Origin of the sequence: Silanimonas sp., assembly GCF_044377035.1 — a bacterium.
Lineage (GTDB): Bacteria > Pseudomonadota > Gammaproteobacteria > Xanthomonadales > Xanthomonadaceae > Silanimonas.
Genome location: NZ_JBILJW010000002.1, coordinates 55,466 through 113,136, shown reverse-complemented (window position 1 = coordinate 113,136; position 57,671 = coordinate 55,466). Strand labels below are relative to the sequence as shown.

Below are 57,671 nucleotides of genomic sequence, written 5' to 3'. Positions count from 1 at the left end.
GCCACCGTCCTCGGTGTCGGTACGGAACAAGGCATCGAGGCCCAGCAGCCCGGACAGCAGCACGCACACCCACAGCACGCCCGCGGCGAGGGGCGCCAACTTGCCGGGTTCGGCGCCGAGGGCCAGCGGGAACAGGCTGGCGGTCATCAAGGCGAACAGCAGGGGCTGCAGGGCATCCCCGCGACGGACCCAAACGAGGGTGAGGTCACGGCGGAGCTGGGCGCGGGCCACCTCGGTCCAGCCCACCGGGGATGCCGGGATCGGTCCGCCGCTCATGCCCGGCCGCCTTGGAGTTCGATCAGCCGCACCCGGCCCGGCGGGGCCGCATAGGCCCCATGGGTGGTGATGAAGGCCGCCCCGCCCGCCGCCGTGTGGGCGCCGACCATGCGGTCGACCAGGGCGATGCCGTCGAGGTCGAGGTTCGCGTAGGGCTCGTCCATCAGCCAAAGCTTGCCCGGATGCAACGAGAGGCGCGCCAGCGCCAGCCGCTTGTTCTGGCCGGCGCTCATCCGCCCGGCGGGGGTGTCCTCGTAGCCGGCCAGGCCGGTGGCGGCCAGTGCCGCCTCGAGCTGAGCCTCGGTGCAAGAGCGGCCTTGAAGCGTGGCGGCGTAGCGGAGGTTGTCGACGCAGCCGAGTTCGGCCTTGTGGCCCAGCCGATGCCCGAGGTAGGCGCAGTGGCGGGCGAGGTGGTCGGTATCGACAGGAGCACCCAGCAGGGTCGCGCTTCCGCCCGTGGCCTCCAGCAGGCCGGCGAGCACCTTGAGCAGGGTGGTTTTCCCGGCGCCATTGCCGCCCCGGACCAACACGGCTTCTCCGGCATCGACGTGAAGATCGAGCGGCCCGAAGATCGGGTCCTGATTGCGGTGGTAGGTGAGGCCCCGCGCGACGAGCAGGGCCGCAGGCGCGGAATCCATCGGCGCGGATGCTAGCGGCCGCCGAGGTCGGGTGTCCACGCGGAGGGTGTCATCCCGTCCGTCCCTGGCGCGTTTCCGCACTGTGACCCGCTTGGCGGTCGGCGAAGCCGCCGGCCGCGATGATGGATTCGTGTCAATCGGACGTTACACTCGGACCGGCCTTCCGCCTCCATGCCCCTTCTGCAGGACCCCCCAATGCGATTGCTTACCCTCGCCGCCGCGATCACGCTGGCGCTTCCCCTTGCCGCGCCTGTCGATGCGCGCAGCGACCGCCCGCTGGCTGCCGCCTCCGCCGCGTCGGCCCACGTGCGTGGCTCGTACATCGTCAGCTTCGACGAACCTGCCGCTCCGCTGTTCCGTGGTTTCCAAGCCAAGGACGGGCGTCGCCCGGCGCTGGCACCGGTCGCCATTTCGCTGACCGGCCAGGCCAAGTACGACCCGGAGCGTCCCGAAGCCGAGGCCTACCTGGCCTACATCGGTACCTTGCGCGAGCAGCGCCTCGACGCGGCCTCCGCTGCCGTGGGCCGCGACCTCGTGCCGAAGTTCATCTATGAGCACGCCCTCAACGGCGTCGCACTCGACCTGACGCCCGCCGAGGCCGAGGCCCTGGCCGACATGCCCGGCATTCGCGCCGTGACGCCCGATTTCGAGCGTCGCGCGATGACGGAACGCGGTCCGAGCTGGATCAAGGCACCGTCGATCTGGACCGGCAGCGCCGGCGTCACCAGCCGCGGCGAAGGCGTCGTCGTCGGTGTCATCGACTCCGGCGTGAACCCGACCCACGTGTCCTTCGCGGCGACGGCCGCCGGCTACACACACACCAACCCCAAGGGCGCGCTGCTGGGTTGGTGCGCCACCCCGGCCAACGCCGGCGTCTGCAACAACAAGTTGATCGGCGTCTACGACTTCGTCACCGGCGGCACGAACGGCACCTCGGCATTCACCGCGGACCCGGACGGCCACGGCACGCACGTCGCCGCCACGGCCGTGGGCAACCCGATCACCAGCACGATCAGCGGCCAAGTGGTCGACCTCAGCGGCGTCGCGCCGCGCGCCAACCTGATTGCCTACCGCGGCTGCGGCTCCACGCCGGACAGCCGCTCCTGCGGCCCGAACTCGGGCAGCCAGCTGCTGGCCGCGATCAACCGCGCTGTCGCCGACCAGGTCGACGTCATCAATTACTCGATCGGGGGCGGATCGTCAGACCCCTGGCTGACTGTCGGCGGCGCGGTGAACTCGGACGAGGAAGCCTTCCTCGCCGCCCGCGAGGCCGGCATCGTGGTCGCCGTCGCGGCCGGCAACGACGGCCCCGATCCGGGTTCGCTCGGTTCGCCGTCGAACGCCCCTTGGGTGATCAGCGTCGCCGCCGTCACGCACGACCGCACCGGTCCCGGCGATCGCCTCGCCACCTTCAGCGGCCGTGGCCCGGTCTCGCCGCTCGGCGCGCTCAAGCCCGACGTCGCGGCGCCGGGCGTTTCAATCCGCGCCGCCGGTCGTACCGGCAACGACATCATCCAGCTCAGCGGCACATCGATGGCCTCGCCGCACGTGGCAGGTGCCGCGGCCCTGCTCAGTGCCGCACGCCCCAGCTGGAACGCCGACCAGATCGCCTCGGCGCTGGCGCTTACTGCACGCGCGTCCACCATCGTCGAATTCGCTGATGGCCTTGCCACCACGCCGCACGGCCGCGGCGCGGGCACGGTCGACCTCGAGAAGGCCGCCAACGCCTCGCTGGCCTTCAACGTCCCCGTCGGCGCCTTCCGCAATGCCAGCGAGGGCACGGCTTCCACGCTGAACCTGCCGTCGCTCGCCGCCGCCAACTGCGTCGAGACCTGCACGCTCGATCGCACCGTTTCGGTGATGCCGGGGGCCGCCGGTGGGCAGTACCAGGTCATCGCGAGCCTGCCGGCGGGCCTGTCGCTGACGACCACGCCGAGCACCTTTACGCTCAGCGGCAGTGGTTCGCAGGCGCTGTCGTTCCGCTTCAGCACGAACGCGCAGAGCGCGCTGAACACCTGGGCCTACGGTTCGGTCACGCTGCGTCGCGTGGGCGGCGGTACGCCGGACCTCACGCTGCCGGTGGCCGTATACCTATCGTCGGGCGCAGTGCCGCCGCTTCAGGTCCGCAACGTCAGCGGCGATCGCGGCTATGTCGATTTCGACCTCAGCAACATCATCAGCCTCAACAACGCCCGCTTCGCCGCCACCGATCTCGCGGTGCCGGTGGCGAAGCAGGAAGGGCTGCTGCAGGACAGCACCAACGGCGACCCCTACGACAGCCTCACCGATGGCGTGTTCTTCCAGAACGTGCCGATCAACTTCAATGACGGGCAGACCCACACGGTCCAGGTCAACGTGACGCTGGCCCCGGCCTCGTCGCCCGCCGCGCAGGACTTCGATCTGTTTGTCGGCGTCGACAGCGACGGCGACGGCCAGCCGGAAGAGGCCGAGGAGCGCTGCACCAGCACCTCGTCGGGCGCGACCGAAGCCTGCTCGATCACCGTCACCCACCCCGGCAACAACGTGCCGATCACGGTTTGGGGTCTGGTGCAGAACTGGACCGCAAGCAGCACCGGCGCGCGCAACGACGCACGGCTCGAGATGGCCGCCATCGACAACCTGCCATCGGCGCGCCAGAAGGCCACCGGCCCGGGCAATGTGCCGGCCAACGCGGCGTTCACCGCGCGCCTCGTGTATGACGATCCGACCTTCCTCAACGGGCAGTCGCGCTTCGGCTTCCTCATCGTTGATCGCGGCCCGGGCGTGAACGCGATCCGCGTGCCGTTCAAGCTGACGCGCAACTCGGCCACGCCGTCGCCGTTCGCGATGTCGGCGGGCGTGGACCGCCAGATCCTGCTGGCCGCCGGGGCCTCGCAGGAATTCGCCTACATCGACGTGCCGGCGGGAGCGACCCAGCTCACGGTCACCACGACGAGCAGCGCGAACGTCGATCTCTACCTCGCACGCGTCGCACCGATCGTGCCGGCCGCGGCGATCCCGACGATCGCTGCGGCGCCGGCACGCAACACCGCCACCGCGAGCGCCACGACGACCAGCGGTAATGAAACGGTGACCGTGGCGAACCCGGCCGCGGGCCGCTGGTACCTGACCCCGGTGAACGCCTCGGGCACCACGGCCAGCCTCACGCTCCGCGCCACGATCGCCGGCACCGCGCCGAGCATCCGTCCGGGCGGCTACTTCAACCCGGAACGCAGCGGCCACGGGTTCTTCCTGTATCCGGCGGGCAGCCAGCTCGCGGGCCTCTGGTACACGTTCCTCGCCGATGGCACGCCGACCTGGTACTACCTGCAGGGCGCCGCGCCGGGAGCGAACGGCTTCTGGTCGGGGCAGCTGTTCCGCAGTGCCTGGAACGGCAGCGCGAACACCTTGGTGGAAGTGGGCAGCGCCACCGTCAGCCCGACGGCCACCAATGAGTTCACGTTCTCGTACAACCTCGACGGCGAGACCGGCTCGGAGGCCTTCCGCAACTTCGGTGGCGGCTGCCCGACGCTGTCGGGTAGCCCGCTCAACGTGAGCTCGCACTGGTTCAACCCGGCCACCGCCGGCTCGGGCTACAGCGTGCAGATGTTCCCGAACTACGAGTTCTACACGGTGTTCGCCTACGACGGCCTGGGCATCCCGCGCTACCTGATCGCCGAGCGCACGAGCTTCGGCGGCGCGACGGCGACCGCCGACCTCGAGCAGATCAACGGCTTTTGCCCGCTCTGCAACCGCACCGGCACGCCGACCCGCAACACCATCGGTACGTTCTCGCGCGGTTTCTCCGGTGGCACGTTCTCGAACATCACCCTGAGCGGAACGTTCGTGAATGGCGTGCAGGGCACCTGGACGGCCAACGAATCGGTCGGCGCCCTCGGCAGCCTGCAGGGCTGCACGCCCTGACCGCGCTCCTCGTGCCTCGCGCTTGACCCGACACCCCGGCCCACGCCGGGGTGTCGTTTTGTGACGGACGCTGTGATTCGTTGACAAGACGGAGAGCGGGCTTCGCTACCATCGGGGGGACTCCGAAGGATGCCGCCCCCGTGATGCCCGTTCGTCGTTCCCTGCTCGCGCTCTCCCTGTCCCTGGCGGTCGCCTCCGCCTCCGAAGCCCCGGCCGCCGCCGCCGCCGATGATGCGGCGCAACGCTCGATGTGGATCGTGCGTTTCGCTGAGCCCGCTCTGGCGTCCTACACGGGCGTGCAGGTGAAACGCGGGGGCAAGACCCTCGCGGCCACCTCGCCCCTCGTCACCGGCGCGCCGCGCCTCGACTTGGCGTCGAGCGCGGTGCAGGCCTATCGCCAGGAGCTCGCGGATCGCCGCGAAGCGCGCCTCGAGGCCGCCGCCGCCGAATTCGGCCGCCCGCTCGAGCCCGCCTTCGTCTACGACGCGGTGTTGAATGGCGTGGCCCTCCGGTTGAGCGCCGAGGAAGCCGCCATCCTCGCCACCATGCCCGGCATCGCAGCGGTGGAGCGCGAGCGCATCGAGCAGTTGCAGGACGACGTCTCGACGGCGCTGGTCAATGCGCCGGATGTCTGGACTGGCGCGGCGGGCGTGGCCTCGCGCGGCGAGGGCGTCATCGTCGGCATCATCGATTCCGGCATCAACCCGACGCATCCGCAGTTCGCGGCGGTCTCGCCGGTTGATGGCTACACGCACACGAACCCGAAGGGCAGCTTCCTCGGCCTGTGCGCCACCGCGGCTGCGACTTGCAACAACAAGCTGATCGGCATCTACGACATGACCACGGACGGTGGTACGCAGGCTGACACGGGCATCGACCTCGATGGCCACGGCACGCACGTGGCCGGCACCGCCGTCGGCAACGCCGTCAACATCGTCAAGAGCTACACCAACGGCGCGCAGCTGAACTACCAGATCCGCGGCGTCGCCCCGCGGGCCAACCTGATCACCTACAAGGCTTGCGAGAACGGTTGCGCCGGCAGTTGGACCACGGCCGCGATCAACCAGGCCGTGCTCGACGGCGTCGACGTCATCAACTACTCGATCGGCGGCACCAACGTGAATCCTTGGACGAGCGCGGGGTCGATCGCCATGCTCGACGCCCGGAACGCCGGCATCGTCATCGCCGTCTCCGCTGGCAACAGCGGCCCGGACGTCGGCACCGTCCGCAGCCCCAGCGATGCGCCCTGGGTGCTTTCGGTGGCCAACACCACGCACGGCCGTCGCTACGTCAATCGCGTGCGCCTCAGCGGCGGCGCCACGGCCGCGCCGAACGGCGGCGTAATGACCGGGCAGGGCCTGACGCTCGGGGTGGGACCGGCGCCGCTGGTGCGCGACCCGCAGCACCCGCTGTGCACCCAAGGCACGGGCGACCAGACCCTGCCCGTCACTGGTGTCAGCAACCCGTGGCCGACCAACCGCTGGAGCGGGCAGGTGGTGGTCTGCGACCGCGGCGGCACGGCGCGCGTGGCGAAGAGCAACAACGTCCGCCTGTCCGGTGGCGCGGGCACCGTCCTGTTGAACACGGCGGCCGAGGGGGATTCCACCATTGCCGACGAGCACAGCATCCCGACGACGCATCTCGGCTGGACGGACGCGCAGGCTCTGCTGCAGTGGCTGGGCAATGGCAGCGGTCACACCGCGCGCATCGACGGTGTCGAAGTGGAAACGCTGGCCGCCAATGCCGACGTGCTGGCCTCGAGCAGCGGCCGCGGCCCCTCGTCCGTGCTGCCCGGCGTGATCAAGCCGGACCTCGCCGCTCCGGGCTCGAGCATCCTGTCGGCCTCGCACCAGGGCAATGGCGACGCGACGCTCTCCGGCACCTCGATGGCCTCGCCGCACGTCGCCGGTGCGGCCGCGCTGCTGCGCGGCGCGAAGCCCTCGTGGCGCGCCGACCAGATCATCTCCGCGCTGATGGGCACGGCCCGGACCACGGTGACGCGCCGCGCCGGCAGCGCGGCGGTGCCGGCCAACGAGCAGGGCGCCGGCCGCATCGACGTGGCGCGCGCGCTGCGTGCGCCGCTGGCTCTCGTCGTCCCCGCCGGCCAGTTCGGGGCAGGCAGCAGCGCGCAGGCCAGCCTCAACCTGCCGTCGATGGTGTTCGGTGCCTGCAATCCCGTGTGTTCGCCGCTCACGCGCACGGTGACCGACCTCATCGGCGGCGCCAGCTACCGCGCGACCATCACCGTGCCGGCGGGCGTCACGCTGACGACGCCAGAGACGGAGTTCACCGTCGGCTCGGGCGCCAGCAGGGCGCTGCAGTTCAGTGCCCGCATCGATGATCCCGGCCTCTACGGCCGCTGGCTCTATGGCAGCGTCCGTCTGGCCCGCTTGGGCGGCAGCGCCGACGAGGCGCTCACCCTGCCGGTGGCGCTGCGCGCGCCAGTGACCGGCCTGCCGGGGGCGCAGACGCGCAACGTCGACTCGGATCGCGGCTTCTTTGAACTTTCCGTTCCGGGCCTCAACCTGGCCTCGCCCAATGCCCGTTTCGCCGGCACGCGCCTCGTCGGCCTCACCACGACGCGCCACACCCTCACCGCCGACCCCACGCCCTCGGACCGCTACGACAGCCTCACCAACGGCGGCGTCGGCTGGCATGCGATCAGCGTGCCGGCACCGGCCGGCAGCGAGCGCACCCGTGTTCGCATCGAGGTCGAACTGCAGGTGCCGGAAGGCACGCAGACCTCGCTGATCGTCGGCAACGGCGGTGGTCCCGGCTCGCGCAACCAGATCTGCGAATCGGCCACCCGCTGCGTGCTCGACGTCGAGCACTACGGCGATCCGGGCGCGCAGGCCTACTGGGCGATGGTGTGGAACCGATCGGGCACGGGCGACTTCGTGGTGCGCCACAGCGTGCTGCCGCTCACCGCTGCGGCGACCAGCGAGAACGCCCGCCTCACCGCGACCGGGCCCGGCAATGCCTCGGTCGGGCAGGGCTCGACGGTGCGCGTCGGCTGGAACGATTCGAACTGGGCCGTGGGCGAAGTGCGCCGCGGTGCCGTCCTCGTGTCCGCCGCGCCGGGCCAGCAGCCGATGGGCGTGATCCCCTACAGCCTGACGCGTGTCGCCGGCCCGCGTGCCGCGCTCTCCATGGCGCACGCCCGTGCGGAAACCGTCGGCCTCGCCGCCGGGGAGGCGCATGACGCGATGTTCATCGACGTGCCCACCGGCGCGACCCAGCTCACCGTCACCACGGCGAGCAGCGCGAACGTCGATGTCTACCTCGCACGGCGTGCGCCGAACAGCGGCCCGGGCGTGCCGTCCATTCCCGTCGCTCCGGCGCGTGGTGAGGCCTCACACGTGGGCAATGGCGCGACCGGCAACGAGTCGGTCACGGTGTCCTTCCCGGCTGCCGGCCGCTGGTACATCACGCCGGTGAATGCCTCCGGTGCGGCGGCCACCGCCACCGTCACGGCCTCGGTCTCCGCCGCGGCGCCGACGGTCCGCCCGGGCGGCTACTTCAACGCCGACCGTTCCGGCCACGGCGTCTTCGTGTACCCGGCCGGGCCCGATTGGGCGGCGCTCTGGTACACCTACCTCGATGACGGCAGCAGCACCTGGTACTACCTCCAGGGCCCGCGCCCCGGTGCCAACGGCGTCTGGCGCGGCACGATGTTCCGCAGCGCGTGGAACGGCAGTTCGAACAGCCTGACCGCGGTTGGCGAGGCCACGGCGACACCGACCGGGCCGGACGCCTTCACCTGGACCTGGACGTTGGACGGACAGACCGGCTCCGAGCCCCTGAGCGCGTTCGGCCGCGGCTGCCCGACCATCGGCGGCCAGCAAGTGGACGCCAGTGGCCATTGGTTCGACCCGGCCAGTGCGGGCAGCGGCTACAGCGTGCAGTTGTTCCCGAACTACGAGTTCTACACGGTGTTCGGCTACGACGCGCGCGGCGTGGCGCGCTATCTGCTGGCCGAGCGCAACGGTGCTGGTCCGGCGACGGAGACTCTGCCGTTGGGTCAGAACGCCGGCTTCTGCCCGCTCTGCGCCCGCAGTGGCAACCCCACCCGGACCCAGGTCGGCACGATCGAGCGGCGCTTCGCCAACGGCACGCTCAGCGGCTTCACGTTGAACGCGAGCTACGTGGGTAGCGTGCCCGGCACGTGGGCGGCGAACGACGCCGTCACCGGGCTCGGCGAGCGGCAGGGCTGCACGCCGTGATCGGCGGCGGCGCATGGACGCGCTGGATGCGGTGGAGCGCCCCGGCGATCGCCGCGGCGCTCGTGGCGGCGCCGACCGCGGCGCTGCCGGTCCGGGAGGACCTCGCGGGGCACTACCTCGTCGTGCGGCTCGATGCCGACGGCCGGCCCGAGCCGGTCTTCCACCGTCGCGTGGCCCTCGACGGCGATCGCGCCGTGGCAAGTGCCGGTGCGTTGGCCCTGGCTCGCGCCAACCCCGATCAACTCGTCGTTGAGGCCGAGGGCTGGCGCACGGTCGTCGACGTGCCCCGCTTCGTCCGAGGGGAGTTCGCCGCCAACGGCGTCGATGGCGCCATCGAAAGCCGTGTCGCCCCCGATGTGGAGCGCGCGTTCGTGGTCCGCGTTCCGGCCGGTGTCGATGGCGAACTCACGTTGTCCAACCTCGGCCGCGAAACGACGCTGGATCTCGCCGTCGTGGAGCGCGAAGCGGCCTTGTTGCCGATTCCCGCAATTCCCGAGGCCGACGCCCAGAGCGCGTCGGGTGACGGGCGCGGTACCGCCAGTGGTCCGTCATCGAATCGCGTGGACGTGCTGGTGATGGGCGACGGCTACACCGCCGCCGAAGCGGCGACTTTCGCCACCGACGTCGAGAACATGCGCGTGGCGATGTTCGGCTTCTCGCCCTACCGCGAGTACGCCAGCTTCGTGAACTGGACTTCGCTGTTCACCGCATCGGCGCAGAGCGGCGCCGACCACCCGCCTTACCAAGCGGGCTGCACCACGACGAGCTGCTGCGCCGAAACGGCCGCGCAGACCGACCCGCGTGCCAACACCTTCGTCAACACCGCGTTCGACGGCCGCTTCTGCACCAGCCAGATCCACCGCTTGGTCACGGTCAACAACAGCAAGGTGCTGGCGGCGGCGAGTGCCAGCCCGAACTGGGATGAGATCATCGTGCTGGTGAACGACCCGGTGTACGGCGGCGCCGGCGGCAGCATCTCCGTCACCACCACCAACACCAGTGCGCGGCTGATCGTCGTGCACGAGTACGGCCACACCTTCCATCGCCTGGCCGATGAGTACACCACCGCTTATCCCGGCTTTCCGGCCTGCAGCGATATCAGCGGCACGCGCGCCTGCGAAGCGAACGTCACCGACCAGACCGTCGCTGGAAGCATCAAGTGGGCGTCGTGGATCACGCCGGGCAACGCGATTCCCACGCCAGCCGGCACGGCGGGCGTCGGCCTGTTCGTCGGCGCGCGTTACCAGACCACCGGCATGCACCGCCCCGCGAACAACTGCGCCATGCGCAGCCTCGGCGGGCAGTTCTGTTCCGTGTGCTCGCAGGAGTACGTGCTGCGGCTGTATCGCGGAGGTTGGGGGACGCCATCGGCCGGTATCGACCTGATCGAGCCGGGCAGCGAGAGCCCCTCCAGTGCAACGACCGTCAACGTGGCGGCCGGCGGATCGCAGGTGTTCTCCGCGAGCGTGCTGCGCCCGCAGCCGGATTCGGTGAGCCTGCAGTGGTACGTCGACGGCGTGGCCGTCAGCGGCGCGAATGGCACCACGTTCACCTTCCAGCCCGGCACGGGTGGCCCGGCGACGCGGCAGGTGGAATTGCGCGCCACCGACACGACGGCGCTGGTGCGAGCAGCGATGGCGGGAACGGACCTCGTGCATCGGCGGACGTGGAACGTGCAAGTAGGGCCGCCAGGAGTTGTATGGCTTAGCGTTGGAAATGCCAGCGTGCGCGAGGGCGACGTGACGCTATCCCGCATGGGCGTTGCTGTCGATCTCTCCCAACCCGCACCACCGGGTGGAGTATCCGTATCGATGCGGGCCATCAATGGCTCGGCAACGGCTGGCGAAGACTACGACGCTTCTTCGGTGACCGTCGTCATCCCTCAGGGAGAGTCGCGTGGGTCCTTCGACTTTGTCGTTTATGGCGACACGCTGGAAGAGATCGACGAGCAGTTCCACGTGATCGCATCGGCCCCGACAAATGCGCGACTCGCGGATGCGGAGGGGCTGATTCGTATCCTCAACGACGACGGAAATGGTGTTCCGTCGTTGGCCGCTCGCAACGATCGCTTTGTCCTGATGGTTGGCACGACACAGGCGATACTCCCGTCACTCGACAATGACGAATTCAACCCCGGGAGTCTCCTCGGAGGCGCTCTCTCCATTGTCCGCGCTCCAGTAAATGGTTCGGCAAGCATTTCTGCTGGCGAGTTGTCCGGTGACGCATCAGACGATCGCATCAGCTATTCGCCGACGTCGCCCGTGCGTGAAGACAGCCTTCGTTACCGCCTTTGCGACTTCGGTGGTCGCTGCAGCGAGGCCGAAGTCCAGATCCTGCGACGCCCGGTTGCGGAGTCGATGGTCGCCCCAATAGCGGCGCGCGATCGTGGTCTGCATGACATCGAGCTTTCGGGGATTTCTGCGCTCCCAAGCGCGCGGTTCGACGCCCACGGTCTGGTGGCGCCAGCGCTGGTGTCGCCATCGCTGACGGCCGACACGACGCCGGAAACTCCGTTTGACGCCGGTGGCACGTCGACGACCCTGCGCACCTTCGCCGCGGGACCCTCCGCCCGCACGTGGCGGGTGTTCGTCGATGCCATCTCGCTCTCGGGCGGGGACGTGGACGTGTACCTCGGACTCGATGCGAACAACAACGGCCAGGCTGACAGCAATGAAGTTGCTTGCTCTTCGGCGATGTCTGCTGTGTCGGAGCGCTGCGAGCTTGCTGTGTCGCAGGCGGCGAACACGCCGTCACGCTATTGGGTGCTACTGCATTCGCGGAGCGGCGCGCAGAATGCGCGTGCCGAGCTGTTCGAGGTGCCGGTGGACCGTCCGCTAGCCCAGCGTCAGCTCGTTGCCACGGGCCCCGGTGCTGTGGCGGCCAATGCGGAGTTCGCGATGCGTCTGATTTGGAACGACGCCACGATGGCGCCCGGGCAGGTGCGCGGCGGCTGGCTGGAAGTGAAGTCGGACGCGAACACGTCGCTGGGCTGGGTGCCGGTACGGATCGAGCGTGGCGCCGGTGCGGCGGTGCCCTTTGCCCTGCAGAGCGGCATCGACCACGCGATGGCCTTGGCCGACTCGGCGGCGAACGAGGGCCTCTATATCGACGTGCCGCCGGGCACGACGCGACTCGATGCAACCACGACCAGCGCGACGAACGTTGACCTGTATCTCGCGCGCATCGACACGCCCGCGGCAAGCAGCGCCACGCCGAGCGTGCCGAGCGCGCCGGCGCGCAATCTCGCGAGCGCGAGTTCCGTGACGCCCTCGGGTAATGAATCGCTCACGGTCAACAACCCCGCCGCGGGGCGCTGGTACGTGACGCCGGTGAACGCCGCCGGCACCACGGCCGACCTGACGGTGCGCGCCACGCTGACCGGCACCGGCCTTCAACTGCGCCCCGGCGGGTTCTACAACCCGCAGCGCTCGGGCAACGGCTTGTTCCTCTACCCCGCGGGCAGCGAGTGGGCCGGGCTCTGGTACACCTACCTGCAGGACGGCACGCCGACCTGGTACTACCTGCAGGCTCCAGCACCGGGTGCTACCGGCATCTGGCGCGGCACGATCTACCGAAGTGCGTGGAACGGCAGCAGCAACTTCCTCACCCCCGTGGGCGAGGCGACGGTGACGCCGCGTTCGACGAGTGCCTTCACCTTCAGCTACACGCTGGACGGCGAGACCGGCAGCGAGGCCTACGAGAACTTCGGCGGCGGTTGTCCGACGTTCGCGGGTGCGCCCTTGAACGCCAGCGGCCACTGGTTCGATCCGGCACGGGCAGGTTCGGGCTACAGCGTGCAGCTGTTCCCGAACTACGAGTTCTACACGGTGTTCGGTTACGACGCGCAGGGCGTGCCGCGGTACCTCATCGCGGAGCGGAGTGGCATTGGCACGGCGACGCAGTCGATGAGCCTCGACCAGAACACCGGTGCCTGCCCGCTGTGCACGCGCACGGGCAACCCGGTGCGCAACTCGGTGGGGACGCTGACGCGAACGGTGGGCAGCGGCACGCTGCAGCGCATCCAGCTCACCGGCACCTACACGGCCGGCGTGGCGGGCACGTGGGCGGCGAACGACGCGGTGACGCCGCTCGGCACCCTGCAAGGCTGCGCGGGGAACTGAAGGCGCCAGCCCGCGGTACGCGGGCTCAGTCGTCCTTCGCGGTCTCGAGGACCCACGGCATCATCGCCGTGGCCACCTCACCCAGGGCGGCTTCGAACGCAGGCACCACCGACGGCAGCTTCTCGCGCTCGGTGGACTGCTCCCCGCGGAAACGGCGGCTGCCGATCACGCGATGCGTGCGTTGGTCCACCAGCGTCGCCTGCAGTTCGACGACAACGGTGGGCGTTTTCGCGTCCTCGGCATACACCGCTTCGAAGTGGCGAAGGTCGAGGCGCAGCAGCAGGTCGGCGCCCAGGCCGTCCGTTGGGCGCACGACGGCCTGGAAGCGGCCGTGCTCGGCGAAGGCTCCCACCAGCGCCGATTGCACGAGATCCGGTGCGCTGTCGGCCCAGATCGCGCCGCTGTAGACCTGCAGCGTCGCCGGCTTTGGCCGCACGGCGATGCGGTTGCTGTCGAGCAGGGCGCTGGCATTCGGTTCGCTGATGGCCAGCGTGCGGTCGACCTTCGGCCAGGCCTCGTCCGCGGTCACCGACACCTGCGGTGCGTAAACGACGAGCTCGGCCTTGTCGCCGAGCGAGAGGCAGCCCGAGAGCGAGGCGGCGAGGACGAGGGGCAGGGCGGTTCGGCGCAGGCTCACGGCGTGAACTCCTCAGGCGTGGAGCTGCCCAGCACGAGGCTGGACGGGCGTTCTTCGATCTTGGCGGCGGCGCGGTTCAACTGGCGCAGCACGCTGCGCAGTTCCGCGAGCGTGGGGCCGACCTGGGTGAGGCCGTCCCGGCTGAACTGCTGCACGGCCCCGCGGTTCTCGGCGACCAAGGCATTCGCATTGCCCGACAGCGCCTCGAACTCGGTCAGCGTGCGGTCGAGCTTGGCGAGGATCTGCGGCAGGTCCTTGTCCAGCGCGGCCACGCTGCGGTCGAGCCCACCCATCGTGGATTCCGCAGTGGCCAGCACGCGGTCGAGGCGCTCCGCCGATGAGCGCGCATCGCGCAGAAGCTGGGCGATCTCGCCACGCTCGGCTGCGAGCGTGCCGGTCACCTGCTCGAGGTTGGCCATCGTCTTCGAGACGTTCTCGACGGTTTCGTCGTTGAGCATGCGGTTGATGCGGATCAGCACGTCGCTGGCGGTCGTGGTGATGTCTTCGGAAGAGTTCAGCAGCTTCGCGAAGGCCGACTCCTGAGCGGCGATCCGCGGCAGGCCGTCCTCGCCCTCGCGAGCGTCCTTGAGCATCGGGCTCTGCGGGCTGCCGCCGCTGAGCTGGATCTGCACCAGGCCCGTCAGGCCGACGAAGGCGAGCTTCGCCGTCGTGTCGGTCTTTACCGGCGTGCCGGCGCCGACGCGGATGCGGGCGACCACCTTGCTCGGGTCGGCGGCGTCGAGTTTCAGTTCGGTGACGTCACCCACGGCGATGCCGTTGTACTGCACCACGCCGCCGCGCGTGAGGCCAGTGACGGCTTCGGTGAAGACGACTTCGTACTCGTCCCATTGGCGGTCGGAGACGGTTTTCGCCGCCCAGAGGGCGAACAGCATCGCCAGCACCGCCACCGCGAGGGTGAAGGCGCCGATCAACACGTGGTGGGCTTTGGTTTCCATGGTTCAGGCCTCGCGTCGCGCGGCGCGGCCGCGCGGTCCGTGGAAGTACTCCTGCACCCAAGGGTGCTCGAAGCGTTCGATCTCGGCGATCGGCGCACAGGCGACGACCTTGCGGTCGGCCAGCACGGCCACGCGGTCGCAGATGGCGTACAGCGTGTCGAGATCGTGGGTGATGAGGAACACCGTCAAGCCCAGCGAGCGCTTGAGGTTGAGGATGAGGTCGTCGAAGGCGGCGGCGCCGATGGGATCGAGGCCGGCGGTGGGTTCGTCGAGGAAGAGCAGGGGCGGGTCGAGGGCGAGCGCTCGTGCCAAGCCCGCGCGCTTCTTCATGCCGCCGGAGAGCTGGGCGGGGAGCTTCTCGGCCGCCGAGGAGGGTAGGCCGGCGAGGCGCATCTTCATCCAGCACAGCGCGTGCATCAGGTCGTCGGAGAGTTCGTGGTGCTCCTTGAGCGGCACCATGATGTTCTCGAGCACGCTCAGCGAGGAGAACAGCGCGCCGCCCTGGAACAGCACGCCGGTCTGCGTCTCGATGGCCAGTCGGCTGGCCTCGTCGTCGGCCAGCGCGTCGATGCCGAACACCCGCACCGAGCCGGCTTGTGGGCGCCGCAGACCGAGGATGGCGCGCATCAGTACCGACTTGCCCGAACCCGAACCGCCGACCACCCCGACGATCTCGCCACGGTTCACCGTCAGGTCGACGCCGTCGTGCACGACCTGCGAGCCGAAGGCGTTCACGAGGCCGCGCACTTCGATCGCCGGCGTGGAGAAATCGCAGGGGCGGGGCTTCACAGGGACCTTGGCGGCGCTCACCAGCCCATCTCCATGAACCACAGCGCGGCGAAGGCATCGATGACGATGACCAGCGAGATCGTCTGCACGACGCTGGAGGTCGTGCGTTCGCCCACCGACTGCGCGGTGCCCTGCACCTGCATGCCTTCGAGGCAGCCGATCAGGCCGATGACTAGGGCGAACACCGGGGCCTTCGCCATGCCGGTGAAGAAATGCCGGACTTCGATGGTTTCGTGCAGCCGGGCGATGAACATCTCCGGCGAGATGCCGAGCATCGTCGTTCCGATGGTCACGCCGCCGGCGATGCCCGCCATCATGGCGAGGAAGGTGAGCAGCGGCAGCATCAGCACAAGCGCGACGACGCGCGGCAAGACCAGCAGTTCCATCGGGTCGAGACCGAGGGTGCGGATGGCGTCGATTTCCTCGCCCGATTGCATCGCGCCGATCTGGGCAGTGAAGGCGCTGGCCGTCCGGCCGGCGAGCAGCACGGCGGTAAGCAGCACGCCGAACTCGCGGAGGAAGCTGATGCCGATCAGTTCGACGACGTAGATCTCGGCACCGAACTCCGCCAGCACCTCGGCGCCGAGGAAGGCCACGACGGCGCCGACCATGAAGCTGAGCAGCAGCACCAGTGGCACGGCATCCAGCCCGACCGACTCCATGTGGGCGATCGTCGAGGTGATGCGCCATCGCCGCGGGTTCCAGCCGATGCGCAGCGCCGTCAACAGCGCTTCGCCGCCAAAGGCGACCAGCGCGATCACCTCACGGGTGTAGTCCTCCACCGTCGCGCCGATGCGCGAGAGCATGGCGCGAACGCCGTAGTCCTTGACCACGGCGCGTGGTGGGTTCAGGCAGATGCCTTGCACCGCGGAGAACAGCGGGGCGTGCTCTTCGCGGAGTCGCAGCGCGTCCCCGCCGTCAAGCCCCGCGTCGCGCGAGAGCCGCCAAAGCAGCATCGCGCCGCTGGCATCCATCTGGCCGATGCCGCGGGCGTCGATCAGCGCGGTTTCGGGGCCGCCGCGAGGTGCAGGCAGGGCCTCCAGACGGGCCGCATGCGCCAGCGTCCAATCGCCGCCGGCACGCCAGCACCCGGGCTGATCGGGGTCTTCGCGCAGGTGCGGCGTCTCGGCCATTCGGCTCCTTCAGGCGGGCAGCAGCATGCAACTCACGCCGGCGACCGTGAGCGCCACGCCGGCGAGCGCGCGACGGCTCAGAGGTTCCTTCAGCCAGGCCCAAGCCAGCAGCAGGATGAAGACCGACGCGCTCTCGTTGAGGATAGCCGCCACCGAGGCCGAGGTGAACTTGTAGCCGCCGAGCCAGAAGACCATCGAAAGGAACTGCCCGACGAAGGCCGCGACCAGCAGTTTCCGCCACGGCACGCCAGCGAGCGGCGGCAACGCCGGCCCGAGCCGACGGCGGAACACGAGAGCCAGCACCCAGAGGCCGACCACGGCGCCGGTCATGCGCACCGCGGTCACCCACATCAGCGGCTGGGCTTCGAGCGTGCGCTTCACGAGGACGATGGCCACGGCCATCAGCAGGATGGCGCAGAAGCCGATCGCCAATCCCTTGAGCAGGGCCCGGCCGCCGCCCGCATCGTCGGGGCGTCGCTCGGCGACCAGATACACACCGAGGCTGACGAGGCCGAAGCCGACCATCTGCACGAGGCTCAGGCGCTCGTCGAGGAAGACCACGCTGAGCAGGATCACCGCCGGGCTGTAGAAGTTGCCCAGCACGCCCATGCGTCCGGCGCCGAGCTGGTTGAGGGCGCGGAAGTAGAGGGTGTCGGCAATGGCGATGCCGATGAAGCCGCTCAGCAGGGCCAGCCCCAGCTGGGTTGCGCTGAAATCGGGCAAGGCGAAGCCGTGCAGCAGCGGCAGGCTCACCAGCACCATGCCGAGGACCAGGCTGTTCTTCAGCAGGTTCAACTGCAGCGGCGGCAGCGTCGCGCCGAGCTGGCGGTACAGGATCACGCCCACGGCCCAGACGGCCGCGGACAGCAAGGAAAGCAGTTCACCGAGGCCCATGCGCGACATTGTCGTTGATGGGCACGGCTTTCTGCCATGCTTTCGCGCCATGAGTGCCGCCACCAGCCCGTTCCGCCAGCGCTGCAACTTCATCATCGACCTGGCGCGCCGCCTGCACGCCTGCGGCATGTCGACCGACCGCCTTGAAGGCGCGGTGCTGACGGTGTCGAAGCGCCTCGGTGTGCGCACCGAGATCTGGTGCAACCCGACCGGCATCATCCTGTCCTTCTCGAGCCCGCAGAAGAACGATGGCGCCGAGATCACCCGCGTGCTGCGCTTGGCCCCGGGCGACATCAACCTCAAGGCGCTGGCGATGGTGGACGACATCGCCGAACGCGTGACCGACGGCCGCATGGAGGTGGACGAAGGCCTGCAGGCGCTCACGGCGCTCGACCGGCCGATGGGGCGGGAGAAGTTGGCGATCACCGTGCTGGCGTTCGGTTTGGCCTCGGGCTCGGTCGCGGCCCTGCTGCGCACCAGTTGGGCGGATGTCGCGGCGTCCGCGGTGATCGGGCTGATGATCGGCCTGCTTTGCGTGGCCTCGTCGAGCCGCCCGCGACTGCACGAGGCCTCTGATGCCATCGCCGCACTGCTCGCCACCCTGACGGCCTCGGCGATCGCCGCCTTCCTCACCCCGCTGTCGTTGCAGACGGTCGTCATCGCCTCGCTGATCGTGCTGATGCCCGGCCTCATGCTCACCACCGCGGTGGCCGAGCTCAGCAGCCAGAACTGGGCCTCGGGCACCGCGCGTTTCGCCGGGGCCACAGTGGCCCTGCTGAAACTGACCTTCGGCACCATCGTCGCCACGCAGGCGGCGCATGCCCTCGGATGGCAACCGCAGTTGATCAGCGCGCCCCAGCTCCCGGCCTGGGCCGAATGGGTGGGCCTGCTCGTCGGTTCGGCGGCCTTCGCCGTGCTGTTCGGCGCAGCGCGCCGGGATTTCCTCGTGGTGATGGCCGGGGCGTGGATCGGCTACGGGCTCACGCGCCTCGGCGGCCAGATTCCGGGCCTGTCGTCGGAAGCGTTCGCCGGTGGCGTGTTCCTCGCGGGGCTCGGCGTGGCCATGGTCTCGAACGCCTTCGGGCGGATCTTCCGCCGGCCGGGGGCGCTGCTGCGGGTGTCCGGCATCATCCTGCTGGTGCCGGGCAGCGTGGGTTTCCGCAGCCTGAACTTCGTGATGGAGCGTGACGTGGTGCTGGGGCTCGACACCGCCGTGGCGGTGTTGAGCGCCCTGATCGCCCTCGTCGCGGGCTTGCTGTTCGGCAACCTGCTGGTGCCGCCGCGCCGCTATCTCTGAAAACGGCGACGCCGGCGCGAGGCCGGCGTCATGCGGAAGGACAGGGAGGGCGCCGCGCTCAGATCGCGAAATCCTCGCGCTTGCGACCCTTGGCGATTTCCTCGGTCATCCATTTCGGCAGGATGCCCCGGCCCGACCAGGTCTGGCCGGTTTCCGGATGGCGGTACTTCGCGGCGACCTTGGTGCCCTTCGTCGCCGACTTGCGCGATTTCGGTGCGGCGGCCGGCTTGGCGGCCTTCGCCGCCTTGGGCGCACCCGTGCCGCGGCCGGCGCTGAGCAATTCGGCCAGCGTCCAGCCGTGCTTCCGGGCCGTGGCCTCCAGCGCCTTGCTCACCTCGGCATGCGAAGAGCGCTTGGCCAGCGTCTGCTTGCGCTGCTTGGCTTTGGAAATCAGCGCGTCGAGTTCCTTGGGCGACAGTCCATCCAGATCAACGGCCATGCAGGGCTCCTTGCGGGGTGTGGGTAGGGGGTATCCGGATTATCGAGACGGATAATCCGGGGGAATCCCGATACTAATCAGCCGCGAGTGAAATGAAAACGCCGCGAAGGCCGCGGCGTTTTCGTGGCTGGGTTTTCCCGGGGGATTACAGGCCGAGGCGCTCGAACACCTGCTCGCGGCTGAGGTTCTCCGATTCCGCAGCGGAGCGGGCGCGGTACTCGAAGGTGCCAGCCGCCAGTCCGCGCTCGGAGACGACGACGCGGTGCGGCAGGCCGATCAGTTCGATGTCGGCGAACATCTGGCCCGGACGCAGGCCACGGTCGTCGAGCACCACCTCGACGCCGCGGGCGGCGAGGTCGTTGTACAGCGCCTCGGCGGCGGCGGTGACCGTCGCGTCGCCCTTCGGGTTGATCATGCAGACCGCGACGCGCCAGGGCGCCATCGCCTCCGGCCAGCGGATGCCGCTGGCGTCGAAGTTCTGCTCGATGCCCGCCGCGACGATGCGCGAGACGCCGATGCCGTAGCAGCCCATGTACATGACCTGGGCCTTGCCTTCGGCGTTCAACACCGTGGCCTTCATCGCCTCGGCGTACTTCTGGCCAAGCTGGAACACGTGGCCGACTTCGATGCCGCGGGCCAGCTTGATCGTGCCATGGCCGTCCGGCGAGGGATCGCCCTCCACGACGTTGCGGATGTCGGCCACGAGCGTCGGCTCGGGCAGGTCGCGGCCGAAGTTCACGCTGGCGAGGTGGAAGCCGTCCTCATTCGCGCCCACGACGAAGTCGCCCATTGCGGCGACGGTGCGGTCGGCGACGACGGTGATCGGCTGCTTGGGCGCGACCGGGCCCAGGAAGCCCGGCGAGGCGCCGAGGTGGGCGCGGATTTCCTCTTCGGTGGCAAGCCGGAGCTCGGCGAGACCGGCGATCTTCGACAGCTTGATCTCGTTGACGGCGTGGTCGCCGCGAACGAGGGCCAGCACGAAGCCCGTGCCGCCCAGCAGCTTGGCGTCACCGACGACAGCGATGGACTTCACGGTGCGCGTCAGCGGCAGGCCCAGCAATTCCGCCACGGCCTCGCAGGTCTTCTGCGTGGGGGTGGCCACCTTGGTCATTGCTTCCGAAGCGGCAGCACGCGGCGCGGCAGGTGCCACAGCCTCGGCCAGCTCCACGTTCGCCGCGTAGTGCGACGTGTCGGAGAACGCAATCGCGTCTTCGCCCGAATCGGCCAGCACGTGGAATTCGTGCGAGGCCGAACCACCGATAGCGCCGGTGTCGGCGTTCACGGCGCGGAACATCAAGCCTAGGCGCGTGAAGATGCGCGTGTAGGCGTCGTACATGTTCTGGTACTCGCGCGCCATGCAGTCGGGCGTGACGTGGAACGAGTAGGCGTCCTTCATCAGGAACTCGCGGGCGCGCATCACGCCGAAGCGCGGGCGGATCTCGTCGCGGAACTTGGTCTGGATCTGGAAGAAGTTCTTCGGCAGCTGCTTGTAGCTGGCGAGCTCTTGGCGCGCGAAGTCGGTGATGACTTCCTCGTGCGTGGGGCCGAAGCAGTATTCCTGCTGCTTGCGGTCGGTGATCTTCAGCAGCTGGCCGCCGAACTTGGCCCAGCGGTTGGTCTCTTCCCAGAGCTCGCGCGGCTGGACGGCCGGCATCAGCACTTCGATAGCGCCGGCGCGCTCCATTTCCTCGCGCACCACGGCCTCGACCTTGCGCAGCGCGCGCAAGCCGAGTGGGGTCCAGGTGTAGAGGCCGGCGCCGAGCTTCTTGATCATCCCTGCCCGCAGCATCAGCTGGTGGCTGATCACTTCGGCGTCGGCGGGGGTTTCCTTGGTGGTGCTGAGGTGGAACTGCGAAAGGCGCATGCGGGCTCGTTCTAAAGACGCAAAGCCCGCATTCTAGCCGCCGAACAGGGGCAAGAGCGCCCTCGTTCCCGCCGGTGGCCCAGGCCGATTACTCGCCGGGGTTGCAGTAGGCGCGAACAGCCTGCTCCGCCAAACGCTTCTGTTCCGCGCGCTGGGTGGCGTCGAGAGGCTCAGGCCGCCCGTCGCCGTCGCGGTCCATCTGTAGCGGCGCGTCCGACTTCAGCTGGTCCAGCGCAAGGCGCGCTCGCTCGCACGAAACGCGATCCTCGGGACGCTCTGGGCCCGCAGATTCGGGGGCTTTCGTCGCATCGGTCCCCACCGTTTGGTTTCGCACGCCACGGGTTTCGTATTGCACCCCGTCCGGGGGCGTCTGGGCGTAATGGCGCACGCCGTTACGGTCCACCCACGTGTAGACCGGATCCTGCGCTTGCAGGGGGGAAGACACCGCCGCGAGGGCGAGGAGGGTGATCAGGCCGGCAAGCAAACGCATGGGGACCGCTCCAACAGGACTCCGCCCATGGTAGCGCCATCGGGCCGGATGGGGCAGGGCGGCCGGCCCAGCGGCTACACTCGCGCCATGGACCCCAAGCCCGACGACCTCGCCCCCGCTGCGCCGCCGCGACCGCGCAGCCGCCACATCTACCTGCTGCCCAACCTGCTGACCACGGCGAACATGTTCGCGGGCTTCTACGCGATCCTGGCCGCAGCGAATGGCCGCTTCGAGGCGGCGTGCATCGCCGTGATCGTCGCGGGCGTGTTCGATGGCCTCGACGGCCGCGTGGCGCGTATGACCGGCACCACCAGCGAGTTCGGCGTGCAGTACGACTCGCTGTCCGATCTGCTCAGCTTCGGCATGGCGCCCGCTCTGGTGATGTACCACTGGGCCCTCGCCCAGCTCGCGCTCGATGGCGGTGTGTGGGGCAAGGTGGGCTGGGCAGCCGCCTTCCTCTACGTAGCTTGTGCTGCCCTGCGTCTGGCCCGCTTCAACGTTTCGGCGGGCAGCACGGACAAGCGTTGGTTCATCGGCCTCGCCAGCCCGGCGTCGGCCGGCACGATGATCAGTGTGGTCTGGTGCTTCACGGAACTGGGCTGGAGCGGCGACGAGATGCGCTGGGCGGCCTTGGCCGTCACGACCGCCTGCGCGCTGCTGATGGTGAGCCGGATCCGCTTCTTCAGCTTCAAGGGCTGGCCCGGAGACCGTGTGCCGTTCTGGTTCATGGTGCTGGTGGTCGCCGTGCTGGTGGCGCTGCTCATCGACGCACCGAAGGTCATCTTCGCCGTGGCGATCGTCTACATCGTCAGCGGCCCGATCGGCTGGCTGTGGCAGCGTCGTCGCTCGGCAGTGGCGTCGGCGTGACCTGGTCGCCGTTGCAGCGCCGTGTGCTGGAGGCCTTGGGCCATGCGCCGGTGCAACGTCGGTCCGGTGGCGCCGGGGTGGCCGAACCCTTGGCTGCCGTGGCGTTGCCACCCCGCTTGCGCGGAGGGCTGGAGCGTTGGGTTGGCGCTTTGTGGGCAGAATGGCCGTCGCCGGCGGGTCGCCCCGCCGATGCCGCCTTCAAGCGTGCCCTCTGGCGGCGCGTGCGCGACTGGCGCCGCGGGGGCTGAGCCTTGGCGGCCCAGCTGCAGCAGGCGGTGCAGTTCCGGCCGATGCGGCAGGTCGACGTGCCCCAGGTGGCGGCCATGGAGGAGCGGGCCTATGCCTTCCCTTGGACGGCCGGGATCTTCCGTGACTGCCTCGGCGCGGGTTACGCCTGCTGGGTGGCGGAATCGCCGGATGGCTTGATGGGCTACGGCGTGCTCAGCGTCGGTGCCGATGAAGCGCATCTGCTGAACCTCTGCGTCGATCCCGCCTGGCAGGGGCATGGCCTCGGCCGTCGCCTGTTGCGACGGATGGTGGATCTCGCGCGCTGGCACATGGCCGATCGCGTGTTCCTCGAGGTGCGGCCTTCGAACCCGAATGCGATCGCGCTTTACGCGAGCGAGGGCTTCATGAAGATCGGGCAGCGGCCGCGCTACTACCCAGCGAAGGACGGCCGCGAGGATGCGATCGTCATGGCCTTGGAACTGGTGGCGCCGGGCTCGGCACCGCCGGCCTGAGCTCAGGCCCAGACCTGGGTGGCGACGGCGGCGAAGTGGAGTGCGCTGCCCGCGAGAACGAAGCCGTGCCAGATCGTGTGCGTGTAGCGGATGCGGCGGCTCATGTAGAACAGCGTTCCCAGCGTGTAGGCGACGCCGCCGGAGAAGATCCAGACCAAGGCCCATGTGCTCAGCTGTTCGGTCATCGGCTTGATCGCCACGATGGCCAGCCAACCCATCGCGATGTAGATCAAGGTCGACAGCAGCTTGAAGCGGCCGCGGGTGAGGAGCTTGAACACCACGCCGCCGACCGCGAGCGTCCAGATCGCACCGAACAGCCACCAGCCGCCGTGCTCGCGCAAGCCGACCAGCGAGATCGGCGTGTACGTGCCAGCGATCAGCAGGTAGATGGCGCAGTGGTCGAGCACCTTCAGCCGCGCCTTCAGCGCCGTCTTGAAGGGGGCTGCGTGGTAGAAGGCCGAGGCTGTGTAGAGCAGGATCAGCGTGACGCTGAAGACGATCGCGCTGGCGAGCTGCCAGCCGTCGCCCCACAGCGCGGCAAGCGTGATCAGCACGACGCCGCCGATGGCGCCGAGCACGGCGCCGGCGCCATGGGTGATGGCGCTCCAGCGTTCGTCACGCAGGGCATGGGCGAGGCCGTGGAGGCTGAGATCGGTCATGCGGCGCACCCTGCCCGAAAGCGGTGGAGCCTGCCAGTGCGCGGCAGGCGCCGGTTCACAGTCGGCTGCGGTTGGCCTTGAGGCCGTCCAGCATCGTCGTCCACTCGGCGAGGCGCTTGCGCTCCTGGGCCACCACCGCTTCGGGCGCATTGGCCACGAAGGTCTCCGAGCCGAGCTTCCCGTGGCACTTGGCGATTTCGCCCTCGACGCGCTTGATCTCCTTGTCGAGGCGGGTGCGCTCGGCGTCCAGGTCGACAAGGCCGGCCAGCGGGACCAGCAGGGTGAGTTCGCCCAGCACGGCAGCCGCGGAGGCCGGCGGTTCGCCCTGCACCCAATCGATCGACTCGAGCTTGGCGAGGAACTTGAGGCCACCGGCGTGGCGCTCGATCTGCGCGGCGTCACCCTTGCCGGCGAGCAGCAGGGGCACGGCCTTGCCCGGCGGCACGCCGAGCTGGCTGCGCACCGAACGCAGCGCGGTGATCGCGGCCTTCAGCCACTCGATGTCGACGGCGGCGCGGGCGTCGGTGAGCGCGGCATCGAATTGCGGGTAGGCCTGCACGCTGATCGAACCGCCGGTCAGCCCAAGCTTCGGTGCGACGTGCGACCAGATCTCTTCCGTCACGAACGGGATCAGCGGGTGCAGCACGCGCAGGCTCTGCTCGATCACGTAGAGCAGGGTGTGGCGCGTGGACGCGATCGCAGCGTCGTCGCTGCCCTGCAGGGCCGGCTTGCTCAGTTCTAGGAACCAGTCGCAGACCTCGTTCCAGACGAACTCGTACATCGCCTGCGAGGCGAGGTCGAAGCGGTAGGCGGCGAACTGCGTTTCGACCTCGCGCAGCAGCTGCTGCAGGCGGTCGAGGATCCAGCGCTCGGCGTCCGTCGTCGGCACCGGCACGCCTGACGCGCTGAAGCCCTCGGTGTTCATCAGCACGAAGCGCGCGGCGTTCCACAGCTTGTTGCAAAAGTTCTTGTAGCCCTCGCAGCGGGCGAGGTCGAACTTGATGTCGCGGCCATGCGTGGCCAGCGAGGCGAAGGTGAAACGCAGGGCGTCGGCGCCGAAGGCCGGGATGCCTTCCGGGAATTCCTTGCGCGTGGCCTTCTCGATCTTCGGCGCGTCGGTCGGCTTCATCAGGCCGCTGGTGCGCTTGGCGACCAGGGCCTCGATGCTGATGCCGTCGATCAGGTCGATCGGATCGAGCACGTTGCCCTTCGACTTCGACATCTTCTGGCCGTCCTTGTCGCGGACGAGGCCGGTGATGTAGACGTCCTTGAAGGGCACGTCGCCGGTGAAGTGCTCGGTCATCATGATCATCCGGGCGACCCAGAAGAAGATGATGTCGAAGCCGGTGACCAACACCGACGAGGGCAGGTAGCGGTCGAAGCCGCGCTCCGCCATCGCGTTCGCGTCCGGCCAGCCCATCGTCGAGTGCGGCCAGATCGCCGAGCTGAACCACGTCTCCAGCACGTCGCTGTCCTGGCGCAGGGCGACGCCGGCGGCGAGGCCATGCGTGGCGCGCACCTCGGCCTCGTCGCGGCCGACGTAGACCTTGCCCGAATCGTCGTACCACGCCGGGATGCGGTGGCCCCACCAGAGCTGGCGGCTGATGCACCAGTCCTGGATGTTCTCCAGCCAATGGCGGTAGGTGTTGATCCAGTTCTCGGGTACGAAACGCACGCGGCCGCTTTCCACGGCATCGAGGCCCTTTTTCGCGAACTCGTCCATCTTCACGAACCACTGGTCCGTGAGGTAGGGCTCAATCACCTGACCGGTGCGGTCGCCGCGCGGCACCATCAGCTTGTGCGGCTTGGCTTCGACCAGCAGGCCTTCACTTTCCAGTTCCGCCAGTACGGCCTTGCGCGCGTCGAAGCGGTCGAGGCCGACGAAGCGCGCGGGCGCGGCGTCGTTGAGGTGGGCGGTGTCGGTGAACAGGTTGATCATCGGCAGGCCGTGGCGCTGGCCGACCGCGTAGTCGTTGAAGTCGTGCGCCGGGGTGACCTTCACCACGCCGGTGCCGAAGGCGCGGTCGACGTAGTCGTCGGCGATCACCGGGATCGTGCGGCCGCACAGCGGCAGGCGCACGTGCTGGCCGACGAGGTGGGCGTAGCGTTCGTCCTCCGGGTGCACCATCACGGCGACGTCGCCGAGCAGGGTCTCCGGGCGAGTAGTGGCCACGACGAGGTAGTCGCGGGTTTCGCGCGTTTCCACGCCGTCGGCGTCGGTCTCGACGTGCTCGTAGGTGGCGTCGACGAGCGGGTAGCGGATCGACCACAGGTGGCCGCTCTCTTCCTCGCTCACCACTTCGAGGTCGGAGATCGCGGTCTTCAGCACCGGGTCCCAGTTGACCAGCTTCTGGCCGCGGTAGATCAGGCCCTGCTCATGCAGCTTCACGAAGGTCTCGACGACGGCCTTGGACGGCATCGGGTCCATGGTGAAGACGCTGCGCGACCAGTCGCCCGAGCTGCCCATGCGACGCATCTGGCGCTCGATGGTGTCGCCGGATTCTTTCTTCCACTCCCACACCTTGCCGACGAAGGCCTCGCGACCGAGGCCGTCGCGGGTCTCGCCCTGGCCGGCCAGATGGAGGTTGCGCGAGACCACCATCTCGGTCGCGATGCCCGCGTGGTCGGTGCCGAGCTGCCACAGGGTGTCGAAGCCGCGCATGCGGTGGTAGCGCACCAGCGTGTCCATCAGCGTGTGCTGGAACGCGTGGCCCATGTGCAGCGTGCCGGTGACGTTCGGCGGCGGCAGCAGGATGCTGTAGGCCGGCTTGGCGGCGTCGCCCGAGGGCTTGAACAGGCCGCTGCCCTCCCAGTGGGCGTACCAGCGGGATTCGAAGGTGCTCGGCTCGAAGCTCTTGTCCATGCGGCGCGCGACCGGCCTTGCGGGTCGGTCGGAAGGTCTCGTAAAGGGGCGCCAAGCCTAGCAAATCCGGGGCGAGGACCGGCTCGGAACGACGTGGCGACCCTCGATGTCGGGCCTCAGGCGATCACTGCCTCCCGCACCACCGATGCCTCGACCACCCGCGCCGCACGCTCCAGCCCGCCGGCCAGATCCGCGCGCAAGTCGCGCACGTGCTCGATGCCCACCGACAGCCGCAGCAGGCCGTCGCGGATGCCGGCGGCGGCGCGGGCTTCGGCGCTCATCGCCGCATGGGTCATGGTCGGCGGGTGGGCGACGAGGCTCTCCACGCCGCCCAGCGACTCGGCCAGGGTGAAGCAGTCGAGCCCGTCGCAGAAGGCGCGGGCGGCCGCTTCCCCACCGCGCAGCTCGAAGCTCAGCATTGCGCCGAAGCCCTTCTGCTGGCGCGCGGCCAGCGCGTGGCCCGTGTGCGAGGCCAGCCCCGGGTAGTGCACGGCGGCCACGGCCTCATGGCCGACCAGCAGGTCGAGCAGTCCGTGGGCGTTCTCCTCGTGCACGCGCAGACGGGCATCCAACGTGCGAAGGCCGCGCAGGGTCAGGAAGGCGTCGAACGGCGAGCCGGTGAGGCCCAGCGCGTTCGCCCACCAGGTGAGGCGCTCGTGCAGCTCCGGCGTCTTCGCCACCACGGCGCCGCCCACCACGTCGCTGTGGCCGTTGATGTACTTCGTCGTGGAATGCACGACGAGGTCGGCGCCGAAGTCGATCGGCGTCTGCAGGGCAGGTGAGAGGAAAGTGTTGTCGACCACCACCAGCGCGCCGACGCGCTTCGCGGCCTCCGCGACGAAGCGAAGGTCGGTGATGCGCAGCAGCGGGTTCGATGGCGTCTCGATCCAAACGATGGCCGGCGCCGGGTCGAGCGCCGCCGCGAGCTGGCGCGGACAGGTGAAGTCGATGGTGACGAGTTCGAAGGCGCCCTTCTTCGCCAGCGCGTTGAACAGCCGCCAGCTGCCGCCGTAGGCGTCGTGCGGGACCACGAGGCGCTGACCGGGTTCGAGCAGGCTCAGCACCAACGTGATCGCGGCCATGCCGGTCGCCGTGACCACGCCACCGGCGCCGCCTTCGAGTTCGGCGAGCGCCTCGCCCAGCAGGTCGCGCGTCGGGTTGCCGCTGCGCGTGTAGTCGTAGCGGCGCTTCTTGCCGAAGCCCTCGAAGCTGAAGTTCGACGACAGCACGATTGGCGGGACGACGGCCCCGTGGGCGGTGTCGCGGTCGATGCCGGCGCGGACGGCGCGGGTGGCGGATTCGAAGCTGCTCATGCGTGGGCCTGCGGGGACGATGCGATGGGAGAGGAAGCGGGAACGCGCGACGACGGGCCAGCGTCGGCCGTCGGCCCGAGCGCCAGCGCCAACAGGCGGCCGATCTGCTCGGGTTCCTTCAGGAAGGCGTCGTGGCCGTAGATCGAGCGGATCACCTTCAGCCTCGCCGGGCCGGCCAGCTGGCGGGACAGGCGGCGCAGGTCGTCGAGCGGGACGAGGCGGTCCTGTTCGACGGCGATGACGGTGGTCGGCGTGGTGATGCGCGACGGATTGACGCGGTGCTGGTCGATCGACTCGGACAACCGGCGGAAAGCGATCGGGCTGAACACGGCGGCGAAGCGCGAGCCGGCCGCGTCGAGGTAGTCCTGCGCGGCGCAGCGCAAACGATCGCCGTCCCAGGTCGGTTCGGCGTCGAAGCGGGCCGCGAATTCCTCCGGTGTGCGGTAGCTGAGCATCGCGAACTGGCGGGCGAGGGCAACGGCTTCCGGGCCGTCGCGGCCGAGTTCCAGCACGCGGCGCTGCAGGGCGCGCCAGGCCGCTGAATACGGGTCGGCGCGATCCGCACCGCTGATGACGACAAGACGCTCGACCAGTGCCGGATAGCGTTCGGCGAAGGCGAGGCCGACCATGGCGCCGTAGCTGCTGCCGACGATCGACGCGAGGCGCGCGATGCCAAGGTGGTCGAGCAGAACGGCAAGCGCATCGGCCTGGTCGGCGCTGCTGATCGGTGCGTCGAGCGTGCCGTCGCGGCCGACCCAATCGAAGCTCAGCACCCGACAGCACGACGGATCAAAGGTGCGATCCGCGCCGAACTGGACCTGCCACCAGCCCTCGGGCTCGTCGGCGCGCAGCGCAGCGACATGGCGCGTGGCCGAAATGCCGCCCAGCACGGCATGCACCGGCGTGCCTTCGGCACCGACGAGGCGCCAACGGAGATTCACGCGCTGCAGTCCGGCGTGGCGCAGCGAAAGGGTGCTGGCGAGGACGCCGTCGGCGGCGGGGAGAGTGGCCGCGCGACAGAAGGGTTCGTCGTGGGCGGCTTCGGCAAGGGCGGTGGCGGACATGGCGGGCTCCGGTGCCCATCCCCCCCGCGGTGGCCGGCGACGGCCATCGGGAGTGCCTGCCTGCAGGCTCCCTGACGACCCATCGACCGGCTTTGGCCCGAAGGCCTCGCCGCAGGCGTTGGCAGCGCGCCGCCGCGGGATGCGGTCGGTGCTTGCCCCGGCGTCTTCGGGCCTGTCCCTCAGCCGGTCTGGATGGTGTGTGCAGCCATCTTGGACCGACCTGCGGCGCTTGTCATCCCTTTATCGCGATGAAAAGATATGACTTTTCGGCATCACGCCGCGTCGAGCGAGGCCAGCCATTCGTCGTCGGAGCCTTCGTTGACGCCCTCGAACAGGATCGTGCTGAGGTAGCGCTCGCCGGTGTCGGGAAGCATGGCGAGGATCACCGAGCCCGCCGGGGCTTCGTTGGCGACCTGCAGCGCCGCGGCCAGCGTGGCGCCGGCGGAGAGGCCCACGAAGACGCCTTCCTCGGCCGCGAGGCGCCGAGCGGTGTCACGCGCGACGAGGTCCTCGATCGGCTTGATGTCGTCCACGACGCTGCGGTCGAGCACCGCGGGGATGAAGTCCGGGGTCCAGCCCTGGATCTTGTGCGGCTGCCATTCCTTGCCCCCGAGCAGCTGCGCGCCTGCCGGTTCGGTGCTGACGATCTTCACGTCGGGACGGGCGAGTTTCAGGGTCTGGCCGACGCCGGTCAGCGTGCCGCCGGTGCCCCAGCCGCTGACGAAGTAGTCGAGCCGCTTGCCGACGAAGTCCTGCAGGATTTCCGGGCCCGTGGTGTTGCGGTGCCACGCGGGATTCGCCTCGTTCTCGAACTGGCGGGCGAGGAACCAGCCGTGCTTCTCCGCGAGTTCCTTCGCCTTGCGCACCATGCCGCTGCCGCGCTCGGCGGCCGGTGTGAGGATCACCTTGGCGCCGTAAGCGCGCATCAGCTTGCGGCGCTCGACCGAGAAGGTTTCCGTCATCACGGCGACGAACTTGTAGCCGCGCGCCGCGGCCACCATGGCCAGCGCGACGCCGGTGTTGCCCGAGGTGGCTTCCACGATGGTATCGCCGGGCTTCAGCAGTCCCTTCTTCTCGGCGTCGAGGACGATGGCGAGGGCGAGGCGGTCCTTCACCGACCCGCCGGGGTTGAAGGCTTCGACCTTGACGTAGAGCTCGACGTGCTTCGGCGCGATGCGCGAGAGCTTGACGATGGGCGTGCGGCCGATGGTGTCGAGAATGGAATCAAAAAGGGCCATGTCAGGATCCGTAGGAGGCTAAGCGGCGAGGGTGAGCGCGGCAGTTGTAGGGGAGGGTGAGGAAAGGGTTGCGGCGAGTGTCGGCGAAACCGCGCCGTTGGGGGGATCGCCGAACCAGTGCAGGTCGCTGGCAAGGGCCGCGACTTCGCCGAGGATGAGCAGGGCCGGGGAGCGCACGTTCTCGGCGAGCGCGCGTTCGGGCAGGTCGGCGAGCGTTCCGAGCACGACGCGCTGGTTCGCGCGGCTGCCGTTTTCGACCAATGCGAAGGGCGTGGTTGGCGCTCGGCCGTGGGCGATGAGGCGGTCGCGGATGGTGTCGAGGCCTTGCACACCCATGTAGACCGCCAGCGTCTGGCGCTCCTGTGCGAGCGCAGCCCAATCCAGCGTGTCGATGGAATTGCGGCAGTGTGCGGTGACGAGTCGAACCGACTGCGCGTGGTCGCGGTGCGTGAGCGGGATGCCGGCGTAGGCGCCGCAGGCGACGGCCGCGGTGATGCCCGGTACGACCTCGTACGGGATGCCTTCGGCGCGCAGCGCTTCCAGTTCTTCGCCGCCGCGACCAAACACGAAGGGATCGCCGCCCTTGAGCCGGACGACCGTCTTGCCGGCCTTGGCGTGCTCGATGAGCAATTCGTGGATGCGCTGCTGGGTGGTGTGGTGCGTGCCGGCTTCCTTGGCAACCTCGATGGTCTCGGCATCGCGGCGGGCGAGGGCGAGGACGTCGGCGCTGACGAGCCGGTCGTGCAGGACCACATCGGCCTGGTTGAGCGCACGCAATCCGCGAAGTGTCAGCAGGCCGGGGTCTCCCGGGCCGGCGCCCACGAGGATCACGCGGCCGCGGGGCATCGTGTCTTCATCGAGGGCGGCCGCGAAGGCGGCTTCGGCTTCGGCGAGATCACCGTTGCGCAGGGCGTCGGCGGCCGGTCCGCGGATCAGCGCTTCGATCACTTGACGGCGGCGCGCGGTTTGCGGGAATCGCGAACGCAAGTCCTCTCGCTTCGACCCCAACCACTCGGCGAGGTCGCCAAGCGCCGGATCCAATTCGGTTTCGAGGCGTTCCCGCAGCCAACGCGCGAGCATCGGCGCTTCGCCGCGGCTGCTGATCGCGATCTGCAGCGGCCCGCGCTCGACGCGCGCCGGCACCTGGAAGGTGCAGCGCGGCGCGTCGTCGACGACGTTGACCCAGAGACGACGGGCCTCGGCCTCGCGTGCGATGGCGGCATTGACCTCGGGGTTGTCGGTGGCGGCGATCACCAGCCACGCGCCGTCCAGCCAGCCCGGATGGAAGGGGCCCGGGCGATGGGCAAGGCGTCCCTCGGCCACCGCCTGTGCCAGCTCGGGCTCCAACTCAGGGGCGCCGACCACCACGTCGGCGCCGGCCTCCATCAGGGCCTCGGCCTTCCGCTTCGCCACCACGCCACCGCCCACCAGCAGCACGCGGCGGCCGGCGAGGTCGAGGAAGACGGGGAAAAGCGGGGAGGGCATGAGCAGAGGCGGTCGGTGGTGTCCGGTCTGGGCACGCTAGTCCGCGCGGGCCGAGGGCTGGAAATGCCGCTCGGCGCGGTGCATATACCTTGCGGTTATCAGTAGGGACTGGACGTCTCGGAATATTTATCGTTTCATCGCGATGAATGGATGGACTTCCGGCGCGACCACGCCGCCGGCCCCTGCCACGGCTTCGCTCCCATGACCCTCACCCAGCTCCGCTACCTCATCGCCATCGTCGACGCCGGCCTGAACATCACCACGGCCGCGGACAGGGTGCATGCCACCCAACCCGGCATCTCCAAACAGCTCAAGCAGCTGGAGGACGAGCTCGGCTTTCTGCTGTTCCAGCGCAAGGGCCGCAGCCTCGAATCGATCACCGAAGCCGGGCAGGTCGTCTTGGCGCACGCGCGTCGCGCCGTCGCCGAGGCCGCGAACATCCGCGCCTTCGCCGCCAACCAGCGCGGCGAAGCGGCCGGAACGCTGCACATCGCCACCACCCACACGCAGGCCCGCTTTGTGCTGCCGGCTGCGATTGGCGCGCTGAATCGCGAGTACCCGCAGGTGGGCGTGCAGCTGCAGTCGCTGGCCGACAACGACGTGCTGCCGCATCTCGCGAAGGGCAATGCCGACATCGCCATTGTCAGCAGCGTCGGCAGCGTTCCGGCCGGTGGGTATGCCATCCCGCTGTATCGTTGGCGCCGCATCGTCGTCGTGCCGAAGGAGCATGCGCTGGCCAAGCTCGGCCGCGCGCCGACGCTCGAGGACCTCGCCGCGCATCCGCTCGTCAGCTACCACAGCACCAGCCAGCCCGAGAGCTCACTGCGCCGCGCCTTCAGCGATGTCGGCCTGAGCCCCACGGTGGCGATGACCGCGCACGACGCGGACCTGATCAAGACCTATGTGCGCGCCGGACTGGGCGTGGGCATCCTCGCCGAGATGGCGGTGAGCTCGGTCTTCGACAGCGATCTCGCCGTGCTGCCTGCGCCGGAGGTGTTGCCCGAATGCACGGCCTGGGCCGTGGTGCCCAAGGAGCGCGTGCTGCGACGCTACGCCTTCGACCTGTTCCGCCACGTGGCCCCGCAGTTGGACCGCCACGACCTGCAGCGCGTGCTGGGCGGGCACCAGGAATCCGTGTGGCCGACGCCGCCGAGCTGGGTGGAGTTGAGCCAAGCGATCACGAACTGAGCGGGGTGGCTCGGTTGAGCGTCTGTTAAAGTCACGGGTTGATTCCCCCCCCCTGTAATCGAGGATTCGATGTTCGACAAGGACGTTCACCGCGCTCCGCGGTGGCTCGCTTTCGCCGCGCTGTTCGCTGTGCTGTTCGTCAACGTCGCCACGGCGGCGGTGGAACCCGCGATCCCCGGCCTCGACTGGCAGCGGCGTGCATCGGGCGAGATCGACAGTCTGGTGACGCACACAGCCGCTGGGAACGGGCAGGTGTTCATCGCCGGCTGGTTTACCGGCGTCAAGGACGAGGCCGCTCTCGGCATCGCGCATTGGAACGGCAGCCGCTGGCGGGGCCTCGGCCACGCGGTTGGTGCGCAACTCTCGATCACTGCGATGGCTTGGGATGGCTCCCGTGGCCGGCTTTACGTCGCTGGCACCTTTACCGAGATTGGTGGCGTTCGCGCCAACGGTTTGGCGATGTGGGACGGGACCCGCTGGTCTGCACTTCGCGCGACCGGTACGCCGGACGGCTACGTTTCGCCACCCGGCATCCGCTCGCTCGCCGTGGATCCGGCCACGGGCCATCTTTACGCTGGAGGGGCGTTCGACGCCATCGAAGGCAGGGCGTTGAATGGCGTCGGCCGCTGGGATGGCACGCGCTGGCAGTCGCTCGGCGCTGGCCTCGACGGGAATGGTTACGCGCAGTCGTTGGCGTGGTCGCCGTCGAACGGACGCCTCTATGTGTCCGGCGCGTTTGATCGGGTCGATGGCGGTATTCCCGCGGAAGGATTCGCCTACTGGAACGGCACGGCGTGGACGGGCGTGGCTTCCGCGGAGTTCGATCTCGCGCCGGGCCACGTCGCCGTCCACCCCGTCAGCGGTCGCGTTTACCTCAACGCCACGAGCACGCGGGAAGGGGACTTCGATCGTTTGGCCGTGATCCAGTGGGACGGTACGACGTGGTCCACCGTCGGCGATGGACGCTCCAGCGCCAACGGGTGGGAGAGCGGTGGCGAACTGGCCATCGATCCGGTGCATGGCCGCCTGTACGCCCTGATCAACGTCGACACGCAGTACACCGCGCTTCATGTCTGGAACGGGGCGTCTTGGCAGGTGCTCGCAGGCAGTTCGGAGGACTTTGTCGCTTCGGTGACCTGGGATGCCACGCAGGGCCGACTTGTCGTCGGTGGCATGTTCCGGGAGATCGGCGGGATCACGGCGAACAATGTCGCGGCCTTGGCCGGTGGCAACTGGTCCGCCTTCGATCCCGGCACGTCGGGCCGTGTCAACGAAGTGGTGCGTGACCCGGACACCGGGGATCTCTACGTCGGTGGCGACTTCACTGCGATCGATGGGGTGGCCGCCGCGCGCGTGGCGCGTTGGGACGGTGCCCGCTGGGTGGCCCTCGGTGCTGGCGTCGGCGTCGTGCGGGACGACTCCGTGACCGCACTGGCGTGGGATCGATCGACCCGTCGCCTGTATGCCGCCGGCAGGTTTGCCGTCGCCGGGGGCGTCGCGGCCGCTAACATCGCTGTTTGGGACGGCGCTCGCTGGCAGCCGCTGGGCTCAGGCTTGCGCGCGGATGATTCCCTCTCCGTGAGCAAACTCTTACTGGATCCGGCGCGTGGCCGTCTGTTCGCCATGGGCGAGTTCGACGATGCGGGCGATGCCGGCGTGAGCAACATCGCCATGTGGGATGGCACGCGCTGGAATCGACTTCAGTCCGGATTGAGCGGCCCGGTGGGACACGCCTCGCTTCGGGACGCGGACGGCGCGCTGTTCGTGACTGGCGCTTTTTCCACAGCGGGTGGTGTCAGCAGCCCGGGTATTGCCCTCTGGGACGGTGCGGCTTGGCAGGCGATGGAGCGATCTCCGGGCGGTCTCACTGCGACGGCCTGGGATACGGAGACCGGCACGCTGCTTGGCACCCAGTACGCCAACGAGTTCAGCTTCGGCCAGCCCGCGACGCCCCTGTTCCGCTGGAGCCCGGCGACGCGGACATGGTCACCCTTGGGGAAGGACGTCTTTGGTAGCCCGAACGGCGTGATGCCCCTGCCGGGTGGGGGCGCCCTGCTTGTCGGCGCCTTGCGCGCGCCGTATGGCGAACAGCGCTTCGATGGCGCCCGGCTGTGGGACGGTTGCACCCTGCGCCCGCTCGTTGCGGCCACCGGCAGTCAAATCTACGGCGCCACTTGGGACACCTCGTCGCGGACCCTCGTTGCCGTGGGACGGCCGGTGGGCCTTGATCGTGCGCCAATGCGCGTGGGAAGCCTCGCCTTGCCAGTCAACACCGAGCCGTCGCTGAGCCGCGAGGCGACGGACGTCATCGCGGCGGTTGAGGATGCTCCTGCCGTGGTGCTGGCGCCGGGTGCGCTGCTGTGTGACCTCGAAGGTGACCGGCCGTCTCGCGTCGACGTGCGGATCCTCGATGCCGTCGCGGGTGAAGGCCTCGAGATCACTCCGGGCGGGGCCATCGGCGACATCGGAGCCAGCTTCAATGCGGCGTCGGCGACCCTGTCGTTGCGGTCGCCGTCCGGAACCGCGACCCTCGCCCATTGGCGCGAGGCGATTCGCCGTGTGGGCTACAGCAACCGAGCCGAGGTGGCCGCAGCGCTCGACCGCACTGTGCGTTTCGAAGCCGTTGACGGCGACGTGAAGTCCACGCCGATGGACATCCCGCTCCGTGTTCAGCCGTTCAACGATCCGCCCGTGCCCTCGGGGCCGGACGCGCTGCAGGCAACTGAAGACGTGGAATTGAGCCTGCAGGGCTTCGACTTTTTCGACGCCGACAGCCGCGGCACGATCTATGTGGCTTTTGCCGTCGACCGCGGTTCCCTTAAGGTCAGCCCCTCGGGCTGGTCGTCGCGGGAAGCCAGTCTGGCCGGCTCCGTGGCCGAGGTCCGTGCCGCTTTGGCCGCCGGCCGCGTTCTTTTCCGCACCGAGCCCAACGACACGCGTGACGTCACGCTCACGTTCACGGTCCGCGACCAAGGGGGGCCTGGCGATTCGGCGTCAGGCGCGCTGACCCGCACGATCCGCATCACGCCTGTCGACGATGCGCCGACGATCTATGCGAACCCGCGCTCCGCCTACTACACCGAAGGCGATGCGCCGCAGCGCCTGGGCATCGATGCCAGGGTCGACGACGTCGACAGTGACATCGCCATCTGCGCGGCCGTGATTTCGGGTGGCGGCAACCCCGCTACCGATCGCCTCGGTTCGGACGCGCCCAACGCGCGCTGGAACGCAGTCGCCATGCGTCTCGATTTGGCCCCGGTGGGCGGCACGCTCACGCCTGCCCAGTGCAGCAGTGCCCTCGCCACGGTGTCCTTCTTCACCGAAGGGCCGTTGGTGCGTGGCGGAACGCGCAATCTCGGCGCCATTGCCGGTGCCCCGGGCGCGACGGCAACGGCACAGGTGGGATCGATTTTCGTTGTCGAGAGGGACGACCCGCCGACGATTTCCCCGATGCAGCTTGTGATCGAGGGCGTCGAGGACCAGCCGCTGCTCATCCCGGCCTTCACCGTCGACGAGCCAGACTCTGCCCGGATTGGTTTGCGACTCGAGGTCACCGGCGGCGCATGGTCGGTGTCGGGCGATACCAGCGGACTGACCATCTCCCCGTCGAGCGGCTGGATTTCCGTCGAAGGCGAGGCCGCGCGGGTCGTCGCGCTCGCGGCGCGGCCGGCGTTCACCTACACCCCGAGTGCTGACGCGAATGGCGACGTGGCCTTGCGTGTGAACGTCGGCACCTCGATGGGCGCCGGCACCGCGGCGACGTCCGCACAGTGGACCCTTCGCCTCGCGCCGGTCCCCGATCCCCCTCAGTTCGACGCGGTGCCCCGGATCAGCGGTGTGCCGCGGCCGCGCGAGGTACTGACGCTCCAGGCCTACGGCGCCCGCGACCCGGACGGCGACGCCGTGACAGTAAACCGTGAGTGGTTGCGCGACGGCATCCCCATCCCCGGTGCGACGGGCGAGACCTACCAGGTCGCGGATGCCGATGTCGGCCGTCGGATCAGCGCGCGCATCACCGCCAGCGATGGCAACCTGCAGGTGGTGGCGTTCGCCGACCCGCTGGTGATCGTCGACATCAACGTCATCGTGGCGAGGCCCGACCGGCTCTGGGTGGCCGAGAACGGTCCAGCGACGACCATGGCCGTCGTAGCTAACGACGTCTATTCTTCGGCCGCGCTTGCCGGCGGTCGTTTGGTGATTGTTTCCAGCCCGTCGCCGGGTACGGCGTCCATCGTGGCGGGGCCGCTTCCTGGCCCCGCCGACGACCTCATCCGTTACGTGCCTGCGGCGTCGTGGAGCGGCATCGATCGGCTGCGCTACCAGCTCTGCGAAGGCGGGGCGGCGCCGCGCTGCAGCGCGGCGGAAATGCAGATCACGGTGTCCCCGTCGATCGGCGGTGGCGTGGGGCCGATCCGCCTCGAGGTGCCGACGGGCAGCGGGTTCCGCGACCTGCAGGGCATCGGACTGCGTCCGCTGAGCAATGTCCTGTTCAACGCCAGCGCCTTGCATGCGCCCTCGGGATGGTCGCTGGTCACGAACCTCGATACGACGCCGGAGTCCCCGTGGGACCGCTCGTTCGAAGGGACGTCGTTCCAGATGCGTCGCATCGCGGCGTCCGCCACCCCCGTGGAACGGCATCTCGTGGTCGAGGCCGCGGGTTTGGCCGGTGACGTCGACCTATACGTCGGTATCGACGGCAACGGCGACGGCCAGCCTTCCGTGCTGGAGGTCGAATGCGCGGCCAGCAGTGGCGTTGGCGAGCGCTGCGACGTTCCCCTGACGCCGACGGCCAACCTGCCTCTCGACTACTGGGTCGTGGTTCACAACCGTGCCGGCGTGCGGCAGACGATCGGGGTGTCTTCCGCCGAAATTCCGCTGTCGGTTGGCGATGGTTCCCTCGTCGCGACCGCGCCTGGCAATGCACCTGCCGGGGCGTCGACGCCGGTCCGCCTGCAATGGAACGACCCGACCCTGCTGGCGACCGAGCGACGTTGGGGGGCCATTCGGATGATCGTGGACGGTGTGGTCCAGGCCGTGGTGCCCGTCGAGGTGAAGCGCACGGCCGCGGAATCGACGGCTGTCGCGCTGCAGGATGGTGTCGCTCGCACCTTCAGGATGCGTCAGGGTGAAACGCTGGACCACGCGTTCATCGACGTGCCGGCGGGTGCGACCGAACTCCGGATCACCACGCAGTCCGCCGCCGGCATCGCGCTGTCGGCCGTTCGCGCTCCGGCCGCGGCCAGCAGCGCGGCGCAGCCGTTGGTGCCTCGCGCGCCGTCCACGACGCCGGAAGGCCGCTCGGACGTCTTCGGTGGCAACGAGTCGGTGGTGATCGCCAACCCGGCGCCCGGCCGCTGGTATGCGGTGGTCGCGAACCCCGGTTCGGGCGCCGTCGCGCTTTCCTTGCGCGCCACCGTGGTCGGAACCGCCCCGCGCGTGCGGCCGGGGGGCTACTACAACCCGGGTCGCAGCGGCTCGGGACTGTTCGTGTATCCGGCCGGCGCGGCTTGGGCGGGTCTCTGGTACACGTATCTGCAGGATGGCACGCCAACCTGGTACTACCTGCAGGAAGCGGCGCCTGGAGCGAACGGCATCTGGCGTGGCGTGGTCTACCGGAGTGCCTGGTTCGGGACGAGGAACCAGCTGACCGCCATTGGCCACGCGACGATCACGCCGACATCGACCAGTGCCTTCACCCTCAGCTACACCCTGGACGGGGAAGTGGGCAGCGAGGCCTACGAGAACTTCGGCGGCGGGTGTCCGACGTTCGCGGGCGCGACGCTTAACGCGAGCGGGCACTGGTTCGATCCGGCGAGGTCGGGCAGTGGCTACAGCGTCCAGTTGTTCCCGAACTACGAGTTCTACACGGTGTTCGGTTATGACGCCCGCGGCGTGCCCCGTTACCTCATCGCCGAACGCAGCGGCATCGGCGCAGCCACGCAGACGCTCAACCTGGAGCAGAACACCGGTGCATGCCCGCTCTGCGTGCGGACGGGTGATCCGGTGCGTTCGCGCATCGGAACCTTCACCCGCACCTTCGCTTCCGGGACGCTGCAAGGCATCCAGCTCAGCGGCACCTACACGGCGGGCGTGCCGGGCACGTGGGCGGCGAGCGATGTGGTGACGCCGCTTGGCAGCCTGCAAGGTTGCCCGGTGAATTGAGGATCGCCCTTGCCGAGGGATCGGCCTGGGCCGGTCGTCTCGGCGCCGAGCGTTTATCATTCCGGGCCGGCTGATTGCCGGCCCTTTCATTTCAAGGCGTTGCGATGCGGATCGACACCAAGCTGCCGAAGGTCGGCACCACCATTTTCACCGTGATGAGCGTGCTCGCTGCCGAGCACGGCGCGGTCAACCTCGGTCAGGGTTTCCCGGACTTCGAAGTGCCGGTGCCGCTTCGCGACGCGCTCGCCCGGGCCATGGCCGAAGGGAAGAACCAGTACGCGCACATGGCCGGCGTGCCGCCGCTGCGGAAGGCGATCGCCGACAAGACCCTGCGCTGCTACGGGCATCGCCCGGACCCGGAAACGGAGATCACCGTGACCTCCGGCGCCAGCGAAGCGATCTTCGACGCGATCGCGGCCGTCGTTCGCCCCGGCGAGGAAGTCATCGTCCTCGACCCCTGCTACGACTGCTACGAGCCCGCCATCGACCTCGCCGGTGGCCGTGCGGTGCACGTGCCGCTGGATCCGGCCACCTTCGGCGTGGACTGGGCCGCCGTGCGCGCCGCCGTGACCCCGAGGACGCGGCTGTTCATGTTCAACACGCCGCACAACCCGTCGGGTGCGATGTTCGACGCGGGCGACATCGCCGAGCTGAAGCGTTTCGTCGCCGATTTCCCGCACGTGCTGCTGTTGTCGGACGAGGTCTACGAACACATCGTGTTCGACGGCCGTATCCACGAGAGCGTGCTGCGCTACCCGGAATTGGCCGCGCGCGCCTTCGTCATCAGCAGCTTCGGAAAGACCTACCACTGCACCGGATGGAAGGTGGGCTACTGCGTCGCGCCGCCCGCGCTGACCGCCGAATTCCGCAAGGTCCACCAGTACAATACCTTCTGCACCTTCGCCCCGGCGCAGTGGGCCTTCGCCGAGATGATCGAGCAGCACCCCGAGCACTACGAGGAACTCGGCGCCTTCTACCAGGCCAAGCGCGACCGCTTCGCTGCTCAGCTCGCCACGACGAAGCTCAAGGCGTTGCCGGTGCCGGGTGGCTACTTCCAGCTGGTGGATTACTCGGCGGTGAGCGATCTCGACGATCTCGCGTTCTGCCGCTGGTTGACCATCGAGAAGGGCGTTGCTGCGATTCCGTTGTCGCCGTTCTACGAGACGTCGCCGACCGGGCAGCGCCTTGCGCGCCTGTGCTTCGCCAAGAACGAGGCCACGCTGGATGCCGCCATCGAGCGGTTGGCCAAGCTCTGAGGCCGCGGCGATGAGTGATGCCTCGTCCTCGAACGGCCCCGACCGCGACCTCCGCATCGCCCTCGTGCAGGGCGACACCCGCTGGCACGACCCGGCGGGCAACCGCGCCTACTACGGCGGCTTGATCGCGCCGCTGGCCGGCCGCACCGATCTCGTGGTGTTGCCGGAGACGTTCACCTCCGGCTTCAGCAACGAAGCGCTCGCCAGCGCCGAAGACATGCAGGGGCCGACGGTCGCGTGGATCAAGGAGCAGGCGAGGGCGCTCGACGCCGCCGTCTGCGGCAGCGTGCAATTGCGTATTGAAGGCGCGCAGGCCGAATCGGAAGGCATCGCGCCGGGCGTCTACAACCGCCTGCTGTTCGCCACGCCCGACGGCGCGCTCGTGCACTACGACAAGCGCCACCTGTTCCGCATGGCCAAGGAGCACGAGCGCTATGCGGCCGGCGACCGGCGCGTGTTCGTCGATTGGCGGGGCTGGCGGATCTTCCTGCAGGTCTGCTACGACCTGCGCTTCCCGGTGTACATCCGCAACCGCTTCGACGCGACGCGCCCCGGTGCGTTCGATTACGACCTTGCATTGTTCGTCGCCAACTGGCCCGCCGCGCGCGCCTACCCGTGGAAGACGCTGCTTCGCGCCCGCGCCATCGAGAACCTCGCGGCCGTCATCGGCGTGAACCGCGTCGGCACCGACGGCAATGGCATCGCCTACAGCGGTGATTCGGCCGCGCTGGACCCGCTCGGCCAGCCGCTCGTCGAAGCGGATGCCGAGGTCCGCGTACTGGAAGCGACCTTCAGCGCCGAGCAGCTCCGGGGGCACCGCGAACGCTTCCCGGCGCAGCTGGATGCGGATGCCTTCGACCTGGGGCCATAGGACGGCCCTTGCCGTAGCGGCATGTCAACGCCATTTGCCCCGGCGCGTTTCTCCTGGATTGCCATCGCTTTCCGGAGCCCTGTGATGCGACCCTTCCTTGCGATCGTGGTGATGTTCGCCCTGACCGCTGGGCTTCTCCTTCCCGAGTCCGGCCGGGCGCAAGTCCGCCCGGCTTGGGTGACGCCGCCGGTCGCCTCGCCCCTGGTGGAGTACCGGCAATTCGACAGCGCCGTGGCCAGCGGTCCGATCAGCTACCACGTCTACTTACCCACGGCGTACGCGGCGCAACCGTGGCGCCGTTTCCCGGTGGTGTACTGGCTGCATGGGAGCGGGACGCCGACGGAGGGCATCCCCACGGTGGCGTCGCGTTTCCACGAGGCCATCGCCGAGGGACGGATTCCCCCCCTCATCGTGGTGTTTCCGAACGGCTTGCCCTACGGGATGTGGTGCGACGCGCGGAGTGGGCTCCAACCCGTGGAATCGGCGCTGGTCCACGAGCTGGTTCCCGTGGTGGACGGCACCTTCCGGACGCTTCCCGAGCGTCGTGGGCGCCTGCTCGACGGTTTCAGCATGGGCGGTTACGGCGCCGCTCGCTTGGGTCTCCGCTTTCAAGGCGTTTTCGCCGGCTTCTCGATGCTGGGTGCGGGGCCGCTCCAGCGCGATCTGCTCGAGGACCGGCCGGGCTTGCAACCGATCGAACTGCGCCGGCGCATCCTCGAAGAGGTGTATGGCGGCGATCCCGCGTACTTCGAGGCGCAGAGCCCGTCTACGCTCGCCGCGGCCAGCGTGGCGTCACTGGAGCGGCATCCACCACGCATCCGACAAGTGATCGGGACCCAGGATTTCACGCTGCAGGGCAACCGGGACTTCCACGCGCGCCTCACCCAGCTCGGTATCGCCCACGAGTACGTCGAAGTGCCCGGGGTCGGGCATGTGGTGCCGGGCTTGATGGAGGCGCTGGGCGATCGCTTCTGGGCCTACTACCGGGACGCCTTCCAGTCGCTCGATCCCCAAGGGTTCGCCAGCCACGACTACAGCGGCAACTGGTACGTGCCAGCGAACAGCGGCTGGGGGTTGGCCATCCAATCCTACGGGGGGCAGGTGCTGGTGCTCGGCTTCATCTTCGTGGATGGGCAGCCGACCTGGTTCTTCCTGCAGGAGCGTTGGTCGTCCCCGGACGTGCTGCAAGGCGCCGTCTGGCGCCGGACGAACCCGGGCGCGTGGGGCACGCCGCAATTCGTGCCGGAGGAGCAGCGTGATGCCACGATCGGCACTTTGCGGCTCGAATTCACGGCCCGCGACACGATGGAACTGTCGGGGACCGTCGCTGGGCGGCTGGTGCGGGCGAGCCTCGTCCGCCTGGAGTGACGCTAACCCGGCGCGCGTTGCGCCGCGCTACACCCACGCCGCCAACACCACCCGCTTGCCGTACTTCAGCTGCTCGTAGCCGTTCTCCGGCACGGGCAGCAGTTCGACCTTCGAGAAGCCCACCTTGCGCAGGATGAAGTGCATCGCCTCGAGGCTGGGGATCAGGCTGATGCCCAGCGTCGATGCTTCCGGGCCATGCGTTTCGTCGGTCTCGTCGACGATGACGAAGCTGCCCTCGATGGGCTTCACGAAACGGTAGCTGCCGTAGTCGACGACGCCGGTCTGGCCGGGGGCCACCTGTGTCTCGATCAGGCACAGGCGCTTGCACAGCGCCCGGGCTACTCGCAGCGCACCGACCGGGTTCTCGAGGTGGTAGAGCAGGCCGAAGCAGAGCACGAGGTCGTGCGTGCCGACGATCGCCGCCGACAGTCCATGGACATCGCCGCGCGAGAACGCAACGTGCTCCATTCCAGTAGCCGCAGCGATCAACCGCGCGTCCTCGACGTGCTGCTGCCGCGCGTCGATGCCGTGCACGGAGCCGAAGCCGAACTCGCGAAGCTTCAGCGAGAACCAGCCCTGGTGGCAGGCGAGGTCGATCGCACTCGCCCGCGACGCGCCCTCGGGGAACGCGCGCCGCAGGGCCTCGACCGCCATCGACCAACGCGTGTCATGGATGGCCAGGATGTCGGGTGCGTGGGCGCTGCCGGTCACCGCGCCCGAGGGCAGGGTGAACCGGTAGAACCAGTCCCGGGCGAGGACGTCGGCCTCGAGGCCGCGGGGGTCGGAGGCCGTCGTCATGGTCGGTCAGCGTGCCGGTGGGGTTCAGTCGATGTCGGGGGCGCCTTCGGGGAGGCGCGGTCCTTGGCCGCCGCGGCCGGGCTTGCGCTGCCCGCCACGCGGTGCGCCGCCGCCGGGACCACCCGGGCCGCGCGGGCCACCGCCGCCCGGACCTCGAGCGCCTTGGCCGCCGCCGCCGGGACCACGCGGGCCGCGGCCGGGGCCACCCTCACCGCGCGGGCCGCGGGCGGGACCACCCTCACCACGCGGGCCGCGGCCGGGGCCGCCGCCTTCGGGGCGTGGGCCGCGGGCGAAACCGCCGTCGCCGGCCGGCTTGCCGAACGGACGGTCACCGCGCGGCTTGCGCGGCGGGGCCACCTTCGAACCGGTCTCGACGCCTTCCGGCACGTACCAGCTGCGGAACGCGCCCGAGGCGCTGTCCACGCCGCCGGCCACGGCCTTCGGGCCGCGCGGCTTGCCGGCGTAGGGCTTGCTCTGGCTCGGCTTGGCTGGGCGGTCGCCCCAAGGCTTGCCGGCACCGGCTGCGCGCTCGCCGAAAGGCTTGGCGCCCGGGGCGCCGTCCTGCTTCTTACCGAACGGCTTCTTGCCGAAGGGCTTGCCGGCCGGCCGCGGGCCGCGGCTCTCGGCCGGGGCATCACTGCCCATCGGGCCGACGAAGGCCTTCGCGCCCTTCTTGCCGTACACCTTGCCGCCGGGCTTGCCGCGGCCCCGGGCCGGGCGCTCCTCGCGGATGTGGTCGAAGCGGCGCAGCTCGCGCTCTTCCTGGTCCAGCGCGCCGTTCACGTAGGACGGACCGCGCTGGTCGCGACGGACTTCGATGGCTTGCTTGCTGGCGCGGCGCTGGCCGATCACCGGCTGCAGCGTGAGCACGGCGTTCTGGTTCTCCAGCTTGAACTCGCGGCGCAGGGCCTCGACCTGGTCGGCCGACATTTCCGTGCTGTGGCCGCGCAGCAGTTCGCGCGGCAGCACGACGTTGCCGTAGCGCACGCGCTTCAGGCGACTGACCTGGAAGCCCTGGCTGTCCCACAGGCGGCGCACTTCGCGGTTGCGGCCTTCCTTGATGACCACGCGGAACCATGCGTGCGAATCACTGCTGCCGATGGCTTCGATCTCGTCGAACTTGGCCGGGCCGTCGTCCAGCTGGACGCCGCGCTTCAGGCGCTCGACGACCGCTTCCGGCACTTCGCCGTGGATGCGGCAGACGTACTCGCGCTCGACTTCGCTCGAGGGGTGCATCAGGGCATTGGCCAGCTCGCCGTCGGTGGTGAGCAGCAGCAGGCCGGTGGTGTTGATGTCGAGGCGGCCGACGGCGATCCAGCGGGCGCCCTTCAGGCGCGGCAGCGCTTCGAAGATCGTCGGGCGGCCTTCGGGGTCTTCGCGCGTCGTGACCTGGCCTTCGGGCTTGTTGTAGAGCAGCACGGCCGCGGGCTCGGTGAGCGCGGTGGCCATGAAGGTCTTGCCGTCGAGTTCGATGCGGTCGCCGCCCTTGACGATGCGGCCGAGCTCGGCGACCTCGCCGTTGACGCGGACTTCGCCGCGCGAGATGCGTTCTTCGAGCGAGCGGCGCGAGCCGAGGCCAGCCTGGGCCAGCACCTTGTGCAGGCGCTCTTCGATGGCGGGGGCGGCCGGGTCGGCCACGGAGGCCTCGCGCTTCAGCGAGAGGGTCTTGCGTTGGGTGTCTTTGCTCATCGGGCTCAAGGCGTGCGGTCGGAAACCGCGTCGTCGCTCTCGTCAGGGGTGGGGTCGGACGTCGTCACGACGTCATCGATGGCGCCCGCGTCATCAGCGACGGGGGCGGGGTATTCCGCGGATTCCGCCGCGTCGGGCATCGCGGCCGCGAGGGCCTGCACGGGCAGGGGATCCTCGAAGGGCAGCTGCGGTTCGAGTTCGCCGAGGTCGCGGATTTCCGACAGCGGCGGCAGTTCGTCCAGCGACTTCAGGTTGAAGTAGTCGAGGAAGAGCTTGGTGGTGCCGAACAGGGCCGGACGGCCCGGCACGTCACGGTGCCCGACCACGCGGATCCACTCGCGCTCCTCGAGCATCTTGATGATGTTGGCGTTCACCGCCACGCCGCGGATCGCCTCGATCTCGCCGCGGGTGATCGGCTGGCGGTAGGCGATCAGGGCCAGCGTTTCGAGCGTCGCGCGCGTGTAGCGCTGCGGGCGTTCGGCGAACATGCGCGCGACCCAGGGCTGCACGTCGCGCTGCACCTGGAAGCGGAAGCCCGAGGCCACTTCGACCAGCATCACGCCGCGGGAGGCGCAGGCGGCCTGCAAGGCCTCGATGGCCTGCTCGATGCTGCCGCGCGGCGCGGGCTGGTCTTCGGGGAACAGCGCGTAAAGCTGCGCAACCGTCATCGGGTGCGTCGCAGCCAGCACGGCGGCCTCGACGATGCGCTCGACGAGGCGGTTGTCCGACAGCGGCGCCTCTTTGGGCGGCGACTGCAGTTCGAATTCGACCGGAGTGTCTTCGGTGCTCATCGGGATCGTCATGGGTGGCGGGATCAGGCCGGTTCGAGGCCGCTGTCGCCGTCGGTGGGCAGGGCCGAGGGCGCTTCCGCGCCCGCGTCGCTGCGGGGTTCGTTGTCGTCGGAGCTGACGTCGTCGCCGTTGGCCGGTCCGCCGTCCTTGTCGAGGCGCTCGGACAGCGCCCGCACGTAGATGGCGGCGAGCGGGTCTTCCTGGACGATCTCGATCAGGCGCTCCTTGGCCAGTTCGAGGATCGCGAGGAAGTTCACCACCACGCCCAGCCGGCCTTCCTCGGCGACGAACAGGGTGCTGAACTCGGTGAACGTGGTGGCCGAGAGCCGGCCCAGCACCTCGCCCATCCGCTGGCGGACGCTGAGCGCCTCGCGCTTGATGGCGTGGTGGCTGAAGAGCTCGGCACGCTTCATCACGTCGCGCAGGGCCAGCAGCATCTCACGCAGGTCCACCGAGGGCGGTTCGACGCGGGTCTGCTTTTCGCCCGGGTCGGCGTGCACCACCACCGTGTCGCGCTCGAGGCGGGGCAGGGTGTCGATGTCCTCGGCGGCCTTCTTGAAGCGCTCGTACTCCTGAAGTCGGCGCACCAGCTCGGCGCGCGGATCCGATTCGACGCCTTCCTCGCTCGGCGGGCGCGGCAGCAGCATGCGCGACTTGATCTCGGCGAGGATCGCGGCCATCACCAGGTATTCGGCGGCGAGCTCGAAGCGCAGCTCCTGCATCACGTCGATGTAGCCGATGTACTGGCGGGTGATCTCGGCGACCGGGATGTCGAGGATGTCGAGGTTCTGGCGGCGGATCAGGTACAGCAGCAGGTCCAGCGGGCCCTCGAAGGCCTCGAGGATGACCTCGAGCGCGTCCGGCGGGATGTAGAGATCCTGAGGCATCTGCAGGATCGGCTGGCCGTGCACGATCGCCAGCGGCATTTCCTGCTGCTGGGGCGGCGTCGGGAAGACGCCCGCCGCGACAGTCGTCGCGTCGGCCAGCAGGTCTGCGCTGTGGCCCGGTTCCGGCGTGCCGGTCACGGGCGATGTGCTGCGGTGTGGACCACGGAGTCTCCGGGGTGCGGTAACGGCGTCCGGTACGACGTGGCCTCAGGCCAGGTCCACCGGTTGGAAGCCCTGACGCACCACGTCGGGAGCGGGCAGGGTGCAGTCGATGATGCTCGTGGGGCCGGGAGCGCAATGGCCCGCATCCAGCATCACGTCGACCGCGTGCAGCCACAGGTCGGCCACCTCGTCGGCCTCGTTGCCGAGGAAGGGCGCCTCGTCGGCGTCCATGTCGGGCGACCGCAGCGTGGTCGACAGCAGCACGTCGCCACAGGCCTCCAGCAGCGCTAGCGCGACCGGGTGCTCGGGGATACGAATGCCGATATCGCGCCGCTTGCTTCGGGCGCCCTGCTTCAAACGGTTCGGGAGCTGCCCGGAGGCCGGCAGGATGAACGTGACGGGTCCGGGGCTCAGGCGACGCAACAGGCGGAAGGCCGGGTCATCGAGCCGGGCAAAGCGGCTGGCGTCGCTGATCGAGCGGCAGAATAGGGTGAAGGGGTGCCGGCTGTCCAGTTGGCGGAGGCGTCGGGCGCGTTCCTCGGCCCCTGTCCCGTTCAGACTCCAGACCAGGGCATAGCCCGCATCCGTGGGGCACAGCGCCAGCCCGTCACGGTTGATCCGCTGTGCGGCGCGCTCCATTAGGCGGGTCTGGGGCGTCTCGGGATGGATCTCCAGACGGACCGAGTCACCCGCACTGATGCTCACGGCGTGGCGCCCATCGGGCCATAGGTCTGTTCCAGTGCGTTCTTCCCACTCCGCTCCGCTCGGACAAGCATTGCACGGTCGAAGTGCTCGGCCAGGGCGCGCCCGGTGGGGGTGTCGGGGAAGGCGATGAAGATGGGGTTCTCGACGCCGGCGTCGATCAATCGCACCGCGGGAAAGAAACCGCCGCGGTCGACTTCATGGCGAAGCACGTGGCCGTTGTCGAGCACGGTGTCGACCCTCTGGTCCACGAGTTTGCGGAGGTTCGTCCACGTCGGGCGATCGTTCGAGAGCGGTTCCAGCGTGGGCCCGTCGCGTCCCCCGGGGAACAGCGCGCCGTCCAGCGTCGGTCCGAAGCGGTACCCGTCGGCCAGACCGATCCGACGTTCGGCGAGAACCTCGACGCCGGTGAAGGTCCAAGGGTCGTCGGCACGAACCGCGAAGGCCGGGCGGTCGCTGGCGGCGGCGAGCGTCGGGTACACCAGCGCGGCCGATTCGCCCCGCACCGCGCCGAGCACGCCGTCGATGCGGCCGGTCTCGGCCTCACGGACGGCCCGCGCCCAGCTCATGCGGCGGATTTCCACCGGCCGGGCCGGGGATTCGAAGACCTCGCGGGCCAGTTCCACCAGATAGCCGGGACGCGTGGACTCGAAACAGACGTAGGGGCACCACTCGTCTGAGGCGAAGACCAGCGACCGGCCCTCCGGCAGAGTGCCGGCGGCAGTGTCTGTCGAGGGGGTGTCGCGCCCGAGAACGGGCGCGGCAAGAGCCATCAGCAGAACGGCGAGTCGGCCGAACGCCCCGCGGCGGGGTCGCGTGGTCACCTGCATTGACGGTCGCTGCTCAGCGTCGTGCCGCCCTCGGCTTCGAGGCGAGCTCATCGACCATCGCGCCGAATTCGATAGGCGACGGGGGCGCGAGCGACTTCACGCGGTCGCGGGCTTCCAGGCGGGCGCCGCCCTGGACGGTCGCGATGCTGAACTGCTCCTGCACCTGGGCCACCTGCACCTCGCCCACCGGCGTCTCGGTGGAACCGAGCGAGATCCCGGTGTCCGGGTCGATCAGCGCTTCGCCGGGACGGACCACGGCGAGGCGGTCGCCGGCGCTGACCACGCCGGCGCCAAGGTTGATGTAGGCCTGCATGCCCTCGACCTTGATGACGGAACCGGTGGCCGGCTGCGCACCGATCTGCTTGGCGAGTTCATAGACGGCCTCGTTGATCGAGGCGAGGACCGCCTGGCCGATCGGCGTCCGCGAGTACGCGCCGACGAAACCACCGAGCGCGCCGCTGCCGCCGATGCCGAGGCCGCCGAAATCGATACCCGATTCCTTGATCTCGCGCTCGATCTGTCGAGTGAAGACGACTTCGCTGGTCGTCGCGTTGATCAGGCGGATGTTCATGCCCAGCGAGGACGAGGACGAGTTGACGTTCACACCGCCGGCCAGGGCGCCGAGGCCGCCGAGGCGGCCTCCCAGCGCGTTGGCGATGCCGCCGACGTTCGTCGACTTGGCGTTGGTGCCCGGGTCGTAGGAGGTGATCACGGCTTCGACGAGGTACTCGGCGCCGAGGATCTGCCCCATGCCCGCCGCCGACGGCGTGGCGACGCGGCCGCTGGCGCCGAAGTCCTGCTCCTGCATCACGTTGCCGATGGCCTGGCGCTCGACGAGGCGGAAGCGACCGCTCTGGTTCAGTGCGTCGGTGATCATCGCCTCGATGCCATTGACCGGCACCGTCTGGAAGGCCCAGTCGACATTGGTCGAGCCGTACTGGTCGTTGGCGGTGTAGCTGGACACGCTGGAGGTGTTGTCGATCTTGCTCACCGCCACGCGCGCCTTGCGGCCGGCGTAGGGCGACCAGCGCATCTGCACGAGGCGCAGGGTGTTGACCGGCGTCAGGTCCTGCGGCAGGGCGATCTCGTTGCCTTCGGCGAGCGAGTAGGCGAGGGGCTCGGCGGCCACCGGCAGCGCGCTGGCGGCGGCAATGGCGAGGGCGGCGGTCAAGGCGCGGAACGGAAGCATGGCTTCTCCTGGGAAGCGGAAACGGGGGATTTCCATACGCATTCCGCCCGGGGCGGGCGGCGCGCTCGAGTCTAGCCCAAGGCTCCGCGCGGCTACACTGGGAGGATGACGAATCCGAATTCTCCGACCCGCTGGTACGTGATTCTCGGACACGATGCCGAAGGTGCCGGCCCGGCCCGCGCCGCGGCGCGACCGGCGCACCTCGCCCGGCTTGAGGCCCTGGCCGGAGCCGGCCGATTGAAGATCGCCGGCCCGCTGCCGCGCCAGGATGGCGTGCCGCCGGCCGAAGGCGGCGTCTCCGGAAGCCTGATCGTCGCCGCATTCGAAGACCTCGCCGGCGCGCAGGCATGGGCGGCCGACGATCCCTATGTCGCTGCCGGCGTCTATGCACGCGTCGACGTGCAGCCGTTTCTTCCGGTGCTGCCATGAGTGCCCCCGTCATCGAGGGCGGTCTCCCCCGGGAGGCCCGTGGCGCCGAGATCGAAGCGCGGTTGAGGACGGCCCTCCAGCCGCAGTCCCTGGAGGTGGTCGATGACAGCCACAAACACCGCGGCCATGCCGGCGCGGCTGATGGCCGCAGCCATTTCTCGGTTCGCGTCGTGGCGGAGGCCTTTGCCGGCCTCCGTCCGATCGCCCGCCATCGCCTCATCTACGAAGCGCTCGGGACCCTGATGGCGACCGACATCCATGCCTTGGCCATCGAGGCCCGCGCCCCGGGCGAGGCCGCCCCGTAGTCGTTACACTGGCAGGCCGCCCGGGGTGCATTTTCCTTGTAATCAAGGACTTGCATCGCCGAGCATCCCGAATTCAACGCTCCCGAAGCCGGTGCTTTCGCCCCCGCTTCGAGCCACCGGATCGCCCCGCGCATGCGTCTGTCCACCATCAAGCTCGCCGGCTTCAAGAGCTTCGTCGACCCGACCACCCTGCACCTGCCCACCAACATGACCGGCGTCGTCGGTCCGAACGGCTGCGGCAAGTCGAACATCATCGACGCCGTCCGCTGGGTCATGGGCGAAAGTTCCGCCAGCCGCTTGCGCGGTGATTCCTTCACCGACGTGATCTTCTCCGGCTCGTCGTCGCGCAAGCCGGTGTCGCAGGCCACGGTGGAGCTGGTGTTCGACAACAGCGACCAGGCCATCGGCGGCGAATTCGCGAAGTACAACGAGATCTCGGTGAAGCGCCTGGTCTCGCGCGACGGGCAGAGCAGCTATTTCCTCAACGGCGCGCGCTGCCGCCGCCGCGACATCACGGACCTGTTCCTCGGTACCGGCCTCGGCCCGCGCAGCTACTCGATCATCGAGCAGGGCATGATCTCGCAGGTCATCGATTCCAAGCCCGAAGAGCTGCGCCTGTTCCTCGAGGAAGCCGCCGGCATCTCCAAGTACAAGGAGCGCCGCAAGGAAACCGAAAGCCGCATCAAGGGCACGCGCGACAACCTCGACCGCCTGAACGACCTGCGCGAGGAGATCGACAAGCAGCTCGAGCACCTCAGGCGCCAGGCCCGTGCCGCCGAGCAGTACCAGGCCCTGCAGGCCGAACACCGCGAAAAGGACGCCCAGCTCAAGGCGCTCGAGTACCGTCGCCTGCAGGCCCAATCAGAAGCGCTGAATGCCTCGCTGTTGGACGACGAGACGAAGCTGCAGGAACTGCTCGCCGAGCAGCGCGCCGCGGAAGAGCAGGGCGAACTGACCCGTGAGCAGCACGCCGAGGCCAGTCAGCACCTTGGCCGCGCGCAGGCCGAGAGCTACCGAATCGGCGGCGAGATCGCACGCATCGAACAGCAGATCCAGCACCAGCGGGAACTGAAGCGGCGCATCGAGACCGCCCGCGCCGAAGCCGACGAGGCGCTGGCCGAGGTGATGCACCACATCGAGGCCGATGCCGCCCAGCTGATGCAGCTGGAAGAACAGGTGGCCGAAGCCGAACCGCGCCTCGAAACCCTGCGTGGCGGCGATGAAGATCGCCAGGACGCCCTGCGTGAGGCGGAAACCAAGCTCGCCGACTGGCAGCGCCGCTGGGACGACTACGCGCGTTCGTACGCCGAGTCCTCGCGTGCCGCCGAGGTGGAGCGCACCAAGATCGAATTCCTCGAACGCCAGTCGATGGAGGCCAACCGCCGCCGCGAGACGCTGGCCACCGAGCGCGCCGGCCTCGACCTCACCACGCTCAGCGAGGCGATGGAGACGCTGGCGCTGGAGCACGAAACCAAGCGCGCCGGCCTCGACGCGCTGGCCGAGATCCTCGATGCCAAGAAGGCCGTTCTGCTCGAGATCCAGGAGCAGCAGCGCCAGCAGCAGACCGAGTTGGCGGAAACCCGCAAGGCCACGCAGGCCGCCAAGGGGCGCATGGCCTCGCTCGAGGCCTTGCAGCACGCCGCGCTGGGACAGGAGAAGAGCGGCGCCCTCGAGTGGCTGAAGTCGCAGGGTCTGGCTGACCTGCCGCGTCTCGGCGAGGTGCTGACGGTCGAACCGGGCTGGGAAACCGCTGTCGAGACGGTGCTCGGCCACCTGCTCGAAGCGGTTGTCCACGACGACGCCGGCAGCGTGCGCGAAGCGGTTGCCCAGTTGGCGCAGGGCCGCGTGGCCCTCGTTGACGGTGCCACGGGCGGCATCGACGTGCCGGCGAGCAGCCTCGCCGCCAAGGTGCAAGGGCCGCGGGCCATCCGCGCGCTGCTCGCGCCCATCCATGCCGTCGAGGCGCTGGCCTCCGGCGAAGCCGAGGCGCACCGGGCTGGTCTGCGCACGGGCGAGGCCATCATCGATCGCACCGGCGTCTGGGAAGGCCCGGGCTGGCTGCGCTTCAACAAGAGCGGCGAGGCGCAGCAGGGCGCCTTGGCCCGCGAGCGCGAGATCAACGAACTCAAGCAGCAGATCGTGGCCCTCGCGGCGCGCGAGCAGGCGCTGGTCGAAGGCCAGCACGCCCACCGCGACGCCCTGCTGGTGGCCGAACAGGCCCGCGAAGACGCGCAGCGCACGCTGTACCTCGCGCATCGCAGCGTTTCCGAGATGGGCGGCCAGCTGCAGAGCCAGAAGGGTCGGCTGGAAACCGCGCAGGGCCGCATGGCCGCGTTGGATCGCGAGCTGGCGCAGATCGCCACGTCGATGGAATCGGCGCAGGTCGAAGTGCGCGAGGCCCGTGGGCGCCTCGAAGTCGCCACCGAGCGCATGGGCGACCTCGAGACGCAGCGAATGACGCTGGAGAACGAGCGCCGCCTCTTCACCGAGCAGCGCGAGATGGCGCGGATGTCGGCGCGCGAGGCCCGCGATTCGGCCCACCAGCTGGCGCTGGCGCTCGAGGCGCAGCGCACCCGCGTCAATGCACTCAACCAGTCGCTATCGCGCCTGCGCGGCCAGCAGGCCCAGCTCGCCAGCCGCCGCGACGAGCTCGCGGCCCAGCTTCAGGACGGCGACAGCCCGATCCACACGCTCGATGGCGAGCGCCAACTGCTGCTCGAGCAGCGCGTGATCGCCGAGAAAGACCTCGCGACAGCGCGCGCGAACCTGGACGGCATCGAGCAGGAACTGCGCGGATACGAACACAAGCGCCAGCAGCGCGACCAGGCCGCCATTGCGCAGCGCGAGCGCATCGCCCAGCGTCGGATGGAGGCGCAGGCGCTGGAGATCAAGGCGCAGCAGCAGGTGGAAGCGATCGCCACCGCCGGCCTCGAACTCGAGGCGGTCGTGGCCGGCTTGCCGGAGCAGGCGGACGCGGCCAACTGGTCGCGCAGCATCGGCGAGCTGGAAGGCAAGATGCGCCGGCTCGAGCCGGTCAACCTCGCGGCCATCCAGGAGTTCGCCGAGCAGAGCGAGCGCAAGGCCTATCTCGACACCCAGAACGCCGACCTCGTCGCCGCGCTGGAGCAGCTCGAGGACGCCATCCGCAAGATCGACCGCGAGACGCGCGGCCGATTCAAGGAAACCTTCGACCGCGTCAACGCCGGCGTGCAGGAGCTGTTCCCGCGCCTGTTCGGCGGCGGCCACGCCTACCTCGAGCTCACCGGCGAGGACCTGCTCGATACCGGCGTCGCGATCATGGCCCGTCCGCCGGGCAAGCGCGTCTCCAACATCACCTTGCTGTCGGGCGGCGAGAAGGCGCTGACGGCGGTCTCGCTGGTGTTCGCGATCTTCCGCCTGAACCCGGCGCCGTTCTGCCTGCTCGACGAAGTCGACGCACCGCTCGATGAAGCCAACGTCGGCCGCTTCTGCACGATGGTCAGCGAGATGAGCGAGAAGGTGCAGTTCCTCTTCGTCAGCCACAACAAGGCGACGATGGAGGCGGCCAAGCAGCTCGCCGGCGTCACCATGCGCGAGCCGGGCGTTTCTCGCCTCGTGTCCGTCGACCTCGCCGAGGCCACGCGCCTCGCCGGTGCGGCATAATCGCGCGGTCTCAACCACGCCAAGACCGCGTCTGGAGCCTGTTGGATGGAATTGTCCGGCCTGAGTGAAGCCAACATCCTGCGGATCGCCATCGGCGCCGCGGTGGTGGTGCTGATGGTGGTGATCTGGTTGACCGGCCGGAAGAAGCCCGAGCAGGGCGTGCGTCGCGACAGCGCCGACACTGAACGCCTTGCCGCGGCGTTCCCGAGTTTCGGCGCCGGCGGCCGCCGGGAGCCGACCTTGGGCGACGCGGTGGCCGAGACCGACAACGATGGCCCCGAACTCGATGCCGAGCGCGGCATCGCCGTGGACGATGCCGCCCCGGTTTCCCCCACGCGCTCCCAGCTCGGCGCGCGTCCTGACGCCAGCTTCGACCGCATCGTCACCCTTTACCTTGCGGCCCGCGCCGGCGAGGTGTTGCACGGCCCCGATATCGTCGTCGCCTGCGAGAAGGCCGGCCTGGCCTACGGCCACATGGGCATCTTCCATCGCCTCGACGACAACCACCCCGAGCGCGGCCCGATCTTCAGCCTCGCGAACCTGGTGAAGCCGGGTTCGTTCGACATGGCCCGCCTCGGCGAGATCCGCACGCCCGGCGTCAGCCTGTTCATGACCCTTCCGGGCCCGCTGAACGCCCTGGATGCCTGGGAAACCCTGCTGCCCGCCGCGCAGCGCATGGCCGAGCTGCTGGATGCCGTGCTGCTCGACGAGGAGCGCAACGCGCTCGGCCGCCAGCGCATCGCGCACCTGCGCGAGGAAATGCGCGCCTACGACCGCAAGCGCGACGCGCAGAACGTCCGCTTCTGAGTCCCAGGGCCGGCGCCCGTCGCCGGTCGCAGCGTGACACCGACGCGAGGTCCGCATGAGCGCCCCCGATCGCATCGACGAACTCCGGCGCCTGATCGCCGACGCCGACCACGCCTACTACCAGCTCGACGCACCGTCCATCCCGGACGCGGAGTACGACCGCTGGATGCGCGAGCTGCGCGAGCTCGAGGCCGTGCAGCCCGAACGCGTCACGTCCGATTCACCGACGCAGCGAGTGGCCGGGCGGCCCTCGTCGGCCTTCGCCGAAGTGCGCCATGCGGTGCCGATGCTGAGTCTCAACAATGCCTTCGCCGACGACGAGGTCGCCGATTTCGTGCGGCGCATCGTCGAAGCGGCGGGCGAAGGCGAACCGGCATTCTCGGTCGAGCCGAAGATCGACGGCCTCGCCATCACCCTGCGCTACGAGCGCGGCGTGCTCGTGCAGGGCGCGACGCGCGGCGATGGCACCACGGGCGAGGACGTGATCGCCAACCTGAGGACGATCCGTGCCATTCCCCTGGCGCTCCGTGTCCCGCCCGGCTTGCCAGTCCCGGAGGTCCTCGAGGTGCGCGGCGAGGTGTACATGCCGAAGGCGGCGTTCGAGCGCTTCAACGAGCGGGCGCTTGCGGCCGGCGAGAAACCCTTGGCCAACCCGCGCAATGGGGCCGCAGGTTCGCTTCGCCAACTGGATCCGCGCATCACGGCGAAGCGTCCGCTGGCGTTCTTCGCCTATGGCATCGGCGAGGTGCAAGGCTTCGAGCTGCCGGCGACGCATTCGGCGCTGTTGAAGTCCATCGCCGAGTACGGACTGCCCTTGGCGCCGCAAGTCGATGTCGCGTCCGGTCTCGAGGGCGTGCTGGCCTACTACCGTCGCATCGGTTCGGCCCGCGATGCCTTGCCTTACGACATCGACGGCGTCGTCTACAAGCTCGACCGCCGCGACCTGCAGGAACGGATGGGTTTCGTGGCCCGCGCGCCGCGCTGGGCCATCGCGCACAAGTTCCCGGCGCAGGAAGAAGTGACCGTGCTGGAAGGCATCGACGTGCAGGTCGGCCGCACCGGCGCGATCACGCCCGTGGCGCGCTTGAGGCCGGTGCGCGTGGCCGGCGTCGTCGTCACCAACGCGACGCTGCACAACGCCGACCAGATCGCGCGGCTGGATGTCCGCCTCGGCGACACGGTGGTCGTGCGTCGCGCCGGTGACGTGATCCCCGAGGTGGCGCGCATCGTCCCGGAGCGTCGCCCGCTCGCCGCCGACGGCACGCCGCGGCATCCCGCCTTCGTGATGCCCACGACGTGCCCCGAGTGCGGCTCGGCGGTCGAGCGCGCGGAAGGCGAGGCGGTGATGCGCTGCACGGGCGGCCTGTTCTGCCCGGCGCAGCGCAAGCAGGCGCTGATCCACTTCGCCTCGCGGCGGGCGATGGACATCGAGGGCCTTGGCGAGCGCTTCGTCGAGGATCTCGTCGATTTCGGCTACGTGCAGACCGTCGCCGATCTCTACCGCCTGACGCTCGATGACCTGCTGGCGATGAAACGCCGCGCCGATGCGCGCGATGGCGTGACGCCAGAGACGGTGAAGCAAGGGAAGATCGCGACGCGCTGGGCCGAGAACCTGCTGGGCGGCATCGACCAGAGCCGCAACACCGCGCTGGAGCGCCTGCTGTTCGCGCTGGGCATCCGGGACGTCGGCGAGGCCACGGCGAAGCAGCTCGTCCGCTGGTTTGGCGGCCTCGACGCGCTCATCGCCGCCAGCGTGGACGAGCTTCTCGCTGTGCCGGACGTCGGTCCGGTGGTCTCTGCGCGCATCCACGGTTTCTTCGCCGAGGCGCACAACCGCGAGGTGATCGTGGCACTGCGCGAACACGGTGTGCAGTGGCCGGAAGGCCCGCCGCAGCGCACCGCGGAAGGTCCGCTTGCCGGAAAGACGGTCGTACTGACCGGCGGCCTCTCGGCCTTCAGTCGCGACGAGGCCGGGGCGCATCTGGAAGCGTTGGGCGCGAAGGTCGCGGGCAGTGTGTCGAAGAAGACGTCGCTGGTCGTGGCCGGTGAGGCGGCCGGTTCGAAGCTCGGCAAGGCGCGAGAGCTCGGCATCGAGGTCTGGGACGAAGCGGGACTGCTCGACTTCCTCCGTGCCCAAGGTCGCATCGCGTGAACCCGCGCCACGAAGCCTTGCATCTCCGCGCCCGGCTGAACGCGCTGTTCCGCGACTTCTTCGCCACGCGCGGCGTGGTCGAGGTCGAGACCCCCGTGCTCAGCCGCGCCGGCAACACCGATCCGAACATCCGCAGCTTCACGCTGGAGTTCAGTGGCCCGGCCAGCGGTGGCCCCCGCCAGCGCTGGCTGCGCACCTCGCCCGAGTTCCCGCTGAAGCGGCTGCTCGCCGAGGGCTTCGGTGATTGCTACGAACTGGGGCGTGTGTTCCGCGACGGCGAAGCGGGTGGGCGGCACAACCCCGAATTCACGATGCTCGAGTGGTATCGCGTCGGTTGGGACCACCGTCGCCTCGCCGACGAGACCGTGGCCCTCGTCACCGCCGCGATGGCACTGGTGCGACGGCCGCCGGTCGCGTTGCGTTCGCTGGACTTCGCGACCTTGTATCGCGAAGCGTTCGGTCTGGACCCGCACACGGCCTCCATCGACGCCTTGAGGGCCGCGCTGGGTGAGATCCGCATCGATCCGGAAGGACTGACGCGGGAGGATTGGCTC

Annotated in this window: 39 protein-coding genes, 1 pseudogene and 1 riboswitch (2 of these 41 running past the window's edge); of the genes and pseudogenes, 17 read left to right on the top strand and 23 right to left on the bottom strand. The window is 69.4% G+C overall.

The features are described from left to right. Positions 1 to 276, bottom strand: the 5' portion of a protein-coding gene (ccmB, locus tag ACIQ6S_RS01590) for a heme exporter protein CcmB (protein WP_397606813.1). The gene continues 429 nt to the left of window position 1, outside the view; only the first 276 of its 705 coding nucleotides appear in the window; it begins with the start codon at positions 274 to 276; its stop codon lies off the left edge, out of view. Then, on the bottom strand, positions 273 to 914 hold the full coding sequence (gene ccmA / locus ACIQ6S_RS01585) for a heme ABC exporter ATP-binding protein CcmA (RefSeq protein ID WP_397606812.1): 642 nt from the start codon (positions 912 to 914) through the stop codon (positions 273 to 275). The genes ccmB and ccmA overlap by 4 nt, the downstream gene beginning before the upstream one ends. 195 nt (positions 915 to 1,109) lie before the next feature. On the opposite strand from ccmA, the gene ACIQ6S_RS01580 reads away from it, so the two are divergent. From ACIQ6S_RS01580 to ACIQ6S_RS01570, 3 genes are all read left to right on the top strand, one after another. Continuing rightward, complete coding sequence (locus tag ACIQ6S_RS01580) at positions 1,110 to 4,817, top strand: S8 family serine peptidase (protein ID WP_397606811.1); 3,708 nt, start codon at positions 1,110 to 1,112, stop codon at positions 4,815 to 4,817. Between the two features lie 143 nt (positions 4,818 to 4,960). Next, a complete protein-coding gene (locus ACIQ6S_RS01575; protein ID WP_397606810.1) occupies positions 4,961 to 9,040 on the top strand; it encodes a S8 family serine peptidase in 4,080 nt (1,359 codons plus the stop codon). Between the two features lie 26 nt (positions 9,041 to 9,066). After that, positions 9,067 to 13,161, top strand: coding sequence for a M64 family metallopeptidase (locus ACIQ6S_RS01570; RefSeq protein WP_397606809.1), 4,095 nt, complete (start codon positions 9,067 to 9,069; stop codon positions 13,159 to 13,161). 25 nt (positions 13,162 to 13,186) lie between these two features. On the opposite strand, the gene ACIQ6S_RS01565 is transcribed toward ACIQ6S_RS01570, so the two are convergent. Genes ACIQ6S_RS01565 through ACIQ6S_RS01545 form a run of 5 tightly spaced genes read right to left on the bottom strand, consistent with a single transcriptional unit; the run spans position 13,187 to position 17,570 of the window. Further along, entirely contained in the window at positions 13,187 to 13,798 is a 612-nt protein-coding gene (locus tag ACIQ6S_RS01565) for an ABC-type transport auxiliary lipoprotein family protein (protein WP_397606808.1), read from the bottom strand. Next, positions 13,795 to 14,754, bottom strand: a complete 960-nt coding sequence (locus ACIQ6S_RS01560; protein ID WP_397606807.1) for an MlaD family protein — start codon at positions 14,752 to 14,754, stop codon at positions 13,795 to 13,797. The genes ACIQ6S_RS01565 and ACIQ6S_RS01560 overlap by 4 nt, the downstream gene beginning before the upstream one ends. Before the next feature lie 3 nt (positions 14,755 to 14,757). Beyond that, positions 14,758 to 15,564, bottom strand: a complete 807-nt coding sequence (locus ACIQ6S_RS01555) for an ABC transporter ATP-binding protein (RefSeq protein WP_297866626.1) — start codon at positions 15,562 to 15,564, stop codon at positions 14,758 to 14,760. Continuing rightward, on the bottom strand, positions 15,561 to 16,676 hold the full coding sequence (locus ACIQ6S_RS01550) for an ABC transporter permease (protein WP_297875159.1): 1,116 nt from the start codon (positions 16,674 to 16,676) through the stop codon (positions 15,561 to 15,563). Before ACIQ6S_RS01550 ends, ACIQ6S_RS01555 begins: the two co-directional genes overlap by 4 nt. 9 nt (positions 16,677 to 16,685) lie before the next feature. Then, positions 16,686 to 17,570, bottom strand: coding sequence for a DMT family transporter (locus ACIQ6S_RS01545; RefSeq protein ID WP_397606806.1), 885 nt, complete (start codon positions 17,568 to 17,570; stop codon positions 16,686 to 16,688). A 49-nt stretch (positions 17,571 to 17,619) separates the two neighbouring features. On the opposite strand from ACIQ6S_RS01545, the gene ACIQ6S_RS01540 reads away from it, so the two are divergent. Next, on the top strand, positions 17,620 to 18,867 hold the full coding sequence (locus ACIQ6S_RS01540) for a threonine/serine exporter ThrE family protein (protein ID WP_397606805.1): 1,248 nt from the start codon (positions 17,620 to 17,622) through the stop codon (positions 18,865 to 18,867). A gap of 58 nt (positions 18,868 to 18,925) precedes the next feature. Here ACIQ6S_RS01540 and ACIQ6S_RS01535 read toward each other — a convergent pair whose 3' ends face one another. The 3 genes from ACIQ6S_RS01535 to ACIQ6S_RS01525 all read right to left on the bottom strand — a co-directional run bounded on the left by ACIQ6S_RS01535 (position 18,926) and on the right by ACIQ6S_RS01525 (position 21,660). Further along, positions 18,926 to 19,306: an H-NS family nucleoid-associated regulatory protein gene (locus tag ACIQ6S_RS01535; RefSeq protein WP_397606804.1), complete on the bottom strand. Its 381-nt coding sequence runs from the start codon at positions 19,304 to 19,306 to the stop codon at positions 18,926 to 18,928. Positions 19,307 to 19,451: 145 nt separating this feature from the next. Beyond that, complete coding sequence (locus ACIQ6S_RS01530) at positions 19,452 to 21,170, bottom strand: proline--tRNA ligase (RefSeq protein WP_397606803.1); 1,719 nt, start codon at positions 21,168 to 21,170, stop codon at positions 19,452 to 19,454. Between the two features lie 88 nt (positions 21,171 to 21,258). After that, entirely contained in the window at positions 21,259 to 21,660 is a 402-nt protein-coding gene (locus ACIQ6S_RS01525; RefSeq protein WP_397606802.1) for a DUF4124 domain-containing protein, read from the bottom strand. Positions 21,661 to 21,747: 87 nt separating this feature from the next. Here ACIQ6S_RS01525 and pssA point away from each other — a divergent pair, with 87 nt between their 5' ends. Continuing rightward, positions 21,748 to 22,527: a CDP-diacylglycerol--serine O-phosphatidyltransferase gene (pssA, locus tag ACIQ6S_RS01520; protein ID WP_397606801.1), complete on the top strand. Its 780-nt coding sequence runs from the start codon at positions 21,748 to 21,750 to the stop codon at positions 22,525 to 22,527. Positions 22,528 to 22,817: 290 nt separating this feature from the next. Continuing rightward, the gene (rimI, locus tag ACIQ6S_RS01515; RefSeq protein ID WP_397606891.1) at positions 22,818 to 23,267 is read left to right on the top strand and encodes a ribosomal protein S18-alanine N-acetyltransferase; all 450 of its coding nucleotides are present in this window, start codon (positions 22,818 to 22,820) and stop codon (positions 23,265 to 23,267) included. 2 nt (positions 23,268 to 23,269) lie between these two features. On the opposite strand, the gene ACIQ6S_RS01510 is transcribed toward rimI, so the two are convergent. The 6 genes from ACIQ6S_RS01510 to cysG form a co-directional block, all read right to left on the bottom strand. Beyond that, positions 23,270 to 23,926 carry a hemolysin III family protein gene (locus ACIQ6S_RS01510; RefSeq protein ID WP_397573177.1) on the bottom strand — a complete coding sequence of 219 codons (657 nt, stop codon included), beginning with the start codon at positions 23,924 to 23,926 and terminating at the stop codon, positions 23,270 to 23,272. Between the two features lie 55 nt (positions 23,927 to 23,981). Beyond that, positions 23,982 to 26,789, bottom strand: coding sequence for a valine--tRNA ligase (locus tag ACIQ6S_RS01505; protein WP_397606800.1), 2,808 nt, complete (start codon positions 26,787 to 26,789; stop codon positions 23,982 to 23,984). 116 nt (positions 26,790 to 26,905) lie between these two features. After that, positions 26,906 to 28,102 carry a cystathionine gamma-synthase gene (gene metB / locus ACIQ6S_RS01500; protein WP_397606799.1) on the bottom strand — a complete coding sequence of 399 codons (1,197 nt, stop codon included), beginning with the start codon at positions 28,100 to 28,102 and terminating at the stop codon, positions 26,906 to 26,908. Continuing rightward, positions 28,099 to 29,166: a homoserine O-succinyltransferase gene (locus ACIQ6S_RS01495; RefSeq protein WP_397606798.1), complete on the bottom strand. Its 1,068-nt coding sequence runs from the start codon at positions 29,164 to 29,166 to the stop codon at positions 28,099 to 28,101. Before ACIQ6S_RS01495 ends, metB begins: the two co-directional genes overlap by 4 nt. A 77-nt stretch (positions 29,167 to 29,243) precedes the next feature. Continuing rightward, positions 29,244 to 29,365: riboswitch (SAM riboswitch) on the bottom strand. A 73-nt stretch (positions 29,366 to 29,438) separates the two neighbouring features. Next, positions 29,439 to 30,404, bottom strand: a complete 966-nt coding sequence (gene cysK, locus ACIQ6S_RS01490) for a cysteine synthase A (RefSeq protein ID WP_397606797.1) — start codon at positions 30,402 to 30,404, stop codon at positions 29,439 to 29,441. Between the two features lie 18 nt (positions 30,405 to 30,422). Continuing rightward, a complete protein-coding gene (cysG, locus tag ACIQ6S_RS01485) occupies positions 30,423 to 31,889 on the bottom strand; it encodes a siroheme synthase CysG (RefSeq protein ID WP_397606796.1) in 1,467 nt (488 codons plus the stop codon). Between the two features lie 201 nt (positions 31,890 to 32,090). Here cysG and ACIQ6S_RS01480 point away from each other — a divergent pair, with 201 nt between their 5' ends. The 5 genes from ACIQ6S_RS01480 to ACIQ6S_RS01460 all read left to right on the top strand — a co-directional run bounded on the left by ACIQ6S_RS01480 (position 32,091) and on the right by ACIQ6S_RS01460 (position 42,734). Beyond that, entirely contained in the window at positions 32,091 to 33,077 is a 987-nt protein-coding gene (locus tag ACIQ6S_RS01480) for a LysR family transcriptional regulator (protein ID WP_397606795.1), read from the top strand. Between the two features lie 69 nt (positions 33,078 to 33,146). Next, a complete protein-coding gene (locus tag ACIQ6S_RS01475) occupies positions 33,147 to 39,239 on the top strand; it encodes a hypothetical protein (RefSeq protein ID WP_397606794.1) in 6,093 nt (2,030 codons plus the stop codon). Between the two features lie 104 nt (positions 39,240 to 39,343). Beyond that, positions 39,344 to 40,495, top strand: coding sequence for a pyridoxal phosphate-dependent aminotransferase (locus tag ACIQ6S_RS01470; RefSeq protein ID WP_397606793.1), 1,152 nt, complete (start codon positions 39,344 to 39,346; stop codon positions 40,493 to 40,495). A gap of 10 nt (positions 40,496 to 40,505) precedes the next feature. Then, complete coding sequence (locus ACIQ6S_RS01465; RefSeq protein WP_397606792.1) at positions 40,506 to 41,366, top strand: amidohydrolase; 861 nt, start codon at positions 40,506 to 40,508, stop codon at positions 41,364 to 41,366. Positions 41,367 to 41,450: 84 nt separating this feature from the next. Further along, on the top strand, positions 41,451 to 42,734 hold the full coding sequence (locus ACIQ6S_RS01460; RefSeq protein WP_397606791.1) for an alpha/beta hydrolase: 1,284 nt from the start codon (positions 41,451 to 41,453) through the stop codon (positions 42,732 to 42,734). Between the two features lie 27 nt (positions 42,735 to 42,761). Here ACIQ6S_RS01460 and ACIQ6S_RS01455 read toward each other — a convergent pair whose 3' ends face one another. The 7 genes and pseudogenes from ACIQ6S_RS01455 to ACIQ6S_RS01425 all read right to left on the bottom strand — a co-directional run bounded on the left by ACIQ6S_RS01455 (position 42,762) and on the right by ACIQ6S_RS01425 (position 49,782). Then, complete coding sequence (locus ACIQ6S_RS01455; protein ID WP_397606790.1) at positions 42,762 to 43,532, bottom strand: class I SAM-dependent methyltransferase; 771 nt, start codon at positions 43,530 to 43,532, stop codon at positions 42,762 to 42,764. Between the two features lie 24 nt (positions 43,533 to 43,556). Then, positions 43,557 to 45,221 carry a 23S rRNA pseudouridine(2605) synthase RluB gene (gene rluB / locus ACIQ6S_RS01450; protein WP_397606789.1) on the bottom strand — a complete coding sequence of 555 codons (1,665 nt, stop codon included), beginning with the start codon at positions 45,219 to 45,221 and terminating at the stop codon, positions 43,557 to 43,559. Between the two features lie 35 nt (positions 45,222 to 45,256). After that, positions 45,257 to 46,012 (bottom strand): annotated as a pseudogene (scpB, locus tag ACIQ6S_RS01445) (SMC-Scp complex subunit ScpB); the annotation flags it as partial. Positions 46,013 to 46,035: 23 nt separating this feature from the next. Further along, a complete protein-coding gene (locus ACIQ6S_RS01440) occupies positions 46,036 to 46,938 on the bottom strand; it encodes a segregation and condensation protein A (protein WP_397606890.1) in 903 nt (300 codons plus the stop codon). 168 nt (positions 46,939 to 47,106) lie between these two features. Beyond that, complete coding sequence (locus ACIQ6S_RS01435) at positions 47,107 to 47,766, bottom strand: L-threonylcarbamoyladenylate synthase (RefSeq protein WP_397572582.1); 660 nt, start codon at positions 47,764 to 47,766, stop codon at positions 47,107 to 47,109. Beyond that, on the bottom strand, positions 47,763 to 48,593 hold the full coding sequence (locus ACIQ6S_RS01430) for a substrate-binding periplasmic protein (protein WP_397606788.1): 831 nt from the start codon (positions 48,591 to 48,593) through the stop codon (positions 47,763 to 47,765). Before ACIQ6S_RS01430 ends, ACIQ6S_RS01435 begins: the two co-directional genes overlap by 4 nt. A 13-nt stretch (positions 48,594 to 48,606) precedes the next feature. Continuing rightward, positions 48,607 to 49,782, bottom strand: coding sequence for a CsgG/HfaB family protein (locus ACIQ6S_RS01425; protein ID WP_397606787.1), 1,176 nt, complete (start codon positions 49,780 to 49,782; stop codon positions 48,607 to 48,609). 105 nt (positions 49,783 to 49,887) lie between these two features. On the opposite strand from ACIQ6S_RS01425, the gene ACIQ6S_RS01420 reads away from it, so the two are divergent. The 6 genes from ACIQ6S_RS01420 to epmA form a co-directional block, all read left to right on the top strand. Beyond that, positions 49,888 to 50,211 carry a YciI family protein gene (locus ACIQ6S_RS01420; protein ID WP_397606786.1) on the top strand — a complete coding sequence of 108 codons (324 nt, stop codon included), beginning with the start codon at positions 49,888 to 49,890 and terminating at the stop codon, positions 50,209 to 50,211. After that, a complete protein-coding gene (locus ACIQ6S_RS01415) occupies positions 50,208 to 50,516 on the top strand; it encodes a BolA family protein (RefSeq protein WP_397572578.1) in 309 nt (102 codons plus the stop codon). Before ACIQ6S_RS01420 ends, ACIQ6S_RS01415 begins: the two co-directional genes overlap by 4 nt. Positions 50,517 to 50,648: 132 nt before the next feature. Further along, the gene (gene smc / locus ACIQ6S_RS01410) at positions 50,649 to 54,158 is read left to right on the top strand and encodes a chromosome segregation protein SMC (protein WP_397606785.1); all 3,510 of its coding nucleotides are present in this window, start codon (positions 50,649 to 50,651) and stop codon (positions 54,156 to 54,158) included. A 60-nt stretch (positions 54,159 to 54,218) separates the two neighbouring features. After that, positions 54,219 to 54,965, top strand: a complete 747-nt coding sequence (gene zipA, locus ACIQ6S_RS01405; protein ID WP_397606889.1) for a cell division protein ZipA — start codon at positions 54,219 to 54,221, stop codon at positions 54,963 to 54,965. 55 nt (positions 54,966 to 55,020) lie between these two features. Next, positions 55,021 to 57,117: an NAD-dependent DNA ligase LigA gene (gene ligA, locus ACIQ6S_RS01400; protein ID WP_397606784.1), complete on the top strand. Its 2,097-nt coding sequence runs from the start codon at positions 55,021 to 55,023 to the stop codon at positions 57,115 to 57,117. Further along, positions 57,114 to 57,671: the 5' portion of an EF-P lysine aminoacylase EpmA gene (epmA, locus tag ACIQ6S_RS01395; RefSeq protein WP_397606783.1), read on the top strand. Its footprint extends 411 nt past the window's final position; only the first 558 of its 969 coding nucleotides appear in the window; its start codon is at positions 57,114 to 57,116; its stop codon lies beyond the right edge, outside the window. The genes ligA and epmA overlap by 4 nt, the downstream gene beginning before the upstream one ends.

Bases quoted from the DNA above. Each gene is read 5' to 3' on its own strand.
- ACIQ6S_RS01505 (WP_397606800.1), bottom strand. From the start codon at position 26,789: ATGGACAAGAGCTTCGAGCCGAGCACCTTCGAATCCCGCTGGTACGCC.
- cysK (WP_397606797.1), bottom strand. From the start codon at position 30,404: ATGGCCCTTTTTGATTCCATTCTCGACACCATCGGCCGCACGCCCATC.
- ACIQ6S_RS01535 (WP_397606804.1), bottom strand. From the start codon at position 19,306: ATGGCCGTTGATCTGGATGGACTGTCGCCCAAGGAACTCGACGCGCTG.
- ACIQ6S_RS01460 (WP_397606791.1), top strand. From the start codon at position 41,451: ATGCGACCCTTCCTTGCGATCGTGGTGATGTTCGCCCTGACCGCTGGG.
- ACIQ6S_RS01480 (WP_397606795.1), top strand. From the start codon at position 32,091: ATGACCCTCACCCAGCTCCGCTACCTCATCGCCATCGTCGACGCCGGC.
- ACIQ6S_RS01425 (WP_397606787.1), bottom strand. From the start codon at position 49,782: ATGCTTCCGTTCCGCGCCTTGACCGCCGCCCTCGCCATTGCCGCCGCC.
- metB (WP_397606799.1), bottom strand. From the start codon at position 28,102: ATGAGCAGCTTCGAATCCGCCACCCGCGCCGTCCGCGCCGGCATCGAC.
- ACIQ6S_RS01575 (WP_397606810.1), top strand. From the start codon at position 4,961: ATGCCCGTTCGTCGTTCCCTGCTCGCGCTCTCCCTGTCCCTGGCGGTC.
- ACIQ6S_RS01540 (WP_397606805.1), top strand. From the start codon at position 17,620: ATGAGTGCCGCCACCAGCCCGTTCCGCCAGCGCTGCAACTTCATCATC.
- ACIQ6S_RS01495 (WP_397606798.1), bottom strand. From the start codon at position 29,166: ATGTCCGCCACCGCCCTTGCCGAAGCCGCCCACGACGAACCCTTCTGT.
- rimI (WP_397606891.1), top strand. From the start codon at position 22,818: ATGCGGCAGGTCGACGTGCCCCAGGTGGCGGCCATGGAGGAGCGGGCC.
- ACIQ6S_RS01420 (WP_397606786.1), top strand. From the start codon at position 49,888: ATGACGAATCCGAATTCTCCGACCCGCTGGTACGTGATTCTCGGACAC.
- ACIQ6S_RS01470 (WP_397606793.1), top strand. From the start codon at position 39,344: ATGCGGATCGACACCAAGCTGCCGAAGGTCGGCACCACCATTTTCACC.
- ACIQ6S_RS01455 (WP_397606790.1), bottom strand. From the start codon at position 43,532: ATGACGACGGCCTCCGACCCCCGCGGCCTCGAGGCCGACGTCCTCGCC.
- ACIQ6S_RS01440 (WP_397606890.1), bottom strand. From the start codon at position 46,938: ATGCCGCTGGCGATCGTGCACGGCCAGCCGATCCTGCAGATGCCTCAG.
- ccmA (WP_397606812.1), bottom strand. From the start codon at position 914: ATGGATTCCGCGCCTGCGGCCCTGCTCGTCGCGCGGGGCCTCACCTAC.
- ACIQ6S_RS01465 (WP_397606792.1), top strand. From the start codon at position 40,506: ATGAGTGATGCCTCGTCCTCGAACGGCCCCGACCGCGACCTCCGCATC.
- ACIQ6S_RS01545 (WP_397606806.1), bottom strand. From the start codon at position 17,570: ATGGGCCTCGGTGAACTGCTTTCCTTGCTGTCCGCGGCCGTCTGGGCC.
- ACIQ6S_RS01415 (WP_397572578.1), top strand. From the start codon at position 50,208: ATGAGTGCCCCCGTCATCGAGGGCGGTCTCCCCCGGGAGGCCCGTGGC.
- ACIQ6S_RS01510 (WP_397573177.1), bottom strand. From the start codon at position 23,926: ATGACCGATCTCAGCCTCCACGGCCTCGCCCATGCCCTGCGTGACGAA.
- cysG (WP_397606796.1), bottom strand. From the start codon at position 31,889: ATGCCCTCCCCGCTTTTCCCCGTCTTCCTCGACCTCGCCGGCCGCCGC.
- ACIQ6S_RS01550 (WP_297875159.1), bottom strand. From the start codon at position 16,676: ATGGCCGAGACGCCGCACCTGCGCGAAGACCCCGATCAGCCCGGGTGC.
- ACIQ6S_RS01560 (WP_397606807.1), bottom strand. From the start codon at position 14,754: ATGGAAACCAAAGCCCACCACGTGTTGATCGGCGCCTTCACCCTCGCG.
- ACIQ6S_RS01570 (WP_397606809.1), top strand. From the start codon at position 9,067: ATGCGGTGGAGCGCCCCGGCGATCGCCGCGGCGCTCGTGGCGGCGCCG.
- ACIQ6S_RS01525 (WP_397606802.1), bottom strand. From the start codon at position 21,660: ATGCGTTTGCTTGCCGGCCTGATCACCCTCCTCGCCCTCGCGGCGGTG.
- rluB (WP_397606789.1), bottom strand. From the start codon at position 45,221: ATGAGCAAAGACACCCAACGCAAGACCCTCTCGCTGAAGCGCGAGGCC.
- ACIQ6S_RS01530 (WP_397606803.1), bottom strand. From the start codon at position 21,170: ATGCGCCTTTCGCAGTTCCACCTCAGCACCACCAAGGAAACCCCCGCC.
- ligA (WP_397606784.1), top strand. From the start codon at position 55,021: ATGAGCGCCCCCGATCGCATCGACGAACTCCGGCGCCTGATCGCCGAC.
- ACIQ6S_RS01475 (WP_397606794.1), top strand. From the start codon at position 33,147: ATGTTCGACAAGGACGTTCACCGCGCTCCGCGGTGGCTCGCTTTCGCC.
- pssA (WP_397606801.1), top strand. From the start codon at position 21,748: ATGGACCCCAAGCCCGACGACCTCGCCCCCGCTGCGCCGCCGCGACCG.
- ACIQ6S_RS01580 (WP_397606811.1), top strand. From the start codon at position 1,110: ATGCGATTGCTTACCCTCGCCGCCGCGATCACGCTGGCGCTTCCCCTT.
- ACIQ6S_RS01430 (WP_397606788.1), bottom strand. From the start codon at position 48,593: ATGCAGGTGACCACGCGACCCCGCCGCGGGGCGTTCGGCCGACTCGCC.
- smc (WP_397606785.1), top strand. From the start codon at position 50,649: ATGCGTCTGTCCACCATCAAGCTCGCCGGCTTCAAGAGCTTCGTCGAC.